This is a genomic window from Mammaliicoccus sp. B-M6 (assembly GCF_022386965.1).
Taxonomy (GTDB): domain Bacteria; phylum Bacillota; class Bacilli; order Staphylococcales; family Staphylococcaceae; genus Mammaliicoccus; species Mammaliicoccus sciuri_A.
Genome location: NZ_JAJNHJ010000022.1, coordinates 1 through 42,454 on the forward strand (window position 1 = coordinate 1; position 42,454 = coordinate 42,454).

General features: G+C 31.9%; 42 protein-coding genes, 1 pseudogene and 1 riboswitch. Of the genes and pseudogenes, 30 read left to right on the forward strand and 13 right to left on the reverse strand.

Annotated elements, in window-relative coordinates; all coding sequences use genetic code 11:
* Positions 1-117 precede the first annotated feature (117 nt).
* On the reverse strand, positions 118-1,059 hold the full coding sequence (locus tag LQ693_RS09020; RefSeq protein ID WP_119650983.1) for a nucleoside hydrolase: 942 nt from the start codon (positions 1,057-1,059) through the stop codon (positions 118-120).
* A 176-nt stretch (positions 1,060-1,235) separates the two neighbouring features.
* On the opposite strand from LQ693_RS09020, the gene adcA reads away from it, so the two are divergent.
* Together adcA and LQ693_RS09030 are read left to right on the forward strand one after the other, a co-directional pair.
* Complete coding sequence (gene adcA, locus LQ693_RS09025) at positions 1,236-2,837, forward strand: zinc ABC transporter substrate-binding lipoprotein AdcA (protein WP_239703185.1); 1,602 nt, start codon at positions 1,236-1,238, stop codon at positions 2,835-2,837.
* A gap of 158 nt (positions 2,838-2,995) precedes the next feature.
* Positions 2,996-3,727 (forward strand): class I SAM-dependent methyltransferase, encoded by a 732-nt coding sequence (locus LQ693_RS09030; RefSeq protein WP_239703184.1) that lies wholly within the window; start codon positions 2,996-2,998, stop codon positions 3,725-3,727.
* A gap of 96 nt (positions 3,728-3,823) precedes the next feature.
* Here the strand turns inward: LQ693_RS09030 and LQ693_RS09035 are convergent, their stop codons facing one another.
* A complete protein-coding gene (locus LQ693_RS09035) occupies positions 3,824-4,747 on the reverse strand; it encodes an ABC transporter substrate-binding protein (RefSeq protein WP_239743670.1) in 924 nt (307 codons plus the stop codon).
* Positions 4,748-4,904: 157 nt separating this feature from the next.
* Here LQ693_RS09035 and LQ693_RS09040 point away from each other — a divergent pair, with 157 nt between their 5' ends.
* The 10 genes from LQ693_RS09040 to LQ693_RS09085 all read left to right on the forward strand — a co-directional run bounded on the left by LQ693_RS09040 (position 4,905) and on the right by LQ693_RS09085 (position 15,770).
* The gene (locus LQ693_RS09040) at positions 4,905-5,819 is read left to right on the forward strand and encodes a DUF7916 family protein (protein WP_239703182.1); all 915 of its coding nucleotides are present in this window, start codon (positions 4,905-4,907) and stop codon (positions 5,817-5,819) included.
* Between the two features lie 427 nt (positions 5,820-6,246).
* The gene (locus tag LQ693_RS09045; RefSeq protein WP_239703181.1) at positions 6,247-7,677 is read left to right on the forward strand and encodes a 6-phospho-beta-glucosidase; all 1,431 of its coding nucleotides are present in this window, start codon (positions 6,247-6,249) and stop codon (positions 7,675-7,677) included.
* Positions 7,678-7,695: 18 nt separating this feature from the next.
* Entirely contained in the window at positions 7,696-8,013 is a 318-nt protein-coding gene (locus LQ693_RS09050; protein ID WP_210142786.1) for a PTS cellobiose transporter subunit IIB, read from the forward strand.
* 35 nt (positions 8,014-8,048) lie between these two features.
* A complete protein-coding gene (locus tag LQ693_RS09055; RefSeq protein ID WP_210142788.1) occupies positions 8,049-10,037 on the forward strand; it encodes a BglG family transcription antiterminator in 1,989 nt (662 codons plus the stop codon).
* A gap of 13 nt (positions 10,038-10,050) precedes the next feature.
* Entirely contained in the window at positions 10,051-10,374 is a 324-nt protein-coding gene (locus LQ693_RS09060; RefSeq protein ID WP_239703180.1) for a PTS cellobiose transporter subunit IIA, read from the forward strand.
* Positions 10,375-10,387: 13 nt separating this feature from the next.
* On the forward strand, positions 10,388-10,891 hold the full coding sequence (locus LQ693_RS09065; RefSeq protein WP_210142793.1) for a hypothetical protein: 504 nt from the start codon (positions 10,388-10,390) through the stop codon (positions 10,889-10,891).
* 21 nt (positions 10,892-10,912) lie between these two features.
* Complete coding sequence (celB, locus tag LQ693_RS09070; RefSeq protein ID WP_239703179.1) at positions 10,913-12,268, forward strand: PTS cellobiose transporter subunit IIC; 1,356 nt, start codon at positions 10,913-10,915, stop codon at positions 12,266-12,268.
* A gap of 316 nt (positions 12,269-12,584) precedes the next feature.
* On the forward strand, positions 12,585-14,306 hold the full coding sequence (locus tag LQ693_RS09075) for an ABC transporter ATP-binding protein (RefSeq protein WP_080690511.1): 1,722 nt from the start codon (positions 12,585-12,587) through the stop codon (positions 14,304-14,306).
* 122 nt (positions 14,307-14,428) lie between these two features.
* The gene (locus tag LQ693_RS09080) at positions 14,429-14,809 is read left to right on the forward strand and encodes an RrF2 family transcriptional regulator (RefSeq protein WP_037589324.1); all 381 of its coding nucleotides are present in this window, start codon (positions 14,429-14,431) and stop codon (positions 14,807-14,809) included.
* A gap of 70 nt (positions 14,810-14,879) precedes the next feature.
* Positions 14,880-15,770, forward strand: coding sequence for an NAD(P)/FAD-dependent oxidoreductase (locus LQ693_RS09085; protein ID WP_107565285.1), 891 nt, complete (start codon positions 14,880-14,882; stop codon positions 15,768-15,770).
* Between the two features lie 46 nt (positions 15,771-15,816).
* Here LQ693_RS09085 and LQ693_RS09090 read toward each other — a convergent pair whose 3' ends face one another.
* The gene (locus tag LQ693_RS09090) at positions 15,817-16,035 is read right to left on the reverse strand and encodes a hypothetical protein (protein ID WP_107565284.1); all 219 of its coding nucleotides are present in this window, start codon (positions 16,033-16,035) and stop codon (positions 15,817-15,819) included.
* Between the two features lie 74 nt (positions 16,036-16,109).
* A riboswitch (SAM riboswitch) is annotated at positions 16,110-16,209 on the reverse strand.
* 131 nt (positions 16,210-16,340) lie between these two features.
* Here LQ693_RS09090 and LQ693_RS09095 point away from each other — a divergent pair.
* From LQ693_RS09095 to LQ693_RS09110, 4 genes are all read left to right on the forward strand, one after another.
* Positions 16,341-17,042 (forward strand): PepSY domain-containing protein, encoded by a 702-nt coding sequence (locus LQ693_RS09095; protein WP_239703178.1) that lies wholly within the window; start codon positions 16,341-16,343, stop codon positions 17,040-17,042.
* Positions 17,043-17,281: 239 nt separating this feature from the next.
* Positions 17,282-18,142: an iron uptake system protein EfeO gene (gene efeO / locus LQ693_RS09100; protein ID WP_239703177.1), complete on the forward strand. Its 861-nt coding sequence runs from the start codon at positions 17,282-17,284 to the stop codon at positions 18,140-18,142.
* Between the two features lie 6 nt (positions 18,143-18,148).
* Positions 18,149-19,387 carry an iron uptake transporter deferrochelatase/peroxidase subunit gene (gene efeB / locus LQ693_RS09105; protein WP_239703176.1) on the forward strand — a complete coding sequence of 413 codons (1,239 nt, stop codon included), beginning with the start codon at positions 18,149-18,151 and terminating at the stop codon, positions 19,385-19,387.
* Positions 19,362-21,059: an FTR1 family iron permease gene (locus LQ693_RS09110; protein WP_239703175.1), complete on the forward strand. Its 1,698-nt coding sequence runs from the start codon at positions 19,362-19,364 to the stop codon at positions 21,057-21,059. Before efeB ends, LQ693_RS09110 begins: the two co-directional genes overlap by 26 nt.
* Positions 21,060-21,103: 44 nt before the next feature.
* On the opposite strand, the gene LQ693_RS09115 is transcribed toward LQ693_RS09110, so the two are convergent.
* A complete protein-coding gene (locus LQ693_RS09115) occupies positions 21,104-21,982 on the reverse strand; it encodes a hypothetical protein (RefSeq protein WP_107596436.1) in 879 nt (292 codons plus the stop codon).
* A gap of 168 nt (positions 21,983-22,150) precedes the next feature.
* On the opposite strand from LQ693_RS09115, the gene LQ693_RS09120 reads away from it, so the two are divergent.
* From LQ693_RS09120 to LQ693_RS09135, 4 genes are read left to right on the forward strand one after another with little or no spacing between them, the layout of a single operon-like run.
* Positions 22,151-23,017, forward strand: coding sequence for an ABC transporter ATP-binding protein (locus tag LQ693_RS09120; protein WP_232157692.1), 867 nt, complete (start codon positions 22,151-22,153; stop codon positions 23,015-23,017).
* A gap of 6 nt (positions 23,018-23,023) precedes the next feature.
* Positions 23,024-23,755, forward strand: a complete 732-nt coding sequence (locus tag LQ693_RS09125; RefSeq protein WP_106417328.1) for an ABC transporter permease — start codon at positions 23,024-23,026, stop codon at positions 23,753-23,755.
* Positions 23,755-24,861, forward strand: coding sequence for a sensor histidine kinase (locus LQ693_RS09130; RefSeq protein WP_025904991.1), 1,107 nt, complete (start codon positions 23,755-23,757; stop codon positions 24,859-24,861). The genes LQ693_RS09125 and LQ693_RS09130 overlap by 1 nt, the downstream gene beginning before the upstream one ends.
* On the forward strand, positions 24,858-25,460 hold the full coding sequence (locus LQ693_RS09135) for a response regulator transcription factor (RefSeq protein ID WP_025904992.1): 603 nt from the start codon (positions 24,858-24,860) through the stop codon (positions 25,458-25,460). The genes LQ693_RS09130 and LQ693_RS09135 overlap by 4 nt, the downstream gene beginning before the upstream one ends.
* 260 nt (positions 25,461-25,720) lie before the next feature.
* Here the strand turns inward: LQ693_RS09135 and LQ693_RS09140 are convergent, their stop codons facing one another.
* Positions 25,721-26,365, reverse strand: coding sequence for a FusB/FusC family EF-G-binding protein (locus LQ693_RS09140; protein ID WP_107565278.1), 645 nt, complete (start codon positions 26,363-26,365; stop codon positions 25,721-25,723).
* A 232-nt stretch (positions 26,366-26,597) separates the two neighbouring features.
* On the opposite strand from LQ693_RS09140, the gene LQ693_RS09145 reads away from it, so the two are divergent.
* A complete protein-coding gene (locus LQ693_RS09145; RefSeq protein WP_025904994.1) occupies positions 26,598-27,623 on the forward strand; it encodes a hemolysin family protein in 1,026 nt (341 codons plus the stop codon).
* A gap of 41 nt (positions 27,624-27,664) precedes the next feature.
* On the opposite strand, the gene LQ693_RS09150 is transcribed toward LQ693_RS09145, so the two are convergent.
* The gene (locus tag LQ693_RS09150; RefSeq protein WP_025904995.1) at positions 27,665-28,210 is read right to left on the reverse strand and encodes a hypothetical protein; all 546 of its coding nucleotides are present in this window, start codon (positions 28,208-28,210) and stop codon (positions 27,665-27,667) included.
* Between the two features lie 12 nt (positions 28,211-28,222).
* The gene (locus LQ693_RS09155) at positions 28,223-28,804 is read right to left on the reverse strand and encodes a TetR/AcrR family transcriptional regulator (RefSeq protein WP_025904996.1); all 582 of its coding nucleotides are present in this window, start codon (positions 28,802-28,804) and stop codon (positions 28,223-28,225) included.
* Between the two features lie 189 nt (positions 28,805-28,993).
* Between LQ693_RS09155 and glpT the strand changes: the two genes are divergently transcribed.
* Together glpT and LQ693_RS09165 are read left to right on the forward strand one after the other, a co-directional pair.
* Complete coding sequence (gene glpT / locus LQ693_RS09160; RefSeq protein WP_239703186.1) at positions 28,994-30,352, forward strand: glycerol-3-phosphate transporter; 1,359 nt, start codon at positions 28,994-28,996, stop codon at positions 30,350-30,352.
* Between the two features lie 401 nt (positions 30,353-30,753).
* Positions 30,754-31,557 carry a helix-turn-helix transcriptional regulator gene (locus LQ693_RS09165; protein ID WP_232339571.1) on the forward strand — a complete coding sequence of 268 codons (804 nt, stop codon included), beginning with the start codon at positions 30,754-30,756 and terminating at the stop codon, positions 31,555-31,557.
* A gap of 77 nt (positions 31,558-31,634) precedes the next feature.
* Here LQ693_RS09165 and LQ693_RS09170 read toward each other — a convergent pair whose 3' ends face one another.
* From LQ693_RS09170 to LQ693_RS09180, 3 genes are all read right to left on the reverse strand, one after another.
* Positions 31,635-32,675, reverse strand: coding sequence for an NAD(P)/FAD-dependent oxidoreductase (locus LQ693_RS09170; protein ID WP_107565297.1), 1,041 nt, complete (start codon positions 32,673-32,675; stop codon positions 31,635-31,637).
* A gap of 439 nt (positions 32,676-33,114) precedes the next feature.
* The gene (locus LQ693_RS09175) at positions 33,115-34,047 is read right to left on the reverse strand and encodes an aldo/keto reductase (protein ID WP_239703174.1); all 933 of its coding nucleotides are present in this window, start codon (positions 34,045-34,047) and stop codon (positions 33,115-33,117) included.
* A gap of 49 nt (positions 34,048-34,096) precedes the next feature.
* The gene (locus LQ693_RS09180) at positions 34,097-34,927 is read right to left on the reverse strand and encodes an aldo/keto reductase (protein WP_037589308.1); all 831 of its coding nucleotides are present in this window, start codon (positions 34,925-34,927) and stop codon (positions 34,097-34,099) included.
* Positions 34,928-35,130: 203 nt separating this feature from the next.
* Between LQ693_RS09180 and LQ693_RS09185 the strand changes: the two genes are divergently transcribed.
* From LQ693_RS09185 to LQ693_RS09200, 4 genes are all read left to right on the forward strand, one after another.
* On the forward strand, positions 35,131-35,340 hold the full coding sequence (locus LQ693_RS09185) for a hypothetical protein (RefSeq protein ID WP_025905002.1): 210 nt from the start codon (positions 35,131-35,133) through the stop codon (positions 35,338-35,340).
* Positions 35,341-35,521: 181 nt separating this feature from the next.
* On the forward strand, positions 35,522-36,736 hold the full coding sequence (locus tag LQ693_RS09190; RefSeq protein WP_239703173.1) for a NupC/NupG family nucleoside CNT transporter: 1,215 nt from the start codon (positions 35,522-35,524) through the stop codon (positions 36,734-36,736).
* Positions 36,737-36,824: 88 nt separating this feature from the next.
* Positions 36,825-37,310 (forward strand): DUF1648 domain-containing protein, encoded by a 486-nt coding sequence (locus LQ693_RS09195; protein ID WP_107565275.1) that lies wholly within the window; start codon positions 36,825-36,827, stop codon positions 37,308-37,310.
* Between the two features lie 43 nt (positions 37,311-37,353).
* Entirely contained in the window at positions 37,354-37,890 is a 537-nt protein-coding gene (locus LQ693_RS09200) for a DNA-3-methyladenine glycosylase I (RefSeq protein WP_239733059.1), read from the forward strand.
* A gap of 44 nt (positions 37,891-37,934) precedes the next feature.
* Here LQ693_RS09200 and LQ693_RS09205 read toward each other — a convergent pair whose 3' ends face one another.
* Positions 37,935-38,375, reverse strand: coding sequence for a MarR family winged helix-turn-helix transcriptional regulator (locus tag LQ693_RS09205; RefSeq protein WP_025905006.1), 441 nt, complete (start codon positions 38,373-38,375; stop codon positions 37,935-37,937).
* Between the two features lie 222 nt (positions 38,376-38,597).
* On the opposite strand from LQ693_RS09205, the gene LQ693_RS09210 reads away from it, so the two are divergent.
* On the forward strand, positions 38,598-39,356 hold the full coding sequence (locus tag LQ693_RS09210) for a threonine/serine exporter family protein (protein ID WP_107565274.1): 759 nt from the start codon (positions 38,598-38,600) through the stop codon (positions 39,354-39,356).
* A gap of 10 nt (positions 39,357-39,366) precedes the next feature.
* Positions 39,367-39,828 (forward strand): threonine/serine exporter family protein, encoded by a 462-nt coding sequence (locus LQ693_RS09215; protein ID WP_103360459.1) that lies wholly within the window; start codon positions 39,367-39,369, stop codon positions 39,826-39,828.
* A 51-nt stretch (positions 39,829-39,879) separates the two neighbouring features.
* Here LQ693_RS09215 and LQ693_RS09220 read toward each other — a convergent pair whose 3' ends face one another.
* Entirely contained in the window at positions 39,880-40,323 is a 444-nt protein-coding gene (locus tag LQ693_RS09220; RefSeq protein ID WP_107565273.1) for a YtoQ family protein, read from the reverse strand.
* A 106-nt stretch (positions 40,324-40,429) separates the two neighbouring features.
* Here LQ693_RS09220 and LQ693_RS09225 point away from each other — a divergent pair, with 106 nt between their 5' ends.
* Entirely contained in the window at positions 40,430-40,948 is a 519-nt protein-coding gene (locus LQ693_RS09225) for a GNAT family N-acetyltransferase (protein WP_037589300.1), read from the forward strand.
* Between the two features lie 78 nt (positions 40,949-41,026).
* Here the strand turns inward: LQ693_RS09225 and LQ693_RS09230 are convergent.
* Positions 41,027-41,826: pseudogene (locus LQ693_RS09230) on the reverse strand (ABC transporter permease).
* Positions 41,827-42,454 lie beyond the last annotated feature (628 nt).

Here is a 42,454-nt window from a genome sequence, read left to right on the forward strand (position 1 = left end):
TTCATAGAAAAAACACCTCCGTATAAATTCATTTTAATATGAATTCAACGAAAGTGTTTTTATTTTACTCCCACATCCTGGGGTTAGTGCATTAATGATATCCTAGCCTTTTATTTTTTATTCATAACTTTTTAATGCTTTTTCCATGATGTCCCATGCTAAGTCTACGTTCACTTCTGTAGCGAAATAGGCGTTAGGTTCTTGTTTATAAGTATTATGCAAATCTACAGACATTGTGCCATATGTGAGGTCACTTTGATGTTCGATTTGGATAAATGTTTTTTGTAACGTGAATATTTCAGGATGCAGTAAATATAAAATTGTACAAGCATCATGAATTGGACCACCGTCCATATCGAATTGTGATTTATATGTAGATTTAAAGAACTTTAAGAGCTCAACTACGAAATGAGAAATTGGATTATTGATTTGATGAAATCTTTCAATTACAGCATCATCTGCTAATAATTGATGCGTCACATCTAATCCGAATACTACAACTGGGATGCCACTTTCAAATACTTTTTTCGCTGCTTCTGCATCAACCCAAATATTAAACTCCGATGTTGGGGTCCAATTTCCAAACGTTCCACCCCCCATAATGACGATTTCTTCTATATTATGAGCGATTTTAGGTTCTTGGATAAGTGCCATCGCAACATTTGTTAATGGTCCTGTTGCTACGAGTGTAATGGGTTCGTTACTTTTTAGTACTTCTTCAATTATGACATTTACACCATGCTTATTTGTAGGCTTTAAGTTTGGAACTTTTGGTAATTCAGGACCATCTAAGCCACTTTCACCATGAATACTTTCAGCAAATGCAGCTTTCTTGATTAAAGGTCTGTCCGCACCGACTGAAACAGGAATGTCGCCTCTATTCATAATATCTAATACGTTTAAAGCGTTTGTTGTATTCTTATCTACTGATTGATTTCCCGCAACAGTTGTCACTGCTAAGATATTTAATGGGCTGGATTGAGCACCAGCCAATATTAATGCGATAGCATCGTCATGCCCAGGATCACAATCCATGATGATTTTTCTATTTTGTAACATTTAAACACGTCCTCTTAATTAATGTATGTCTTGATGTCATTATACTAAAGCGTTTTCAACTAAACAAAATAAACAGACTATAAAAAAATTATTCTAAATAGGGTCTTGTTTTTTAATAAAGATACGTATATAATTTTAAATCGTAAACGTTACTATTTGTATAAGGAGTGTACGAGATGAAAAAATGGATTGGGGTACTAACAGTTGTTTTTGCAATTTGTATGGTATTAGCTGGCTGTAATCAAACAGATAGCAAAAATAATGATTCTGATAAATTAAAGATAAAGACGACAGTTTACCCATTGAAATCTTTTATAGAACAAATTGGCGGTAAGCATGTAGAAGTAGAATCAATTTATCCTGCAGGAACAGATTTACATAGTTATGAACCAACGCAAAAAGATATTTTAAACGCGAGTAAAGCAGATTTATTTGTTTATACAGGAGACGATTTAGATCCAGTAGCAAAGAAAATTGCCTCAACTATTAAAAAAGATGATAAAAAATTATCACTTCAAAATAGTATGGATCAATCAGAACTTTTAACAGATCAACATGAACATGGTCACGAGCACGGGGAAGATCATGATGACGAAGATGAACATCATGAACATGGAGAAGACCATGAAGACCATGAAGAGCATGAACACGAACATGAACATCATCACCACGGTGGATTTGATCCTCATGTATGGTTAGATCCTAAAATCGACCAAGAAATGATCAAAGGAATTAAAGATGAATTAATTAAGAAAGACCCAGACCATAAAGCAAATTATGAGAAAAATTATAAAAAATTAAATAATGAATTATCGGATATCGATCAATCATTAAAAGATGCTACTAAAGGTCATGAAGGCCATACAGTATTTATCTCTCATGAATCTCTAGGTTACTTAGCAAATCGTTATGGATTTGTTCAAAAAGGTGTTCAAAGTATGAATGCTGAAGATCCATCACAAAAAGAATTAACTGAAATTGTTAAAGAAATTAAAGATACAGATGCGAAATACATCTTATATGAAAGCAATATTTCATCAAAAATTACAGACACAATTCGAAAAGAAACAGATGCTAAACCATTAACATTTAATAATATGGAATCTTTAACGAAAGAACAATTAAAAGAAAAAGATCTTTCATATCAATCATTAATGAAGGAAAATATTAAAAATATCGAAAAATCATTAAACGACAAGATTACAACGAAAGATGACAAGAAAGCTGCATCTCATGATAAAGCAATTGAAAAAGGGTATTTCAAAGATTCACAAGTAAAAGACCGTAAACTATCAGATTATGAAGGTGACTGGCAATCAGTATATCCATATTTAAAAGATGGCACACTTGATGAAGTCTTCGAACATAAAGCTGAAGAAGATGGCAAGATGTCTGAAAAAGAATATAAAGCTTATTATGATAAAGGCTATAAAACAGATGTCGAAAACATCAAAATTGAAGGCAATAAAATCAGTTTCACTAAAGAAGGTAAAACAACAACTGGAGAATATGCGTACGATGGCTATGATATCTTGAAATATGAAAAAGGTAATAGAGGCGTAAGATACACATTTAAATTAAAAGGTGAATCAAACGATAACTTACCGAAATATGTACAATTTAGCGATCACAATATTTATCCTAAAAAAGCTGCACATTTCCATATATTCACAGGCAATGATAAAGATAAAGTCTTAAAAGAATTAGATAACTGGCCAACTTATTATCCAGCTAAATTATCTAAAGACGAAGTTAAAGAAGAAATGTTAGCACATTAAAGCAAAGAACCTGGGACCACGGTGGTCTTAGGTTCTTTTATATATAATGGAATTATTTTTGGCACTACTATACCTACATCATATCGAATACTTAAATATAAGTCTATTTTTTATATAAATGATTGTTATACTAAATTTAATAAAAGGGGGATATTAAGATGACAAATATTTATGATCAAGATGATTTCTTTGAAGGATATAAACAAAAAAGAAATTATGCATTAAGTTATAACGAAGTTGTTGAAATGCCTGAGATGAAGCGGTTAATGCCAGATTTAGAAGACAAAACAGTACTTGATATTGGCTGTGGTATGGGGCATTTAACTGCGTATATGTTGAAATTACATCCTAAACATATTGTAGGAATAGATGAGTCACTCAATATGATTAACGCAAGTCGCGATAAATTCAATTCTAACAATGTCACGTTATATCATGAATCATTTATGGATTTTGAGACGAATGAAACGTATGATGTAATCGTATCTTCTCTTGTGTTTCATTATATTCAAGATTTTAAGAGATGCGCCGAGAAATTGAATCAGCTTTTAGTTAGTGGTGGCACGTTACTCTTTACAATGGAACATCCTATACAAACAGCCACTAAAGATCCAGAAGTTGCACTAGAAGATGACAAAGGTGTATTTTTACGAATGGAACATTATTTTGATGAATCTTCTCGCTCAGCAAATTGGTTAGGAGCGGATGTTTATAAATATCATCATACAATTGAGACAATCTTCAATAATTTAATAGAAAATGACTTTGAAATTCAATGTGTAAAAGACCTCGGACAGTCTGAGGAAGTATTTAAAATGTACGATCAAGCACGTATCAATAAGCTGAAACAATTCCCACCATTTCTATTAGTAAAAGCAAAGAAAAAGTAGAAGAGGTAGAACAAGTTAATATTTATAAAAAGACACACGTATAATTGAAAAGTTTTCAACTTTATACGTGTGCTTAAATTTATGCTCAGTAATATTTTATTTCATTTCTTTTAGTTGTTTTAAAATAATTTCTCTTTGTTTTTCAAGAGAAATTGGGTCATTATATTGCGTTTGTTGTAAATCTAATTCGATAATATGATTATTTTTGACTGCATCAAGGTTTTTCCAGTTAGTTGTTTGTGTGAATTGTGGTGTTTCTCCCATTGGTGCTAGTATAATATAATCACCCGTATAATCAGAAAGTTCTTCTTCAGATGGCGTTGCCATATAAGCATTCTTTGTTTCTTTTTCTAATTTTTCAGGTTGTGTCATTCCGTAACCACCGTAAACAATTTCTGTACCACGTCCATAGTTTTTACCGAAAGCTGTTAAACCTTTTGGTGTTGATTGTAGGACTGTAATAGTTTTCCCGTCTACTTTATCACCTAAAGATTTTTTATCTTTTTCAAGTTTTTCTTCCCAATATTTTATCCATTTTTTGGCTTTTTCTTGTTCATTTACAATTTCCCCGAGTTCTTTAGTAGCAGCTTTGTAGTCTGATTTCATAGCATCCATTTGGACAGTTGGTGCAATTTTTTTGAGTTTATTAATGTTTTTATCTTCTTTAGTAGTAATGATTAAATCCGGCTTTGTTTTAGCAATATCTTCAACATTATTTTGACCTAACATTTTTGCACCTTTAGTAGCATCAGATAAAGTTTTATTTTGTTTCACAAAATCTATGACGCCAACAGGTTTATGGCCAAATTCAACTAATGCACCTATGTATGTCGGATGTAATACGACAATTCTTTTCGGATCTTTAGGTATTTTGATTTTTTCCCCATCATCTTGTTTAAATACTTTAGTATCAGATGAAGAATTCGATTTTGTTTCTGACGACTTTTCTTTAGTATCTGAGCCATTACAAGCTGCCAAGAAAAATAATAAGCATAAGAAAAAAATAAATAATCTTTTCATAAATTAAACCCTCCAAATAAATGATAATGATAATCAATGTCATTTAAATTATAGCAATCAACATTAATTATTCAATACTTTATTTTTAAATTAATTTGACTTTGTTGTTTTTTAAATATATCTTTGGTTTGTGTTAGTAAAAGAAGGGGTGAATATTTTGGTTAAACGATTAATTAGTGCAAATACGTCTGATATTTTGAATTTTTCATCAGAGGAATTGGAGCAAAGTATTAAGGCGAGTGAAGGTAGAACGGTACTTAGTGAGAATGTTGTCGTACATACGCCTGCTTTAGTTCAAGATATTACAAATGCGGAAATGGCAACTGCTTTTGGAGCGGATATGATTTTACTGAATGCTTTAGATGTCAATGAACCAGAAATTAAAGGTCTATACCATGATGCTTATCAAGGTACTGGCAATGCTGTTCAAGATTTAAAGAAACTTGTCGGAAGACCTATTGGCGTAAATTTAGAACCAGTTGATGATAAGGCGAATATGGCAGAAGTGAAACTGGATATTTCTGCTGGTAGAAAAGCGACTAAAGAAACTTTTATACAAGCTGAAAAATTAGGTTTTGATTTTGTATGTTTAACTGGGAATCCAGCAACAGGTGTTACAAACAATCATATTTTAGAAGCGATTAAAGTAGGGAAATCTCATTTTAATGGGCTGATTATTGCTGGTAAGATGCACGGCTCAGGTGTAGATGAGCCGGTCGTTAATTTAGAAGCTATTACGAATTTTGTAGAAGCTGGAGCAGATATTATACTAGTGCCAGCAGTAGGAACAGTATGGGGGGTCAGTGAAGAAGAAGTGAGAGAATCTGTTCAAGTAGCACATAAACATGGCGCACTAGTGATGAGTGCAATCGGTACATCTCAAGAAGGCTCGGATGAGGCGACGATTAGAGAAATAGCTATTAAAAATAAAACATTAGGCGTTGATATTCAACATATAGGTGATGCAGGATATGGTGGATTAGCACCAGTCGAGAATATATATGCATTAAGTAAAGCTATTAGAGGGCAACGCCATACAGTATCTAGAATAGCAAGATCCATTAATAGATAAATGGGAAGTTGGAGAGGATGAGACAGTGTAGGCTGTCTCATCCTTTTCATATTTGTTTGGAAAGGTAGTATTGGTCCAGAAACGGGAAATACGGACCGATACGAAAATTTATCGGTCCAGAAAACAAGATTTACAGTCCGATAAAAATAAATAGCGACCCGGAAACAGGATTTGCAGGCCGATAAAAATAAATAGCGACCCGAAAACGGGATTATCAGGCCGATAAAATAAATTATTGACCCGAAAACCTCACCTCATTATAATCTACTGCACAATCACCATAATAAATCAGCCAAATATGCATAAAATCTACCTATTATAAAAGACTTCCGTAATACTACGGAACTTTTCGATATGCTACTCGTTTATGAAAACGTTTACAATAAAATTGTATTAAGAAATGTTTGATTAAAGGAGGAAGGTTTCAATGTCAAAACTACCAGAGGATTTTTTATGGGGAGGTGCTGTTGCGGCGCATCAACTTGAAGGTGCTTGGCAAGAAGATGGTAAAGGAATCAGTGTTGCAGATGTTATGACTGCAGCTTCTCACGGGAAACATCGAGAAATTACAGACGGCGTTATTGAAGGTAAATATTATCCAAACCATGAAGCGATTGATTTTTATCATCGATATAAAGAAGATATTCAATTATTTAGTGAAATGGGCTTTAAATGTTTCAGAACTTCGATCGCATGGTCAAGAATTTTTCCGAATGGTGACGACCAAGAACCTAATGAACAAGGTTTAGCATTCTATGATGATTTATTTGATGAGTGTTTGAAGTATGGGATTGAACCTGTCGTAACATTGTCTCACTTTGAATTGCCTTATCATCTTGTAACTGAATATGCTGGCTTCCGAAATAGGAAAGTGATTGACTTCTTCGTTCGATTTGCAACAGTTTGTTTTGAGAGATATAAAGACAAAGTTAAATATTGGATGACGTTCAATGAGATTAATAACCAAGCTAACTTTGATGAAGATTTTGCGCCATTTACGAATTCAGGCGTGAAATATCAACCTGGTGAAAATCGTGAACAAATTATGTATCAAGCAGCACACTATGAATTGGTTGCGAGCGCTCAAGCAACAAAAATTGGTCATGACATTAATCCTGACTTTGAAATAGGTTGCATGATAGCAATGTGTCCGATATATCCGGCAACTTGTAATCCGAAAGATATCTTAATGGCTCAAAAAGCGATGCAAAAGAGATATTACTTTACGGATGTCCATGTTCATGGTGCATATCCAGGTCATATGACACAGTATTTCAAAGATAAATCCTTCAATTTAGATATTACAGATCAAGATATTGAAGATTTGAAACAAGGCACAGTTGATTACATTGGCTTTAGTTATTACATGTCATTCGCAATTTCACATGAGAAATCTAACGAAAAATATGATTATGTTGAAACACGTGATTTAGTAAAAAATGACTATGTACAAGCTTCAGATTGGGGATGGCAAATTGACCCTGAAGGCTTAAGATATGCGATGAACTGGTTTACAGATATGTATCACTTACCATTGTTTATTGTTGAAAATGGCTTCGGCGCTATTGATGAACTTGGTGAAGACGGCATTGTTCATGATGATTATAGAATTGAATATTTAAAAACACACATCGAACAATTTATTAAAGCAGTCGATGAAGATGGTGTTGATTTAATGGGATATACACCATGGGGTTGCATAGATTTAGTATCTGCCGGAACTGGCGAAATGAAAAAGAGATACGGCTTTATTTATGTAGATAAAGATAACGAAGGTCATGGCACTTTAGAACGTTCTAAAAAAGATTCATTCTATTGGTACAAAAAAGTTATTGCAAGTAACGGAGAACAATTATAACATTTGGAGGTTTTTATTATGAAAAAAGCGTTAATTATATGTGCAGCAGGTATGTCATCATCACTAATGGCTAAAAAAACAACGAGTTATTTACAAGAACAAGGACATGACATTGAAGTCGATGCCGTTTCAGCAAATGAAGGCGGGAAAATGATTGAAAAACAATCTTTCGATTTATATTTAGTGAGTCCACAAACTAAAATGTATTTTAAAAAGTTAAAAGAAGCTGGAGATAGAGTTAATAAACCAGTTGTGAATATTCCACCACAAGCATATGTCCCGATTCCAATGGGCATTGAAAAATTGGCGAGTGTAATTTTGCAAGGTGTAGAATAATCAGTATAATATTCTCTATGAAATGAGGGAAGCTTATGCTTAGTCAAAGAGAAATAGATATACTCAGTTATTTATCACAGCGACGTAATGAATTTGTCAAAAGCTCAGAAATTGCAACGATCTTGCAACTCTCAGATAGAACGATTCGAAAATATATCAAAACCCTTAAACCTGAAATTGAAAAAAATGGTGCAACTTTAATTGCTAAACAAGGGTATGGTTATCAACTCAAAATCAATTTAATGATTGAATTTGAAAACTTTTTAAAAAGATATTTGAGCACTAAATCTGTGAATCAAGAAAGTATCAATGATTCAAAAGATAGACAATATTATATTTTGAATTTATTACTTTTTAATAAGACAGCTATTACGATTGAGCAATTAAGCGAACAATTATTTATCTCGAGATCCACAATATCTCACGATATCGCAAATATAAAAAAGATGATTGCGCAATATGATTTAGAACTTGTAAGCAAACAGCAACATGGTATCGGAATTGATGGAGATGAACGAGATAAACGTCATTTTATCATGGATTATTTCTTAGGAAATAGTTTCTTTCATTCTATTAATAAATATTTTCAAGATACGCCACTTTTGCAACAAATTAATATGGAAGAGTTGGCAATCATTGTTGTAGATGAAACAAGAGAATCTAAAGTATATTTATCAGATTATATACTCCAAAATCTTGTACTACATTTAGGACTGATGATCAGAAGACTATTAGATGGGCATTGTTTAAAAACAATTGCTTCTAATGAAGAAGTATTAACAGAAAATGAATTGTCAGTCGCGAGAAAAATTTTAAATCGTGTTGAACGTATTTATCAAATATCGTTTCCAGAAGAAGAAGCGAAGTATATCAGTTTGCATATTATGAGCAAAGGTTCGAAACAACAAGAAAGCGATGAAGAGAGTGATTTATCACATCGTGTGTCTCAAATATTAGAAAAAATAGAAGCAGATTTTGGATTTCCGATGGCGTCAGACAGTCAATTATTGTATGGGCTAGTGACTCACTTACAACCGTTGATTAAACGAATTCGCAATAATATCCACTTGGAAAATCCAATTTTGAATGACATTAAATCACAAAATGAAGCGACACTTACGATGACAAAAAATTATTTTGGTGAATTAGAAGAGTTAAAAGACCAAGATGTCAGTGAAGGAGAATGGGCGTATTTAACATTACATTTACTTGCAGCTATTGAAAAATATTACCAAAGAGAAAAGTTAAATGTCCTCGTTATTTGTGCAACTGGTTATGGTAGTGCACAGATGTTAAAGGTTCGAGTAGAAAGAGAATTTAGTTTACAGATGAATATCATTGATGTGATTAGCTACTATGAAATAACAGACGAAAAATTAGAAAATATTGATTTGATTATTTCATCTATTGATTTATCAACAATCGTATTTAAAGTGCCTGTCATACAAGTGAATGTATTACTCAATGATCAAGATATTAAGAAAATTAATACATTTATTCATCATCATGATTCAAAATTTTCATATAACCATGTGTTAGAAGAGAATATGGCACTTGAACAATATAGTTCTTTCTTTAGTCAATATTGCAGTGAACATGCATTTAATTATATTGAAGAACCAATCACTAAACATCAGCTATATCAGCTTTTGATCAAGCAATTAAGTATTAAAGAAGAGCCAGGTTTTGAAGAGAAGTTGAAACGACAACTTCGGTATAGAGAAGAATTGAGTACAGTTGTATTCAGTGATGAAGTAGCTGTTCCACATACTGCACAGCCAGTCGGAGATTATTCAAGTATAGCGGTGGCACTTGTGCCTGGCGGGGTGTATTGGAATGAACAGTTTCCGAATATTAAGCTAATCATTATGTTATCACCTTCAAAATATAACGACAATGAGCTCAAAACCATCATAGATATTATCGTGAACCTTATAGATTCAGATGACAAAATTTCTGAACTGATGAATTGTAAGGATTATAACAGCTTTAAAAACTATATGATTGGTCAATATCACAAGTAAAGGGAGTTAGTCTATGGAACAAGAAGAAATTCAAGTTGTTGCTTTTGAAATTATTTTACATAGTGGTACAGCGCGTACAAGTATACATGATGCTTTTAAAAAGATGCGTGAAAACAACTATGAAGAAGCGGAACAACTATTAGATGAAGCAAACCAAGAGATAACGTTAGCGCATCAATCTCAAACGGATTTACTACAAAAATATGCATCAGGTGAGTCTATTAATATGGAAATTATTATGGTTCATGCACAAGATCATCTCATGACAACAATGACGTTAAAAGAAGTCGCAATTGAGATGTTGCATTTGTATCAAAAAGTAAATGATGCAGTATAAATGAGGGATAAAAATGGATCAAGAAACGAAAATTAAAATTGAAAAAAATAGAAGAGAAACAAGTCTCAAAGCTATGTATTTTAATCGATTTTTATTAGTGAGATATATGTCTGCTTTGTTCTTCTTTTCGAATTTATATTGGTTTTTTACACTTGTGATGAGCCGCTCTTTAGCATTGATATTGCCACTTGTGTTGATGATTGTGATTTTGATCAGTGTTGCAGAACAAGTCAGAATGTATGGTAATCATTCGAATCAAGCGAAATATACTTATTATTGCTTTTTAAGTATAAGCACAATCAATCTATTGCTTATACCCATAATATTATTCACACCATTATTCCAATATTTATATCCATTTATTGTGGATCAATCAGCGTCTCGGCTTTTCGTAGTTGGCATATTGGTATTAGGTTTATGCATCAGCGGATTCATCTTATTTAGGTTACACAATATTCGACACGATAAAGACTGGCATTATAAACGACTACAAAGATTTGAAAATGCAATGAACTAATCAAAGAAAAGGGGTCTTGAAATGGGATCAGAAAACAAAGTTTTTGCTTTTTTAGAGAAGTATTTAATGGGTCCAATGGGGAAAATTGCTTCATTTAGAATTGTAAGAGCGATTATGGCAGCTGGTATGGCGTGTATACCTTTTACAATTGTAGGGTCAATGTTTTTAGTGTTAAACGTTATTCCACAGACTTTTACGTTTTTAGAAGGATTTTGGAATAGTACATTTTTAAAAATTGGTGATTTGTACATGTTAGCCAATAAAGCAACAATGGGGATACTAGCCTTATATTTCTGTTTAGTTATTGGTTATGAATATACTAAAATATACGCAGATGAAGAAGACTTAGATGTTAACCCACTTAACGGTGCATTATTATCTATGTTTGCTTACTTTATGGCCATTCCACAGTTAGTTATGGATGACGGTAAAATGGTCTTAGTTAATATTATGAAAAAAGATGTCAATATCTTTAATGGTTGGGAAATGTCTGGTGATGGTGTCAGTAGGCTAGGTACGACCGGGATATTCACTGCAATTATCATGTCTATTATAGCCGTTCAATTATATAGACTATGTGTAAAACGTCAATGGATTATAAAAATGCCAGAAGCTGTACCAGAAGGGGTTTCAAGATCATTTACAGCATTAATTCCAGCATTCTTAGTTGCTTTCGTTATATTGGCATTTACGGGAATATTAGTAGCTTTTGATACGGATATTTTCAAAATTATTGCTGTACCATTTGGATTTGTTGTTAACTTAACAAGTAGTTGGATTGGTATACTCGTGATTTACTTCTTAATTCATGCACTTTGGATAGTAGGTATACATGGCGCAAATATTATCAGTGCTTTTATTACGCCAATTGTCTTATCAAACCTGCAATTAAATATTGAAGGAGCAAATATTCCATTTGCAGGTGAATTCCAGAACTCATTCGTTGTTATGGGTGGATCAGGTGCGACATTAGGACTATGTGTGTTTATCGCATTTTTAGCTAAATCAGAGCAACTACGTGTATTAGGAAAAGCATCATTAGCACCAGGATTATTTAACATTAATGAACCACTTGTATTTGGATTACCAATTGTTTATAACCCATTCTTAGCCATTCCATTCTTCTTAGCACCAATGGTATCAGCTTCAATAGGGTATTGGACTATTAAATTAGAACTCGTGAAACCAATTATTGCACAAGTACCATGGCCATCGCCAATTGGATTTGGAGCATTTATTGGAACAGCAGGAAGTCTCATGGCAGTACTCGTTTCATTAATTTGTGGATTTGTAGCATTCTTAATCTGGTTCCCATTTATTAAGATATATGATAAAAAATTAGTAGAACAAGAAAAAGGAAACGACGCATTAATATAGAAGGTTGAGATGAAGAGGCAACGCTGTGGTGGCGTTGCCTCTTTCCTTTTTGTGTTGTGTAATTTCTGGACCGATAAATGGAATTACCGGTCCAGAAACGGGAAATATGGACCGATAAAAATAATTACCGCTCCAGAAATGAGAAATACGGCCCGATAAAAAAATTTATAGACCCGAAAATCCACCGCGCAGCACTCCATCATCTCATTTTATTTCGGAGACAAAAACAATTTTAAATAAATTCTTAAAAAGTGCAGAAAAAATATAATTTTATAGTATAATTAAATTTGGTCGAAATTTATTTAGGAGGTCCGTTATGAAAGAATTCTTCCAATATTATAAACCCTATAAAGGATTGTTTTTCTTAGATTTTGGTTCGGCTGTTTTTGTAGGTATTCTCGAATTGGTATTTCCACTTATTACAAGTATATTTATAGATCAGCTATTGCCAACTAAGAATTGGAGTTGGATTGTGATTTTTGTTTTTCTTTTATTATTCATATACGTTGTTGAATCTGTATTGAAATTCATCGTGACGTATTGGGGGCATAAACTGGGGACTAATATTGAAAGAGATATTCGTAATGAGCTTTACGAGCATATTCAAAAAATGAATTTTGGATTCTTTGATAACCAAAAATCAGGTAAAATCATTGGACGATTAACGAACGATTTAATGGATATTGGAGAAGTTGCTCACCATGGACCTGAAGATGTGTTTGTAGCAGTTATGACGCTTGTCGGTTCATTTGTCATTATGTTGACAATCGATGTGAAACTTGCGCTTATTACGTTCTGTGTTGTACCGATTATTTTTGTATTAACGATTTACTTTAATCAAAAGATGTCAGGTGCTTTTAAGAACTTATTTAGCAATGTTTCGAGATTTAATGAGCTTATTGCTGATAATGTTGGTGGTATGCGTCTTGTACAAGCATTTACAAATGAAGGTCACGAATTAGCAAGATTTAAAAAGGTCAATGACAATTTTAGAGCGACAAAATTAAAAGCATATTCTTATATGTCTTGGAACTTGTCAATTAGTCATATTGCTCAAAAATTAACGTTAATCTTTGTACTGATTTTAGGAAGTTATTTTGTATTAAATGGATCACTATCATATGGTGGATTTGTAGCGTTTATTATGATTACAAATCTGTTATTTAAACCGTTAGAGTCTATTAATATGGTTATTGAACTATTTCCTAAAGGTATTGCTGGATTCAAAAATTTTAAAGAAATAGTAAATATGGATCCAGAAATTAAAGATAATGACGATGCTATCGAATTTATAGATGAACCAGATACGATTGAATATGAAGATGTATCATTCAAATATTCAGAGAAATTAATCTTAAATCAGCTATCTATCAAAATTGAACAAGGTGAAAAAGTAGCACTAGTAGGACCGAGTGGGGGAGGTAAAACGACAATTTGTTCGTTATTACCAAGGTTCTACGACCCGTTACAAGGTAAGATTAAAATCAATAATCGAGACATTAAATCTTATAAGTTGGAATCATTAAGAAAACAAATTGGTGTCGTACAACAAGATGTATTTCTTTTCGGTGGAACATTAAGAGATAATATTATTTATGGTAATTTAAATGCAACCGAAGAAGAAATTAATTACGCAGTTGACCAAGCACAATTAAGAACGTTTGTAGATGAATTGCCAGAAGGTTTAGATACTGTTGTTGGGGAACGCGGTACAAAATTATCTGGTGGACAAAAGCAACGTATTTCAATTGCGAGAATGTTCTTGAAGAATCCGCCAATTATTATTCTTGATGAAGCAACAAGTGCTTTAGATGTTGAAACTGAAAATAAAATACAATCAGCATTTAAGAATTTATCACGTGGTCGAACATCACTGATTATTGCGCATAGACTGAGTACAATTAGACATGTCGATAGAATTGTATATATCGAACAAGGTCAAATTCAAGAAATGGGCAGTCATGATGAACTCATGGATAAAGGCGGCAAATACAAAGATTTATACATGTCACAGTTTGAACAAATTGATGAATTTTAACATAGTGTCAGAGATCTTTTTGAAAAAAGGTCTCTGCATTTTTATATTTTGAGCTAAATAATAGACTTTCGCTGTAAAGTTGTTATTATAGAGTGGTAATATCTATGATTAAGAGGTGTAACATGAAGATTTCTAAAGGATCAGACTATGGATTGCATGCATTGGCATATTTAATTGCTAAAAGAGACCAACAGCCCATCAATGTTAAAAGTTTATCTGAAACGTTAAATGTATCTGTAACATATTTATCTAAAATATTAACGCAATTAGTAAAGGCAAACGTCATAAAATCTGCATCTGGTGCAAAAGGTGGTTATTACTTAGTTAATAATTGGGAAGACATAACTGTCTATGATATTATTACTGCAATTGATGGTCATCAAAGTACACTTGAAGATAGCTTTGATCACGGTCCAGAATGTAAGATTCAAGCGATATTAACTTCTGCTGAAGATGAAATGACGCAAGCTTTGAAAAATAAAACTTTAAAAGATTTAATGTAAGTTAAATCTTTTTTTATCTATCAATTATAGATATTACGACTCTATAATAGTTATGAAAGGTGGAAATACCATGTTTGATTGTATCGTAATAGGTGGAGGGCCAGCGGGATTAGCGAGTGCACTCACGTTAGGAAGAGCTTTAAAGAAGACGTTAGTGATAGACAATAATAATGCAAGAAATAAAGTGACACAGCATTCACATGCATTTTTAACACAAGACGGTGTAAGACCTGAAGAATTGAGAGCTAAAGGAGAACATGATGTAGATCAATATGATGATGTAACACGTATCAATGACACGGTGTTAAACATATTGAAAGAAGAGCATTATTTTATTGTTGAAACATCCAATCAACAATATAAAGCTAAAAAAATTATGGTATGTACAGGATTGCGAGAAACATTACCAGAAATTGAAGGTTTAAAAGAAAGTTACGGCAAATCTGTCTTTTATTGTCCATGGTGTGATGGATATGAATTGAGACATAAACCATTACTCGTAGCTGTTCAACCTGAACATGTGAAACATATGGCGATGCTCATTAACAATTGGACAGACGATATCGTTATAAGTAGTCGTGATTTTTCATTATTAACTGAAGAAGATAAAGCGTTTATTGAAAGTAAACATATCACATTAGTGGAAAGCGAAGTAGCTGAATTTAAACATCATGAAGGACAAATTAATGAAGTTATCTTTAAAAATGGTGAACGAATTAAGAGAAGCGGTGCAATCATTGGTGTGAAGTGGGATACTGATTTTGAATTTTTAAAAGCGCTCAATATTGAAAGAGAAGACAACGGAAAAATAAAAATTAATGAGTTAGGCGAATCATCCGTACCAGGTTTATTTGTTGCAGGAGAAAGTAAAGATTTCATGGCATCTCAACTTATAGACGCAGCAGCAAATGGGAATCAAATAGCAAAATTTGTAGCAATGCAAATCATTATGGAATCATAAATAAAAGGAGTAGGACGAAAAATATAGTCCTACTCCTTTATTATGCTTATTTTTTAGTTATTTTAATATTAATTTCAAAGTCACCAAATTGGACATTGTGGTGTTCGGAATCTGAAGATGGTTGAAGTATTGTGTTCTCGACTCTGCATAACTCTTGGATTAAAGCGTTCTTCTTCTGGGTCTTTCCTATTGAACCTGAATAACTTCTTGGTGGATTTGCCTGCAATTCTAATAGTTCTGATAAAATATCGTCTCTTGTTCTCATATTTATTGCCTCCTAATTTGATAGTTACAATAAAACAGCTCATCTTAAGATTAAGAAGAGCTGTTTAGAGAATCTTCTTATCTTTCAAGTTAAACTTGTTGGATTTAGCACAGTACATACGCCTGTTGCTGAGGTTTCATCGGGCCAATTCCCTCCGCCTACTCTTAATAAGACTACGAGCTATTTTATTGTTTCTTAATCATAACGAATTAATTGCATTTTGTCTAATTTTTAAAAGCTAAATGTTTAAAAATTTTGAGATGGTCTATATATTAAATGAATATGAAGCATAGGAGGAATAAATTATGAAGTATAAAATGCTTTCTTTATTATTGTCAGCAGGTATCGTGTTAGCAGCATGTGGTAATGGTGACGATGATAATAATGATAAAAAAGATAATCAAAATGATGAAAAAACAGAACAAACAACTAAAGAAAATAGTAACGACGATCAAAATACAGATGATGACCAAGATTCAAATGATGATCAAGATTCAGACGATGATCAAAACACAGACGATGATCAAAACACAGATGACGATCAAAGTTCTGACAAAGCAACTGAAAATACAGTGAAATGGGATGACGTTAAAGTCTCTCCAGAAGATGCTGTGAAAGCTGCACAAAAAGAATCAAAAGGTGAACTTAAAGATCTATCGTTTGAAAAAGAAACAGGCGAGTGGAGTTATAAAGTTGAATTAGTAGATGGAACAAATGAAAATAAAGTACTCATAAATGCAGATGATAAATCTGTTACGAATGTTGAAAAAGAACAAGAAGATAGTGATGATAATGATCAAACATTCAAATTATCAGATGTCGCTAAATTTGAAGATGCACTTAAAGTAGCACAAGACAAAGCTAAAGGTGATATTAAAGAATGGTCACTAAGTGAAGACAATGGCAAACTTGTTTATTCTATTGAACTAAAAGAAGGTAATAAAGAATCAACAGAATTTACAATTGATGCTAAGTCTAAAGAAATTCTAGAACAAGAAACAGATTAAATTATTATGAAGCATAGGATAATTCATTTTATCCTATGTTTTTTTATGTTCATTGAATGATTATCATTATCAATTAATAATTCGGAAGAAGTCTGAAAAGATTTTCATTATATAAATACTATAGGTACAGTCTTAGATTTGTATTTTTGATGAATTCTATAAAATTTTTATTGACTATTACACATTATAGGCATAAATTAAAGATGATAATGATAATCAATTAGGTGGGGGGTGTTATGATGAAAAAGTTAGCAACAACTTTATTAGCAAGTACTTTAATTTTAACAGCGTGTGGGAATAGCGCTGATAAGAAAGAAAATGAAGATAAAAAAGAAACAAAGGAAACGAAAAAGTCTGAAAAAGCGGATTTCTCAAAAGAAACAAAAGCTTATAAAGATTTTACAACTGAACAATTAGATAAATTCTTAGCGGATACTGAAAAATTCGTTGAAGCGGTTAAAGCAGACGATATCGAAAAAGCGAAAGAAATTTATCCTACAGCGCGTATGTACTACGAAAGATCTGAGCCAGTTGCTGAAAGTTTCGGTGATTTAGATCCAAAAATTGATGCACGTTTAGCAGATATGAAAGAAGAAAATAAAGAAGACGAATGGTCTGATTATCACAAAATTGAAAAAGCATTATGGGAAGATAATACAACAAAAGATATGGCACCAGTTGCTGATCAATTATTAAAAGACACTAAAGAGTTACGTGCAAAAGTAGATACAGTAGATGTTACACCTAAATTAATGTTACAAGGTTCAATCGACTTATTAAATGAAGTATCTAGTTCTAAAATTACAGGTGAAGAAGAAATTTATTCACACACAGACTTATATGACTTTAAAGCAAACATCGAAGGTGCAGAAAAAATCTTTGAAATATTTAAAGATAAAGTAGCAGATAAAGACAAAAAACTTGCTGACACAACTCAAGAAAGATTTGATAATGTTAATAAATTATTAGATCAATATAAGACTAAAGATGGTGGATATGAAGATTATACGAAACTATCTAAAGATGAAACGAAAAAACTTTCTGAAGCTGTCGATAAATTAGGGGAATCTTTAAGTCAAATGGCTGTTATTACGGAGTGATGATTGATGTCTAATAATGAAAATCATATAGCTAGAAGGGATTTTCTTAAGATCGCTGGTGTTGGTGGCGTAAGATTACTGATAGGTTCTACAGGTGTAGGCGGTACTTTTCTTGCATCTCAATACTTTGCTAAAGATAAAACAGGCGTAAAAAATAAAATCAATTTCTATGGTAAATATCAGTCTGGCATCACGACAGAACAACAAAAACATGTATACTTTGTCGTTCTGAGCATTAACAAAATGTCAATTTCAGATGTTAAAGAAATGTTTAAAATATGGACAAATTATAGTGTTCATTTAATGAATGGTGAATTTGTAAAAGAACTTGGTAAAAACAAAATGTTACCTAGTCCAGATACAGGGGAGACGATTGGCTTAGACGCCAGTCGTCTGTCTCTTACTTTTGGTATAAGTCCTTCATTCTTTGAAAAAGTTGGATTGAAAAAGCATAAACCAGATTTATTAAAAGATTTACCACATTTTCCTAAAGATCAAATTGATGACAACTATTCAGGTGGAGACATTTGTATACAAGCATGCTCAGATGATCCACAAGTTAATTTTCATGCCATTAGAAATTTAATTAGAGTGGCTAAAGGTGAAGTTTCAATGAAGTGGAGCCAAGCAGGATTTAACTCATTTGAAGAAAAAGATGGTAAGAAAGAAACACCTAGAAATTTATTCTCTTTTAAAGATGGAACAGGTAATCCTAATGTCCAAAATAAAAGTGATTTGAATGAATACGTCTTTATACAAGATGGCTGGGCTAAAAATGGGTCATATTTAGTCGCAAGAAGAATTCAAATGTTGTTAGAAACATGGGATAGAACGGCTTTAGGTGAACAAGAAGCGACATTTGCTAGATACCGTCATTCTGGTGCGCCAATTGGTAAAGAAAAAGAATTTGATACATTTGACCCTGATATTAAAGATAAAAATGGCGAGAACTTGATAGAAAAAGAGTCACATGTCAGTTTAGCAAAAGCAGCTAAAACGAATTTATTAAGAAGATCTTTTTCATATTCAGATGGTATAAATGCCAATACAGGCACTTTTGATGCAGGATTACTCTTTCTATCATTCCAAAAATCACCTGAACAATTTATTAAAATCCAAAGTAAAATGGGTGCTATTGATAAATTAAATGAATATATTACACATCGAGGTTCAGGTATTTTTCTATGTTTACCAGGTGTCCAAGAAGGAGGATATTTAGGTGAAACGTTATTCAATCGTATTTAGTTTAGTCGCAATACTATTTATGCTGTTGTCTTTGACCGCTAAAGCAGAAACGAGTTTAAGCGATATTTATATTAGTGTGACGGATGCCAAATCGTCGATACAAGATAAAGACGAAAAGGCATTCGATAAGCATTTCAAAGAGATCAAAGATAATTGGCAAAGTACGAATAAAAAAGACCATAAACTTGTGAAAAAAATAGATCAAGATATCGAAAAAGTTGAAAAAACAACGTCTCAAAAAGATAGAGAAAGTGCGCTAAATACACTGACTTCTGATTTAATTGATTATGAAAAAGTATTAAATCCTGTTGATAAACAGAAGAAACGAGATCAGTTACAAAATGAAATGCAGCCATTGATTAAGAATATAACAAAGGCGATTTCAGATAAAGATTTTGAAAAAGCAAAAACGATTAACAATCAATTAAATGCGACTTGGACAAAGAATGAAAAAATTGTTCGAGAAGAAGATATTGGCAGATATGGTCAAGTTGAAACTGCATTAATGTTTACAAGAATTGAATTAACGAAAGATAAAGTAGACGCTAGTAGTGCACAAATGCAAGTTGATCAATTGAAAAAAGAACTTGATGATTACCATGCAGGGAAAAAATCAGATGCTAAAACAAGCGATCAAGATGTTAACATTTTAAATGAACATTTAGATACTGCGATTAAAAATATAAAAAATGATGATTTAGCGAAATCAAAGCAAGCGTTACAACAATTTATTATTGCATGGCCAAATGTTGAGAGTGAAATTAGCACGAGAAATGGTGCGTTGTACACTAAAATAGAACAGAAAATTCCTCAATATGCAGGTCAACTTGATGCAGATAATAAAGATGACATTGGTAGCCAGTTAGAAACGCTCAATCAAGAAATTAAATCAACCATTTCTAAGACGAGCTATACATTTTGGGATGCAGCTTTAATCTTATTACGTGAAGGTGTAGAAGCACTGCTCATTATTATGGCATTGCTTACTGTAACACGTAAATCTGAACAAAGAAAAGCATCAAAATGGATTGTTACAGGCAGTGTCATCGGTATTGTATTAAGTATTGCGTTAGCTTTCATATTTAAAGCGATATTTGAAAACCTAGGTTCAACAAGAGAATTAACAGAAGGTATAGTAGGTATTGGATCTGTGATATTAATGATTATCGTAGGTATCTGGTTGCACTATAAATCAAGTTTAGATTCGTGGCAGAACTTCATCAATAAAAATATGGATAAAGCTATGTCTACAGGAAGTATCGTTACTTTCGGGTTAGTCGCATTCTTATCTGTATTTAGAGAAGGTGCAGAGACGATTATCTTCTATTTAGGTATCGTTGGGAAAATTTCAACATGGTCATTAATATTAGGAATTATCGTCGCATCCGTCATACTGGCGTTAATCGCAATCTTCTTTAACCAAATTACAAAATGGATACCAATACATCGCTTATTCTTTATCATGTCATTATTCATATTTATATTGGCATTTAAAATATTAGGCGTAAGTATCCATACATTACAAATATTAAACATAGTACCACAACATACAATTAATCACTTACCATTCATAGACTTAATAGGATTTTATCCAACATACGAAACATTGATACCACAATTAGCATTAGTCATTTTAGTTGTGATTTATTATGCAATGAGTAAGAAAAAATAGAGTAATTTAAAACGCTAAGACAAAGCCATTTGTCTTAGCGTTTTTTAGTATTCGTGATAATTAACATAATAAACTTGATCAATAAATTCTTGTATGAGTTCATCTTCATATTTGTCTGCTAACTTCTCACTCATCTTTTCATCTAAAATTATATTGTCACTTATATAATCTTGATAATGTCTAATCTCATGTGCTAATATTCTTAAAATATTTAAATCACTATCGAAAAGTGACATTTCTTTTTTTAATTGTTCATAGCTATGTGTGGAAACGACTATTCTCGGATACTTAAATAAAGATTCGGGATATTGGAAGTAACCTAAAGAATCTTCGAGTTCTTTATGCGTAATATGAATATTAACTTTTAAAGGGAATTCCAATTCTTTTTTAATGAAATTTCTAAATTGTACAAAAGCCTTCTTTAAATGAGCACTTATTTCAGAATCAAACTTCAACGTAAGTCCATCTTTATAAAGTGTAGAACTATTATTATAACAAAATAAATATTTGTAAGTTAAATAATAACTGTATTTTCTAATGTTATATTCAAATCGGTCAAAATGATCAATGAGTTCTTTATGTGTAACTTTTTCGTACTCTAAAGTATAGAATTGTGCGATATGATAATTTAAATCATGTAAAATTTCAGAAAGTGCATATTCCAATCTGTTTACAATAATGTTATTGCTCTTCTTAGACACAAGATATTCTTCAATATTATATAAAGAATAATATATATGACGATTATCAAAGTCTACTTGGCAATCTGAAAGATAACCATAAGAACTTATTGGAGCATCATGGATAAAAATTTTAATGTTTTGATTTAATATGTTATTTCTATTTATCCATTTAATATAATTATTGATGCTTAGAACTACACTTGTGTGATTACTTTTATTTATTACTGTTATTTTATTCATCTTCATCATCCTCAAACACTTCTTACAATAAATTATCTATACATTCCAAATATTGTCAATTGAATCTCGCAATCATTCATGACATTTGTCATATGATATTCGTGACAGTTTGTACTTATAACGGGTGGTGTGATTTTTTATAATATAAGTAACTTATAAAGGACGGTGATGATTGTGATTGATGTTCAAAATGTAACGAAAATCTATAATCAGAAAAAAGTTGTGAGTGATGTTTCTTTTCAAATTAATGAGGGTGAATGTACGGCTTTAATTGGTCCAAATGGTGCTGGTAAGTCTACTTTGATTGATATGATTATTGGTGACAGACATCCTAATGACGGGCAAATTATTAGTGATAATCAACAATTAGATAAGAAGCGGATGGGTATTTTGTTTCAAACGACGGCTTTTCCGGATGTGATGAAAGTTAAGGAGTTGTTTTATCTTTTTAAGTCTTTTTATAAAGATACGATTTCGATAGAAACTTTTAAAGAAATTACTCGATTTGATAATGATAAACTTGAACAATTTGCTGCTAAATTATCTGGTGGTGAACGCAGAATATTGGATTTTACATTATCTATTATTGGGAAACCGGACTTTGTCATTTTGGATGAGCCGACAAGTGCGATGGATACTGAAATGAGGAAGCATTTCTGGAAAGTGATTGAGGAAATGAAACAAGAAGGTAAAACGATATTTTATACTTCTCATTATATTGAAGAAGTTGAAAGAATGGCTGACCGAGTTGTTGTACTTAATAAAGGTGAGCTTGTTATGGATAGTACACCTAGAGCGATACGTCATAGCGAAAATAAAACAATGATTCAAATTCCTTTATCGAAAAAAGAAGTAGTGAATGTCCTTAAAAATGTTTCGGTTGAAGCATCTAAAGATATGCTCATCATTACGACTGAAGATGTAAATCCTGTAATTAAAGCTTTTATAGACTATGGCATTGATTTTAATGAGGTAGAAATTATTAAAGAGTCATTGATGGATACGATATTTTCAAAAAACGAAGAAAGGGTTTGATGAGATATGTTATGGGCGTATTTTAAATCTGAATTATTATTGTTAACTAGAAAAAAATCATATTTAATACTTTCGATTATGTTGCCGTTAGTATTTTATTTAATATTCACAGCACTATTAGATTTACCTAAAGAATACGAAGCTAAATTTTATAAAGAATATATGTTTAGTATGGCGACGTTCAGTTTAAGTAGTTTCTGTATTATGACATTTCCATTAGAGATGATAGAAGATAAGAAAATTGGATGGTCTAAAAATTTATTCAAAACACCTTTATCACCAAGTTATTACTATGCAGGGAAAGTAATGAAACTCATGTGCATGTTTTGTTTAGCTATTATCGCTTTATTTTTAACAGGAGCTTTTTATAAAGGTGTTGAAATGTCAGCAGGCGAGTGGATTGGCTCAGGATTGATGTTATGGGTTGGATCTAGCATGTTTTTATCAATGGGCGTTCTTATATCTCAAATAAAAGATATCCAAAAAGCTAGTGCTATCGCGAATATCATATATTTAGGACTTGCTGTATTGGGAGGACTTTGGTTCCCGACAGATCAGTTTCCAGATTGGTTAAAGCACGTATCGTATGCAACACCTACTTATAATTTAAGAGAACTCTCTTTATCTGTGACAACTCAAGGTGGTATACACTTTGTTTCACTTCTTATATTGGCAATTTATTGTATACTGTTTATAAGTATTGCGTTGATTATACGTAAAAAGACGGAAGTGGTTTAATGACATTATTAGAAAGAATTAAAGAGAATCCTATAGGTTCATCAAACTTAATTTATCTCATCTTTCCGATATTGAGTTTAACAGTACTTGGTCATAGAGGACCTTTATGGAGCGGTATATTGGTTACCGCTCTATTTACGATAAGTTATTTAATGATGATTTATGTAGATTTATCTAAAAGGCGCATGCTTAGAAGAATACTTTTAATGGTTCATTTTTTAGGTATATTTTATTTTGTAGACTTTTTTAATGCTTCTCATTTATTATTCTTTTTCTATGCAGCTTATATTATTCCATATGTTTTTCAAACTAAAATGAAATCTATCGAAGTATTAATGTATATTGTGTCGTTTATGATTGCTATTTATATTATTGCAGTTGATCATAGAGACTATTTAATTATTATGATACCTATGAGTATTGTTATTATATTTATTATGTTTGGAAATTTTAAAGCGTTAGAATCTGAACAGTTAAAAGAAGAAATTAGAAGTAAAAATGAACATATTAATACGTTAATTGCTGAACAAGAACGAAATCGAATCGGACAAGATTTACATGATACGTTAGGTCATGTGTTTGCGAATTTAAGTATTAAATCTGAACTTGCGATGAAATTAGTGGATAAAGATATTGATAAAGCGAAAGAAGAAATGGCGTCTGTGAATGAATTATCTAAAGAAGCACTTGTTAAAGTAAGAGCAATTGTAGATGATTTGAAGTTGCAATCTTTTGAAGAAGAAGTGAAGACGATGGAAACATTGTTAGAAAATGCAAACTTATCGTTTGAATTTAACAATGCTGACAGAGCTCAATCGCTCAGTCCAACTCGACAATCAGCACTGTCCATGATTTTGAGAGAAGCGGTTAACAATGTCATTAAGCATGCACAGGCTACTAAAGTAACGGGTGAAATCGTTGAAGAAAATAAATATTTAACATTGGTAATCATAGATGACGGCATAGGTATGAAACACATTGATGAAGATGATTTTAAGAGTATCAAATATCGTGTTCATGCATTAAATGGCCAATTAAAAGTAAGTAATTTAAATAAAGGATTAAAAATGACGATCACATTGCCTAGAGGGGGTGACACATTATGATATCAATTGTTATAGCAGAGGACCAAGAAATGTTACGGAAAGCCATGGTTCAATTGATGGAATTGAATGATGAATTAAGTATTTTAGGAGACTTTTCAAATGGAGAAGATGCGTTGGAAGGAATTCAAAGTCACGAGCCAGATGTAGCAATACTAGATGTCGAAATGCCTAAAATGACAGGATTAGAAGTATTGAAAAAAGTAAAAGATTCGAATTTAAATACGAAAGTCATCATCGTTACAACTTTTAAAAGACCAGGATACTTTGAGAGTGCAGTAGCAAACGATGTTGATGCATACGTATTGAAAGAACGATCAATCGATGAACTCGTCGAAACAATTAAAAATGTGATGGACGGTAAGAAAGAATATAGTGAATCTTTAATGACATCAATGTTTAAAGATAGAAATCCATTAAGCCCGAAAGAACAACTCGTATTGAAAGAAATAGGCAAAGGCTTATCCAGTAAAGAAATATCAAAAGAATTATATTTATCAGACGGCACAATTAGAAACTATACATCGATAATTATAGATAAATTAGAAGCAGATAACCGATTTGACGCATGGCAGAAAGCAATCGAAAAAGGATGGATATAGTGAGGTGCAAGGGTAGTAGAGGTAAGTAGAGAATTTCTGGACCGATAAAAAAATTTACCGGTCCAGAAACGGGAAATATGGACCGATAAAATAAAATATCGACCCGAAAACGGAATTTACAGGCCGATAAAATAAATTACCGATCCGAAAACGGGATTTCCAGGCCGATAAAATAAAATATCGACCCGAAAATAGTATTACCAGGCCGATAAATGAAAAGCTGAGCCATCATTTGATGATGCGCTCAGCTTTCTTATTGATTATTTTGTTTTTACTGTGTGTATAAACTCATATAATCCGTTTAGTTGATCGAGTTGTTGATTACAATGTTCACTATCATGGCAAATATAATTACCATTTTTAGTATATGTTCCATCACCTTTTGATTTTGTTGTTGATAGAAACATGGAAACATTGGATTCTTTCTTACATATACTACAGATTCCGGGCTTAATGGTAGGTGATAAATCTCCTGATACACCTATCAATTTATCATCTTCATAAAGCACGATAAATTTCTTTTGTTTACCAGAATCATTCCAACCTATATATGAAGACTCTTTTAAGTCTATGTTATCCCATTCTGGATGTTTTAATTTCTTGGTCTTTTTAAAGATTTTTTCAAGTTGCTTACTTGAAGGCTGTTCAAATGGAATTACGTAGCTTTTAAGTCCAAATAATAATTTCTCAATTTGTGCTCGAGAAATCTTTTTATTCATAATGATTTTTGTGAAATCTTCTATTTCAGAATGCTTTTCTTCAAAAAGCTGTGAAATATGGTCGTATGTTATAGCTTGAAACGTATCGATTGTTTTTATATCATTTACAGATTTATAAACGTTAAATAACTGTTCTGATTTTTCTTTAATACTAACGAATTGATATGGTTTAATGTAATTATTCATATTAAATCCCTTCTTTTAAATTATTTCCTTTGATCGTTGGGTATGAATAATTGTAGAGAACATGACACATTTAGTAGCATCTTAAGATCCCTCCTTATTAGACACTAGTATAGTCCTTTAACCATGTAATTTCAAATGTATATTATTATAAAAATTATTCGAAATAGTGTAAAATTAAAAGACAACCGAATATGGTTGGAATTTTTTATTATATGGAGGAATTAATTAATAATTGGGGACCACAATTAGTTTAATCACGTTTATTGTATTACTCGCTTTAACCGGATTCTTTGTTGCGACAGAATTTGCAATTGTAAAGGTCAGATCATCTAGAATTAACTACTTAGCAGAACAGAATTATAAGAACGCTCAACCAGCTAAAAAGGTAGTCGAACATCTTGATGAGTATTTAGCAGCATGTCAGCTAGGTATTACCATTACAGCACTTGGAATTGGTATGGTTGGCGAATCAACATTTGAGTTTATTCTACATCCACTTTATAGTAGCTTCGGATTATCAGAAACGGTTATTCATGTCTTAACATTAGTTAGCGCATTTATTATCGCAACTTATTTACACGTTGTAGTAGGTGAAATGGCGCCAAAGACAATCGCAATTCAAAAAGCTGAACAAGTTACATTATTCTTTGCAAGACCGATCATACTGTTTTACAAATTATTATATCCTTTTATTTTTATTTTAAATGGGTCAGCAAGAATGATATTGAGCTTATTTGGTATGAAGCCTGCGAAAGAGTCAGAATTATATCACTCTGAAGAAGAATTGAAGATGTTGATTAAAGAAAGTCACCAAGGCGGGGAAATTTCATCAACAGAACTAGAACATATTAATAAAGTCTTTATTTATGATGAACTTGTCGTCAAAGATTGTATGATTTCTAAAGATAATATGACAATGATCAATAGTGATGCTAGTCAGCAAGAAGCCATTCAATTTGTAAAGAATGGCTATTATACGAGATATCCAGTTTATCAAGATAATAAAACGAATGTTATTGGATATTTACATGCGAAAGATTTATTGAAAGACAACATACAAGATATAACTGAATTGATTCATGAAATCATATACGTCAAAGAGGCAGATGCCATCCAAAACGTATTAGATAAAATGAAAAAACAACGTGCACATATCGCAATTGTTCATAATGAACACGGTGAATTAGCAGGTATGATTACGATGGAAGACATACTTGAAAATATTGTCGGTAACATTGAAGATGAACACGATAAATAGACGTAAGAAGAACCTGAGCCAAAAAAATGGCTCAGGTTCTTTTATTCTGCCTGTTTATTTTTGGGTGGCCAGATGAAATACGAGATGGTGATAGCTAAATCAATAATGAGCACTATTGACCAAATGTGAATAACGCCATCCATAGCTTCTGTTCTGCTTTTATCATGAATTAAATAAATGATTAAATGTAGAATACCTGTCCCTATAATGTAAGAGAGTAAATGTTTAAACCAACTTTTCGCATATAGTATAGCATACGCGAATCCACTAGGTTTCTCAGGCTTGCTACCTTCTTTCATGACATAATATCTGAAGCGGTCATCTGCCCATTGAATCATACTTTTACCAAAGATAATTGAAACGGATATATAAACAGCAGCAATAGCGTGAGGTGTTTCGGCAGTTGCGCCATTCATTAAATCCACAGCTGTTGTAATTAATAGAATCAAATCAATTACGGGTGTAAGTGCTAGAAAAATGAGCCCAAGCTTTTTCTGTCTGAAGACATATCTTGTGACGAGTCCAAGTAATATAACGACCCAGAAAGCAACTTCACAAAAAATAATGAGCCACACAATAAAATTCATGATTATCCTCCTTTATTTCGTAAGCTTTGAAATTTCTTCGAATACTATCGCTTCAATATCTTCATTAGAGGTCTGTTCTGGATTTAACAATTTATGTAGTGCTAATCCATCAATTAATGCGTGAAGTCTCATTGAATTAAGATGTATATTGATGTTGTCATTTAATAAGTTATCGCGTTCTAAAATCGTTAATACCGTTACACATAATTCGTCTAATCCATCATCTAAAGTACTTTGTCCATATTCATGACTGTCATATCGAAAGGCCATCCATACTTCCATATCAGCTAATCTTTCTTCGTCTAACGGTAAAACGGTGAGTAAGCATGCTTTTACTTTATCAATTGTGTCTTGGTTATCAGACGTGAGTATTGCTTCGATTCTCCTTCTTACTTTTAGTTCTACTTCAGACATAACTGCACTGAGTAATTCTGAATGACTTGGAAAATAATATCTAATTTGTCCCGGTGTCATTTGTGCGAGTTTTGCAATTTGTCTAACCGTAGATCCCTTTGCACCATTTTCAACAATTGATTGAAAAGCATATTGAATAATTTGTTCTTTTTTTTCTTTATGATTAATAATTTTTGGCATAGTAGAAGTCTAACATATTTTAATACGCCTGTGTTAAATAAAAGTTTGAAAAATAAAATATATTAAATAATAAAAGTATAAAAATGCATTGACATTAACGTTTGCAATACATATGATGAAATTATAAATTGTATTTTACAAAATCTTTACATTCTTTACAAAAAATTAATAATAGGAGGTATGAGTATGGTGAATTTCTTGAAACCAGCGAAACATATAGATCCTCTGCCAAGTGAGCAGGTAGATGATACATATAAGAAATTGAGACTACAAGTCTTTATAGGGATATTTCTTGGTTATGCTGGTTACTATTTATTAAGGAAAAACTTTTCACTTGCGATGCCAGCATTAATTGATGAAGGCTTTAGTAAGACTGAATTAGGGTTTGCTTTATCAGCTATTTCAATTGCATACGGTTTTAGTAAATTTATTATGGGTACAGTGAGTGACCGGAGTAACGCAAGAATATTTTTAACATTAGGTTTAGTATTAACGGCAATCGTTAATTTATTGATGGGTTTTATACCGGTCTTAACATCTAGTGTATTTATCATGTTTATTATGCTTTTCTTAAATGGTTGGTTCCAAGGTATGGGATGGCCACCATCTGGAAGAGTACTTGTACATTGGTACAGCGTTAGTGAACGTGGCGGTAAGACAGCTATTTGGAATGTCGCGCATAATGTTGGTGGCGGATTGATGGCACCGATAGCTTTACTTGGTATTTCAATTACAGGAACATTGTCATTTGGTTATTTAAAAGGATTTGAAGGTGCGTTTATATATCCAGCTATTATCGCGTTAATTATTGCGATTATTTCATATGTTCTAGTTAGGGATACACCACAATCTATGGGATTACCACCGATTGAAGAATATCGAAATGATTACCCTAATAAAGAGCAGAAAACGTTAGAAGTAGAGCTTTCAACAAAAGATATTCTCTTTAAATATGTATTGAATAACAAATGGGTTTGGATGATTGCTATCGCAAATATCTTTGTTTATTTTGTTAGATATGGTGTGTTAGACTGGGCGCCAACATATTTAAGTGAAGAAAAAGGTTTCGATTTAAATGCATCAGGTTGGGCATACTTCTTATATGAATGGGCAGGTATTCCCGGAACATTATTATGTGGTTATATTTCAGATAAAGTGTTCAAAGGTAGAAGGGGTCCAGCAGGATTTATATTCATGTTAGGTGTGACAATCGCTGTCATTGTATATTGGTTAAATCCAGCAGGAAACCCATTAGTAGATAATATCGCATTAGTCGCGATAGGATTCCTAATATACGGACCTGTTATGTTGATTGGTTTACAGGCATTAGATTATGTACCTAAAAAAGCAGCAGGTACTGCAGCAGGATTAACTGGACTGTTTGGTTATTTAGGTGGAGCTGTAATGGCTAATATCATTATGGGATTAACTGTTGATAAATTAGGATGGGATTCAGGATTCTTATTATTAACAATCATTAGTGTCCTTGCGATGTTAAGTTTCATCTTAACTTGGAACAAACGTGGACAAGAAGTTGTAAAATCATAATTATATAAAGTGAAAAGAGACTAGGGCATTTTACCTTAGTCTCTTTTTCTATTTAATGATAAACGTTCGCGAAATTCGATGACACGATTCAATAAATTCTCACTTAATAAATTGTATGATTCTTTCAAAATATTAAAACATTTACCTTAATCTGATTTTCTTCAATTTATATATTTATGGATTAAAGTTTTCGAATTATAATAACGTCATTATAATTCTATATTTTTACATAAGTAATTCGATGTTTACTTCTGGGATTCGGATTAAATTTATTAAGATATCAAAGAATTAGGAGATTTGTTGTGAGAAATATATATGAAATCAAATACCTAAAATATTCTGCTACTAAATATCGCAATCATATAGGTATTTCTTTTTTTGTAGTATTAAAGGGTCGTGTTATGGTCACGATCAAAGAGCATAGTAAAGAATATAAAGAAGGGGAAACGTTTGTTGTTAAACATAATGAGTGGTATAAACTCGATGTGTCAGATGGGAATATCGTTGTACAAATTCATCTGTATGAGTCAATCATAACAACGATGATACCAGAGTTACTTTCATATCATCAGCATGTGGGTATGCAATCAAAGTTAGTCCCTTTGAGAGATCATTTAATTTGCCTGTGTGATTTATATTTAATACAAGAAAACAATCGTAATTTAAAAATAATGAAGCAACTTATTACGATATTGGAATTTTATAGAGAACGATTGACGGTTTATTCAAAAGAATGTCAAATTGTTAATCGGCATATGAACCCAATAATTGATGAAATTAAAGATTACATTTATGAGCATTATAATGAACGTATAACAATCAATACATTCACCGATAAATATCATATTTCTGAATCGTATTTTTCGAAATTATTCAAAGAACAAATGGGTGTGAATTTTAAAGATTATTTAACGGACATTAGATTGTTAAATAGCACGTATGATTTAATTCATACACAAGAAAAAGTAATCGACATTTCTGAAAAACATGGCTTTTATAATGGTTCATCTTATATTTATTCTTTTAAATTGTATTATGGTGTTACACCGAAAAAGTATCGTGATATGACACAACGTAAACAAGCACAAATTGAACGACAAAGCTTTTTTAATGAAGTAGATCGTGAGCGAGATTTATCAGATGAGGAAGTTAAATATTATTTAAAAAAGTTTCAAGAGGATTATTCAAGTATGATATGTACATAAAACTTTCGCATTTTTAACAAAATAAAACCTCCCAATCTTTTATAAGGTTAAAGAGATTGGAAGGTAAATGATTCGTATTATGATTGTGCGATGTATTTTTTAATAACTTCTTTGTTCTTTTCTTTGAAGACATCGTTGTGGCTCGATACACGGCCGCCTGCTTGTGCTTCAGGGTCGATATAGCTTTTAGCTAAGTTTGCAGCATTTGCAGCATCATTGAAACAAGAAGCAATCAAATGAACTTTTGCATCATGTTTAATGATATCCCCAGCACCGAAAATACCAGGAACTGAAGTTTGAGCATTTCCTAAACCTTCAATAAAGAATTCATTCACTAAATTAACTTTAGTTTGTGCGTTATGAAGTAATTCTGATTCACGATCAAAACCATGACTAATGATGACTTCATCAACAGGTATGATTTCTTGTTCCTTTGTATCAACATGTTCTAAAACAACTTCTGTGATGACTGGTTTATCAGGATCACTGTTAAGTTGCTTAATAACCATACTTGGTTTCTTAGAGATATCAAGCTTATCTAATAATTGTTTCATATGCTCATGACCAGAAATTTCTTCTTTTCTGTAGCAAAGCGTAACACTTTTCGCATATTCTGATAAATCACAAGCCCAGTCTAATGCAGAGTTTCCCGCTCCCGAAATTAATATGTGCTTGTCTTTAAACTTCTGAATTGACTGCACAACATAATTTAAATTAGATAATTCAAAACGCTCAGCACCTTCAATATCTAAAGTTAATGGTTTAATAATGCCACTACCAACAGCAATAATGACAGATTTTGAATGATACTCATGACCTTTTTCTGTATATATAATAAAATGTTGTTCTTCAACTTTTTTAATATCAATAACTTTTTCTTCTAAGCACACTTCTGGACCGAAATGTAAGCCTTGTTGAACTAAATCTTGAATAACTTCATAACAAGGTTTTGGCGCAAGTGCCCCTATATCCCAAATGACTTTTTCAGGGTAGACGTGCATTTTACCGCCTAATTTATTTTGGAAATCAACTATTCTAACACTCATTCCTCTTAACCCAGAATAGAAACTTGCAAATAATCCCGCTGGCCCCCCGCCGATAATCGTAACGTCTGTAATATTCATCAGTCATGATTCCTCCTAATTATTTCAACTTACGATTATTATCCTATATTTGCAAATGATAATCAATATCAATGACGGAATTGTCATAATTTTTTAATTAAATACATATGTAAAATATTTTTAGATGAATAAAAAATGGTCGAGAATACTTGTGTGAATCGGGAGTGACAGGGGGTGTATTTCAGTGATTTTGAAAAATGAGTGTGAGTTAGGGATGTCGTTAGGGACAGAATTCCGAGAAATGTCCGCAAGAGAGGTTGTTAGGGACAGAATTCCGAGAAATGTCCGTAAGAATGGCCCGCATAATTACCAGAGTTCGAAATAATGGAAGTTACAGCATTCTAACTACCACAATTCCGAATAATGAAAATTAGCACACTCATACATAATGAAAGGCTGAGACAATTTTCATGTCTCAGCCTTCTTATCATACTTATGCGATTGGGAAGAGTGATTCGATAAGTTGAATGTTCTCTTCAGTTAAGTTGACTTCTAATGTTTTTAAGTTGTCGATAACTTGTTCGCCTCGTTTAGCGCCTGGTATGATGACATCTAGAGATGGTTTTGTTAAATAATATGCTAACACAATATGTGCTACGTCTACGCCATGCTCTTGTGCGATTTCTCTAAGTTTGTCTACTTTTTTTAGATTTTCTTTAAAAGCTTCACCTTTGAATTCAGGTTTTTCTGCTCGTAAGTCATCAAACGTTGTATTTTCATCATATTTACCTGCTAATAATCCTGCAGCTAATGGGAAATATGGAATAAATATAATATCATGTTCTGCTGTGTATTCTAAGATGTGTTCATTCTCACGATTTAATAAATTATATTCATGTTGAATAACATCTACATTACCATTTTTATTGGCTTCTTTAAGTTGTTCTAAAGTGAAGTTAGAAACGCCGATTGCCTTAATTTTTCCGGCATCTTTTAATTCTTGTAAAGCTGCAACTGCTTCGTCTTTAGGTGTTTCGTCATCTGGGAAATGAATATAATATAAATCTATATAGTCAGTTTGTAATCTTTTAAGGCTGTTTTCAACTTGTTCTTTTAAAAATGCAGGTTCGTTAGATAATTTCGTATCATCACCGTCAAAGTAGTGAGCGCCTTTAGTAGCGATCACGACATCTTCGCGATTGTATTCTTTAACGACTTCTCCGACAAGTTCTTCTGATCTTCCTGGACCATAGATGAAAGCAGTGTCTAATAAATTAACGCCATTGTCTAAGGCAGCTCTAACGACATTTTTACCTTGTTCTTCATCAAGGTTTGGATATAAATTATGACCACCAACAGCATTTGTTCCTAAACCAATTGGGTTAACTTCAATATTTGATTTACCTAATTTTACGCGCTTTGCCATTTCAATCATCCTTTTCTCATTGTTTGTTTTAAATTTGAATAAGTTTGAATTAAAATTCTTCATAAGTTGCTGGGTCTTGATCTTTAAGACGTCCATCAGCTTTTGTTAATGCATCGATTGCGTGTAAATCTTCTGATTCTAAATAGAAATCAAACACATCTAAATTTTGTAGTTGTCTAGCATTAGATGTTGATTTTGGAATTGGAACAATACCATTTTGAACATGCCATTTTAAAATGATTTGTGGAATTGTTTTATTATATTTTTCAGCGATTTTACCAATTTCTTTATCGTTTATGACTTCTGAAGCGCGACCTAATGGACTCCAAGCTTCTATTATAATACCTTTTTCTTGATGATATTCGAGTACATCTTTTTGGTTGAAATAAGGATGTAATTCTATTTGGTTAACTGCAGGTAGTACGCCAGTTTCTTTTTCTAATGTATCAATATGTTCTTCTAAGAAATTACATACACCAATAGATTTAATAAGGCCAAGTTTCTGTGCGTCTATGAGTGCTTTCCAAGCTTCAACATATTTGCCTTGTTTAGGATTTGGCCAGTGAATTAAATATAAGTCAATATATTCTACACCTAATCGATAAATCGATTCTTGTATAGCAGTAATGGCTTGATCATAACTATGATAACGACCAGGTAGCTTTGATGTTACGATAATTTGATCGCGACTAACATGGCTTTCTTGTATCGCTTTTCCGACAGTACCTTCATTTTCGTAGTTATATGCAGTATCTAATATGCGATATCCGTTGTTTAATGCATTTACGATTGCATGAACACCTGATGATCCATTCAATTTATACGTACCAAATCCTACTTGCGGTAACACTTGTCCATCATTTAAATGATAATTTTCCATGATAAAATGCCTCCTATATAAATATAATGACTGTACACTTTTAAACTATATCATACCTCTTTTTGTAGATAGGAATAATCAGCTTATAAATATTTTTTGTAAAACGTATTGAATTCATATAGTGAATGTAGTAAGATGTATCTCATTGCGCAAGATAAGTAGCTAATAGCTAGAGTCATATTATTGAGAAAAGAAGGGTTAAAATGGAGCGTGTATGTGTCATATCATTAAGCATTATAGATGCAATCATGATACTCATGTTGGTACTGTTTAATACGGCAATTATTTCTAATATTTATGTATTAACAGTTTATGCTTTAATCATGGTACTGGTTTCTGGTTATATCGTATATTTAGCTATCAGTATGAAATGTGATCAATCTATTAATCAATTTGATCAATTTTCTAAATAATTAAATTTAACGAGTAAAAATGTATATGATTGAAAATTCCACGAATAAGCCTTTATGGTTTGTTCGTTTTTTTATTTATATAAAAATCGTAAATAGTATGTAAAAATGTAGTAACATACTTTTACGTTGCATGTTATAATAATGGTGCTTTTAATTAAACGAAAAGGGTGGACAATAAACAATGTTTTTAATCATCAACATAATTGGTTTGTTGGTATTCATTGGTGTCGCTTTTCTTTTTTCTAGAGACAAAAAGAATGTTGATTGGAAATCAGTCTTAATACTAATTGTCATTAACTTAGTATTAGCATGGTTCTTCACACAATTTTCTTTCGGGGCGAGATTCGTTAAAGGTGCGGCTGACGGCGTATCATGGCTTTTAGAATCTGCTTTTTCGGGAATTGGATTTGCATTTGGTAGCTTTACAGCACCAGGACCAGGGAAAATGGATATGGCAGTTTCAGCGTTACTACCAATTTTACTAGTTGTACCAGTATTCGATATTTTAATGTATTTAGGTATTTTACCGAAATTTATTTCAATGTTAGGTTGGGTTATTTCAAAAGTAACAAGACAACCTAAATTTGAGTCATTCTTCTCAATTGAAATGATGTTCTTAGGAAATACGGAAGCATTAGCAGTTTCATCTAAACAATTAACATCTATGAATAAAGTCAGAGTACTTACGCTTGCAATGATGTCTATGAGTTCTGTATCAGGGGCAATTGTTGGTGCGTATGTCACAATGATACCAGGAGAATATGTATTAACGGCAATACCATTAAACATCATTAATGCGATTATTGTAACAACAATTTTAAATCCATTTGATATAGACCCAGAAGATGATATCGTGGCTGAGATAGACGAAGGGGAAAAACAGCCATTCTTCTCATTCTTAGGGGATTCAGTTATCAATGCAGGTAAACTTGTATTAATCATTATCGCATTTGTTATCGCATTTGTTGCGATTGCAGACTTGATCAATAAATTACTAGGTATTATGGATCCAATTCCATATTTACCAAACATAAGATTAGAGTATATCCTCGGAATCTTTATGTTCCCATTTGCAATTTTACTTGGTATGCCAGTTGGAGAAGCGTGGGTAGTTGCTCAACAAATGGCTCTTAAGATTGTAACAAATGAATTTGTTGTCATGAGCACGATCAGTAAAGAAATAAGTGAGTATTCAACACATAGAGCAGCAGTAATTAGTACATTCTTAGTATCATTTGCTAATTTCTCTACTATTGGTATGATAATAGGTACTTTGAAAGGTATCGTCAAAGAAGATGTATCTAATTTCGTATCTAAATACGTACCAATGATGTTGTTATCAGGTATATTAGTATCACTATTAACAGCAGCATTCGTTGGATTATTTGCTTGGTAAGTTCAATAAACACTTTTAAAGTTTAAATTTAAAAGCAACAAGCACATTTAATGTACTTGTTGCTTTTTTTTATAAAGGGGGATATATCATGCTCAAAAAAGTATTAGATATATCGAGTATTGTTTTGTGGTTAATTTCTGTCATATTAATAATGATTAACTTTGCTGATTTACCTGACAAAATTCCGAGTCATTATAATTTTGCAGGAGATGCAGATGCATGGTCGACTAAGACTTTTATATTCTTTATGCCTGTATTAGGATTATTGTTATGGCTTATGCTTCATTATTTAGCCAGCAATCCAAAGTTAGATAAATACATACATGTTCCATCACTTTATGGTCAACCAAATAAAGCCCAAATTGAAAATGCTAAATTATTAATTTACTTTATTAAATTTGAAATGATGGCATTATTTACATTTCTCGTCATTAAAGACTTGTATACGGCGCTTGGTATGCCTTTTAAATTGGGTGTTTGGGAATCGATAATTATTTTAAGTGTGTTAGGCGTGACGATTATCATATTTATGGCTCGAAATCATATGTTAGATAAAAATGAAAATACGAAATGAGTGAAGATAAATCTCTGAATGTACTTGGCCAAGTAGTGATTTAATGAAAAAATATCACGAAGATGAATGGTGTAGAATTAATAAAAATGATGATTACATCTTTGAGATGCTATCATTAGAAGGTGCGCAAGCTGGCCTGTCTTGGGAAACGGTCATTCAAAAGCGTGAAGCCTATCAAGCAGCTTTTAAACAATTTAAAATTGATCAATGCGCAGCGTTAACAGATGAAGAATTAGAAAACATTAAAACTGAATATAATGTCATTAAACATATAGGTAAGATAAAGTCCGTAAAAAGTAATGCATTATTAGTTCAAGAAATACAACAAACATATGGTAGCTTTGCAGATTTTCTTTGGTCATATGTAGATGGCAAGCCGATTATAAATGAATGGCAGGACATGTCAGAAGTTCCGGCAGAAACAGAGCTTTCTATTAAATTAAGTAAAGACTTAAAGAAATTAGGCTTCAAATTTGTTGGACCTAAAATTATGTATTCTTTCTTGCAGAGCATCGGTATTATCGATGATCATCTCATTACCTGTCCATATCACAGTTATAATAGAAATAAAAAGGGTTAGGACAATCGTTAAAGCTTGTCCTAACCCTTTGTGTTATTTCAAAATTATGCATCTTTGTCATTATTAAGATTTGTTTGAATAAATGATTCTACTGAATCTCTTAATTCGTTAAATTTCTCGGTATCCATGTTCAAATCTTTGAATGTTTTGTAAATTTCTTCTAAGATTTGACCTTGTGTTTCGACACCTGATTCAGTAAGAGAAACACGTAAGTTTCTTTCATCATTAATCGCTCTTTCACGATTAACGAATCCTTTTTCTTCAAGTTTCTTTAATAACGGTGTTAAAGTCCCAGAATCTAAGTATAGTCTGTCGCCTAAAGTTTTAATATTGATTACTTCGTTTTTATCTATAGCTACAAGAACGATATAACCTGTATATGTTAGGTTATATTTCTTCAATATCGGTGTATATTTTTTTATAAGCTCTTTTGACGCAACATATAACATGAATCCAAGTTGTTTGTTGATTGGTGGTATATCCATTTCATTATCCTCCTTACGTCAAAATTAAGCCTATTATGAAATGAAAACAAAGTCAAGCTATTTACGAAATGTTCATAAAATAGAAAAAATATCGCACTCAATTCAGTTTTGGAAAATCTCAGTTATAATATAAATTAGAATTTTTTTGAAAGAAAAGTTAAATTGTAATGTTATTTTTGATATTCTATTATAGATATAAAGATAAAGTGAGGTGTATAGTATATGAATCAACAACGTTATCCTAAATCTTTAGTTCAAGAGATTGTGATGAATGCTGGTTTAGTCTTGTTAGAAGCGGGATCGGAGGCTTTTAGAGTTGAAGATACGATGTATAGAATGGCTAAACGATTAGGGTATCCGAATAATCAATGTTATGTCAGTTCAACGATTATAAATTTCGCTTTAGATATTGATGATAATATTAGAGTTTATAGAGTTAGTAAACGAGATACTAATTTAGGCAATATCCACCGAGTAAATAATATTTCTAGAATGTTAGATAAAGGGCAAATATCTGCTGAAGAAGCATTGAAGCGTATTCGTACTATACATAAATCTCCATTACCATACTCATTACCGTTTAAAATGATTGCTGCAGGTTTCATTTCGATTTTCTTCCTATATTTATTTAGTGGACATAAAGAAGATATCATCGCTACATTTATTGGTGGTGCAATAGGTTATTCTATAGTAGAAATCCTACATTCATGGACACGTGTTAAATTTATAGCAGAAATTATAGCGGCAAGTGTCATCGCATTAATCGCCATTTATAATCAAATGTTATTTGGAGGAGAAGCGTTAAATATTGCGATTATATCTGCAGTTATGCCGATTGTGCCAGGTGTACTTATAACGAATGCGATTCAAGATTTATTTTTAGGACAATTATTAGTTGGTATATCTAAAGGATTAGAAGCAACTTTTACTTCTATTGCCATTGGTGTAGGTGTAGGTATCGTGTTGTTAATATTCTCATAAGAGGTGAATTATGGTTATAACGATAATATTAAACATTGTATTTAGTTTTGGTACGTCATTCTTATTTGCTTTATTATTTAATTCACCTAAATATTTATTAACCCCGGCTGGTATCGTTGGTGCCATCGGGTGGGTTGCTTTTCAAACGGGTATGATAGTAAATGGATCTGATGTACAATCTTCATTTATTGGCGGTTTATTTATAGGTGTGGCAGGACATATCATGAGTAGAAAATTCTTCTCACCAGTTATTCTCTTTATTATTCCTGGTATCATACCACTTGTACCTGGGGGCACAGCCTATGAAGCAATTAAAAATTTAATATTAAATGATTATCATGAAGCATTAATTACGATGATAAAAGTTGCACTTATCTCAAGTTCAATAGCACTTGGGTTACTCATAGCAGATTTATTATCGAAAGTTTACTATAAATTTAAGAAACATCGACAATTAAATAAAGTTAAATAAAAAGGTTATCACGCATGTATTGTCATTAATAAGCGTCATAACCTTTTATTTTTATTCGTAAATATATTTAAGGACTTCTAATGCTTGGTCTACTGTCTCAACGGTGACATTCGCTTTGTTAGATAACTCTTTAAGTGGGTGAATTAAGTCAGTTGGTCGTATAAGTATTAACGGCTTGTTTAAAGCAATCGCCGTAGAAGCATCCATTGCCGTATTCCATTGTTTATATTTTTCACCAAATAATGCAATAACAACATCTGCTTTATTCATTAACACTTGTGTACGAAAATTATTAATATCAGAAGCGGCATGATCTTTATAATAATTATTAGGTTGCTCACCTAAAATAGATTCGCCAATATTATCAGAACAATCATGGTTAGTTTGTGGACCAACAAACGTTAGTGGTAAATTGTGCTGTTCCGCTTTCTGAGTGATTTCTTCTCTCCAATTATCATGAATTTGTCCTGCTAAATAAATCGTTAAATTTGTCATACGAATATTCACTCCTTTTTTATTAGTTTAACATATTTAAAACAATCGCTTTCTTTGATATGATTAGAAAAATATAAATAAAAAAGTATGGAAGAAGGCTCTCAATATGCATACAATCGAAATAACAGCTATTCAAGAAAATGAAATAGAAGCTTTATCAACAATATGTAGAACGACTTTTAAAGATACATTTATAGACGACATGCCACAAGAAGATATGAATCAATATTTTGAAGAAGCATATAATCATGAAATACTTTTAAGCGAACTGCAAAACAAAGAATCATGGTACTTCTTTGCCAAAATCAATCAAGAAATAGCAGGGTATATGAAACTTAACATTGGATCAGCACAAACAGAACCAATGGGAGATGACTATCTAGAAGTACAACGTTTATACATGTATAAACAATTTCAGTCAAAAGGAATTGGCAGTCAACTCATGAAAAAAGCCTTTGAAATTGCTAAAGAACAACAAAAATCAAAACTGTGGCTAGGTGTATGGGAACATAATCACCAAGCACTGAACTTCTATACTAAACATGGCTATAAAATAGTAGGATCTCATCAATTCGTAGCCGGTAATGACATATCAACCGACTATATCGTTGAGACAGAAATATAGTGATGAATATAATACATAAAAAAGAGACCTAATTCCAGGTCTCTTTTTTTAAGGTAAATATGAATCATTTTATAAATTCTACATAAAATCTGAAAAGTAATCTCTATATTTAAAGTTAACATATGATCCGATTATAAAAGTGATTAGGAGAAAAACAAAGTTATATATCACTAAATCCCAATTATTAATAAAGAACCATTCTTTATATAGAATCGCTGATCGGTATCCCTCAGCTAGAAAATAAATGGGGTTATATTTGATGATATTTATGACAATTTTATTATCTGGTAGATAAAGAATAGATGATACAAAAAATAACATTCTCATTAAAGCTTGTATAATCATTTGAGTGTCTCTGATTATTACATTTAAAGTCGATGTAAATATAGCTATAGATATCGAAAGTAAAAGTGCATATGGAATAAATATTAATAATTGTATTAAATATATAGATGGTGTGAATCCAGCAATAAAGCATATTAAAGTTATAATACCCAATATCACTAAATGACTATAAAATTTACTCACTACGATATAACTAGGTAATATTGAAATTGGAAAGTTCATTTTTGCTACTTGATAATATTTCATAGTAATAGACCTAGTTCCATCTAGAATCCCCTGATTAATAAAAACCACATACTTATTCCAACTATTAACCAATAAATAAAGGGAATATCTTCTATTTGCTGATTGTTTTTAAATCCAAGGCCAAAAATAAACCAGTATATTGCAATTTGGATCATAGGGTTTATTAACTCCCATGCCGTAACTAAATAGTTATTCGTATTTGCAATTCTAATTTCAAAATTAGCTAACCTTTTAATTAAATAAATATTTTTAACCTGTTCTTTTAAAATGAATACAAAAGATGACATACACGTGCGCCTACTTTATTTAATAATTATTGTTTTTACATAATTCAACTATAATTCCGTTTATTTGTAAATATTGTTTTGAAGTAGGCGATCTTTGTTGTAAAATTAACTTAAACGTAGTGAATCATAGGCAGAAAAATATATTATGTAAATCACTGCACCTTAGACAAAGGATCTTAATAATGGTGTATTTAGGAGTGATTGCATTGCTATTCTTAATAATTATTTTATTCATTGTAGGCTATACTGCTTTTGAAACATGGGGACAGGTTTATGGAATAAAGAGATATAATAAAAAAGTTTCCAAAAAGCTATTTAGAAGTATATTAGTAACAAATATAGTATTGTCTATATTATTTATCATTATCTTTGGTTTTGCTTATTAATCGAAGATATTAGAAATCATGTGTATTGAATTGGAAAAATTATGTTAATTTTACACATGACATGAAATGCAATAGGTGGTATAATGTTACTAACAAAAGCAATTGTTGTGACTCAACACCACCCCCCCTCACTACTGCCATAGTGAGGGGGTTTTTGATTGTGTAATTAAAACCATACGCTATGCGTATGGTACAGTATGGTTTCACCGTTGTATTAAAAAATGCATCTCTACATGCTAGAA

What these genes read in the sequence shown, in the direction of transcription:
- LQ693_RS09180 (WP_037589308.1), bottom strand. Translation starts at nt 34,927, where the DNA reads ATGGAAAATTATCATTTAAATGATGGACAAGTGTTACCGCAAGTAGGA.
- LQ693_RS09090 (WP_107565284.1), bottom strand. Translation starts at nt 16,035, where the DNA reads ATGAGAACAAGAGACGATATTTTATCAGAACTATTAGAATTGCAGGCA.
- LQ693_RS09205 (WP_025905006.1), bottom strand. Translation starts at nt 38,375, where the DNA reads ATGGATATACCACCAATCAACAAACAACTTGGATTCATGTTATATGTT.
- LQ693_RS09185 (WP_025905002.1), top strand. Translation starts at nt 35,131, where the DNA reads ATGGAGCGTGTATGTGTCATATCATTAAGCATTATAGATGCAATCATG.
- LQ693_RS09225 (WP_037589300.1), top strand. Translation starts at nt 40,430, where the DNA reads ATGCATACAATCGAAATAACAGCTATTCAAGAAAATGAAATAGAAGCT.
- LQ693_RS09060 (WP_239703180.1), top strand. Translation starts at nt 10,051, where the DNA reads ATGGAACAAGAAGAAATTCAAGTTGTTGCTTTTGAAATTATTTTACAT.
- LQ693_RS09175 (WP_239703174.1), bottom strand. Translation starts at nt 34,047, where the DNA reads ATGGCAAAGCGCGTAAAATTAGGTAAATCAAATATTGAAGTTAACCCA.
- LQ693_RS09190 (WP_239703173.1), top strand. Translation starts at nt 35,522, where the DNA reads ATGTTTTTAATCATCAACATAATTGGTTTGTTGGTATTCATTGGTGTC.
- LQ693_RS09125 (WP_106417328.1), top strand. Translation starts at nt 23,024, where the DNA reads ATGTTATGGGCGTATTTTAAATCTGAATTATTATTGTTAACTAGAAAA.
- LQ693_RS09135 (WP_025904992.1), top strand. Translation starts at nt 24,858, where the DNA reads ATGATATCAATTGTTATAGCAGAGGACCAAGAAATGTTACGGAAAGCC.
- LQ693_RS09065 (WP_210142793.1), top strand. Translation starts at nt 10,388, where the DNA reads ATGGATCAAGAAACGAAAATTAAAATTGAAAAAAATAGAAGAGAAACA.
- LQ693_RS09045 (WP_239703181.1), top strand. Translation starts at nt 6,247, where the DNA reads ATGTCAAAACTACCAGAGGATTTTTTATGGGGAGGTGCTGTTGCGGCG.
- LQ693_RS09155 (WP_025904996.1), bottom strand. Translation starts at nt 28,804, where the DNA reads ATGCCAAAAATTATTAATCATAAAGAAAAAAAAGAACAAATTATTCAA.
- LQ693_RS09020 (WP_119650983.1), bottom strand. Translation starts at nt 1,059, where the DNA reads ATGTTACAAAATAGAAAAATCATCATGGATTGTGATCCTGGGCATGAC.
- celB (WP_239703179.1), top strand. Translation starts at nt 10,913, where the DNA reads ATGGGATCAGAAAACAAAGTTTTTGCTTTTTTAGAGAAGTATTTAATG.
- LQ693_RS09210 (WP_107565274.1), top strand. Translation starts at nt 38,598, where the DNA reads ATGAATCAACAACGTTATCCTAAATCTTTAGTTCAAGAGATTGTGATG.
- LQ693_RS09130 (WP_025904991.1), top strand. Translation starts at nt 23,755, where the DNA reads ATGACATTATTAGAAAGAATTAAAGAGAATCCTATAGGTTCATCAAAC.
- LQ693_RS09115 (WP_107596436.1), bottom strand. Translation starts at nt 21,982, where the DNA reads ATGAATAAAATAACAGTAATAAATAAAAGTAATCACACAAGTGTAGTT.
- LQ693_RS09085 (WP_107565285.1), top strand. Translation starts at nt 14,880, where the DNA reads ATGTTTGATTGTATCGTAATAGGTGGAGGGCCAGCGGGATTAGCGAGT.
- LQ693_RS09055 (WP_210142788.1), top strand. Translation starts at nt 8,049, where the DNA reads ATGCTTAGTCAAAGAGAAATAGATATACTCAGTTATTTATCACAGCGA.
- LQ693_RS09220 (WP_107565273.1), bottom strand. Translation starts at nt 40,323, where the DNA reads ATGACAAATTTAACGATTTATTTAGCAGGACAAATTCATGATAATTGG.
- LQ693_RS09150 (WP_025904995.1), bottom strand. Translation starts at nt 28,210, where the DNA reads ATGAATTTTATTGTGTGGCTCATTATTTTTTGTGAAGTTGCTTTCTGG.
- LQ693_RS09195 (WP_107565275.1), top strand. Translation starts at nt 36,825, where the DNA reads ATGCTCAAAAAAGTATTAGATATATCGAGTATTGTTTTGTGGTTAATT.
- LQ693_RS09215 (WP_103360459.1), top strand. Translation starts at nt 39,367, where the DNA reads ATGGTTATAACGATAATATTAAACATTGTATTTAGTTTTGGTACGTCA.
- LQ693_RS09075 (WP_080690511.1), top strand. Translation starts at nt 12,585, where the DNA reads ATGAAAGAATTCTTCCAATATTATAAACCCTATAAAGGATTGTTTTTC.
- LQ693_RS09050 (WP_210142786.1), top strand. Translation starts at nt 7,696, where the DNA reads ATGAAAAAAGCGTTAATTATATGTGCAGCAGGTATGTCATCATCACTA.
- efeB (WP_239703176.1), top strand. Translation starts at nt 18,149, where the DNA reads ATGTCTAATAATGAAAATCATATAGCTAGAAGGGATTTTCTTAAGATC.
- LQ693_RS09120 (WP_232157692.1), top strand. Translation starts at nt 22,151, where the DNA reads ATGATTGTGATTGATGTTCAAAATGTAACGAAAATCTATAATCAGAAA.
- LQ693_RS09140 (WP_107565278.1), bottom strand. Translation starts at nt 26,365, where the DNA reads ATGAATAATTACATTAAACCATATCAATTCGTTAGTATTAAAGAAAAA.
- LQ693_RS09035 (WP_239743670.1), bottom strand. Translation starts at nt 4,747, where the DNA reads ATGAAAAGATTATTTATTTTTTTCTTATGCTTATTATTTTTCTTGGCA.
- LQ693_RS09165 (WP_232339571.1), top strand. Translation starts at nt 30,754, where the DNA reads ATGGTCACGATCAAAGAGCATAGTAAAGAATATAAAGAAGGGGAAACG.
- adcA (WP_239703185.1), top strand. Translation starts at nt 1,236, where the DNA reads ATGAAAAAATGGATTGGGGTACTAACAGTTGTTTTTGCAATTTGTATG.
- LQ693_RS09080 (WP_037589324.1), top strand. Translation starts at nt 14,429, where the DNA reads ATGAAGATTTCTAAAGGATCAGACTATGGATTGCATGCATTGGCATAT.
- LQ693_RS09095 (WP_239703178.1), top strand. Translation starts at nt 16,341, where the DNA reads ATGAAGTATAAAATGCTTTCTTTATTATTGTCAGCAGGTATCGTGTTA.
- LQ693_RS09200 (WP_239733059.1), top strand. Translation starts at nt 37,354, where the DNA reads ATGAAAAAATATCACGAAGATGAATGGTGTAGAATTAATAAAAATGAT.
- efeO (WP_239703177.1), top strand. Translation starts at nt 17,282, where the DNA reads ATGAAAAAGTTAGCAACAACTTTATTAGCAAGTACTTTAATTTTAACA.
- LQ693_RS09030 (WP_239703184.1), top strand. Translation starts at nt 2,996, where the DNA reads ATGACAAATATTTATGATCAAGATGATTTCTTTGAAGGATATAAACAA.